Source organism: Gemmatimonadota bacterium, from assembly GCA_026705765.1.
Classification (GTDB): domain Bacteria; phylum Latescibacterota; class UBA2968; order UBA2968; family UBA2968; genus VXRD01.
On the sequence record JAPPAB010000106.1, the window covers coordinates 1 to 57,671 of the forward strand.

A 57,671-nucleotide genomic window follows, 5' to 3' on the forward strand; every position below is an offset into this window, starting at 1 on the left:
CCCATCGGATCCACCCACTTTTGAAACCACCACTGCGTCTCTTCATCGGGACCACTCGCATCGTGATTGCCCACGATATTGTAAAAATGTGATCGCCGATGTTTGGTCGATACACCGTATTGCCGAACCACCTCCTCCCCTTCTTCATCATCCGGCGGTTCCTGCGCACCGGATAGATCGCCAATATCGAGCATCACATCCCATTCAAAATCCCGCTCTGCCTGCAAAATGGCTGTTTCTAAACTCTTTCGCCCCCGCCGCAAATCCGTTCCCACATGTGCATCTCCACCAGCCCAGAGTGTAAATGCGCTCATTGCACCCCCCGCCAACCGATATCAATACTCGTGTACCCATTTGTATATCGCTTCAAATGGTCCGGAATATTTTTCAAAAACCACTGGCCTGATTCCGGAATCTCCCACGGAATATCGATCCTGTGATTGCGATCTCTAAACCCAATCGCGCACGAAAGGCGCGTATCCTCCAACCGATTGGGAAATGCCCCGTGGTACGTTCGGTGGGCAAACACAATCATATCTCCCCCATTTGTGAACAGAGGCACCAACCCCGGAATATCAAATCCCGCGTAGCGGTGTTCTTCCTCGCCTTCGGGATAAAACGAACGTCGATCTGCCGTCATCTTAAATCCTTCGGGACCTTTCCAGCCCTCCACATGGGAATCTTCGATCACGCATAGACCGCCGTGAACCGGGCGCGATCCCGTCAGATAAAACCACTTGCCCGACGGCCAGAGTCCGCGATTCAACACATCGCCCGAGTTCAAAATTTTATCGGAATATCCACACCAATCGGTATGCCACCCCACGGGCTGAGATCCCGACATCCGGATAATCGCAGCAGACCGGTGGACAGTCATATCATCGGTGCCAATCAAATGCCGGTGAATAGCCATAAATGGCTCGTATTCCAAAAGCTCCCATGCACCTGACCCAGATTCGATCCACGCATGTCGCGTGCGACTCTGTCCGTGCTCTAAAGTCCCGTCTGGATCGGTACCGTCATACACTGCCTGCTTGAGCTTCTCGACAATCTCATCCGGCAACACATCTTTAATAATCGCAAACCCGTGCGCCTCCAGGCATTCGGACATTGCATCGAGTTCATCTGTAGCAAACTCATAGCAATAGCCCAAATCGGGCTTTTTAATATGTGAATAGTCTGACATTTTTCCTCCCTGTAAGCTCTTTATTCAGGTGGGTCAGAAGACAGAGCATTGCCATCTGTCACCTGGCATCCGGCCAATAACACTTCCTGCACGGTCAAATCATGTGCTTGAGAATAATCCGGTTCTTTCCCCCCATTCATACACGCTTTCAACTCCCGCAACAGCGTTGGAAAACTATCGGGAGGTTCAATCTCCAATTCCTGCCAGCCGCTTTGATACCCTTCGGCTTCCTCTTCCAAGCACAAACTCAGATTATTGGAGCCAATGGGCGCGTGAAGCGCTGTCCCTGCCGTCCCGTGTACCTCAATCCGCCGCGCCATACCCACCTGCATAGCGGCCATGTCAATCGTACCGAGACCGCGTTTAAAATCGTGTACCACAACCGCATTGTCAACGACAGTTCGCTTGCCGTAATGTTTTCTGAGAATGGGATGTACATCTGTCGGACGTCCCATCAGAGCCACCATAATATCGACGAGATGACCCGCCATCTCAAAATAAATTCCCCCGTGATAAATACCGTTCTCCTCTTCCAACTCTGTGCGCCAGCTATGGGGCTTTGGGATGTGCCCGCGGTAAGCGTAAATATCACCCAACACACCCAGCTTTGCCAATCGAATAATCTCGTGAACAGCCGGATTATAACGCCACATATAGGCCAAATTGAGGACCAATTGTTTGTCCGACGCCAATTTCTGGATGCGCTTAAACTGGCCCAGATTGACCCCTGCGGGTTTTTCCAGCAACACATGCTTGCCTGCGGTGAGTGCTTGTTCGGCATAATCCAAATTCTGATAGACATGCCCTTCGACAATAACGGCATCGGCCTCACTGTTTAACACCGCGTCAACCGAATCAAAAATGGGAATATCCAGCCCCACCTCCGCACTCTTTTCTCGCCGGATCGCAATCACTTCGGGATCGGGATCGTACATGCCAATGAACGCAACCTCATCGGGCGATTGTGCAGCTTCCCGCAAGTGCATACTCGTATGACTGTGCCAACATCCCAAAAACGCAACTTTTAATGCCATTGAAAACTCCTTTATTATTTCATCTCGAAATCTCCCGAACCAACCGCACGGTATTCCACACCCTCATCTCGAATGGTCACAAACGACGATGTCCGGATCTGCAACTGTACTGTGCCCTCAATCTCGCGAAGCGGAAAAAAGCAATGCGCCGCCCCTGTATTTGTGACGCGAAAACCGGGATCGTCTTCGAGAATGACGTGCTCACCCACCACGCGTTGAACGCGCAACCCACGCGTTGTACCATCGCCAAATGTCACCACAGCAACAGCCCCATCTATATCCTCCATTTCAGGCGTGCCATTCACGACCAATGCATGATAAGGCGCACCATCCTCTATTCGCAATACATCTGTAACCTGCTCCGTATAGATACCTTCACCCGTTAATTGCGCTGTTTGCCATTGCACCTTCTCCCCACCCCATAAACCCATAACTCGCGCCTCGCCATCCTGTTCGCGCACAAAACCGACCTCGCCTTGAAATGTAAGATCACCCCTGCGAAAAACTTCTGTCCCGGGTTGCAGAACAATATGATCTGTAACCCCCCGGTGGCGCACTTTCAGGTACGCGCCGCGCTCGCCAATATCTTCCACCTCAACAGAATCGACAAACGCCTTATCCCGAAACGGCTCGTGAACAGCCATGAATCGACTCGGTGATCGACCTTTTTGCCGAACCATCAACATGGGCATGCGAAAGCGATCAATCAGTGTTTCATCTTCATCTGCGCGCCGTACAGAGGGCGCATCACCCACAAAAAGTTCGCTATCCTTCAGTCCCACAAGATGAATACGCACGGCAACATCATCTCCTTGAAAGGTGACACGCGCATCCTGCACACGCTCGCTATGCAGTACATTTTGAAAAAATGCAAGCGCAACATTCCGCCCCTCTGCATCTCCCTGGTCGCGTTCGTGTTCTGGGAACCGCACCTTCACACCTGGCAAAAGGTTTTCTCCATAGTGCTGCAAAGGCACATTGGTCTCTGTCCGCATATCCACATCCGCGCTTCCGTGCATCACCCAATCGCGCTGATCGCCGCCCCGCACGCGAAACAGATCAACCACATAATGATCCTCTCCCCCCACATTTACGAGCATGACCAACCGCCGATATTCTTCCGCCAGTCCGGGATACACGCCCTCTCCACTCGCTTCTACCCATTGCACACGGGGGTATGCGACTTCAAAAGCCAGCAGAGAGCCGTCTATAATACCTTTTCGGTTGGAGCGTTCCTGTTCTTCTTCATCGATCAACACAGTATTGTGGCACAAGGTACTGACCGTCCAGCTGCGGTATTGGGTATGGGTATAGCCCACATCGGAGAGCAATTCCTGTCCTCTGGCAAAAATCATCAGATTCAAATTATCCGCATGGGCATGTCCATAAGCTCCCGAAAAATGCAGATGCACCTGCACCTGATGTTCGCCATTTCCCCTCCCCAGCCACGCATGCCCAACACCCGGCAGCAGTGTCGCATGCGATTGTTCAAGCGGTTTGACATTGGGATCAACCCGCCGACTATCCCGATATGCCCAGGCATCGTGCATGGGAATCCACCTCCCATCGGGATATCTGCAAATATCCAGAAGCCGACTTGCCTTTTTTACAATATCAATATCGCGCTCCAAATCCAGGTTATCATATCTCCTGCCATCATCCGACACATACCCCACAGGGTCGGAATACCCTTTCAGCGCATCAAATACCACTTGCATACCTGCCATTGTCATCCGGTGATACCCCAAACTGCCTTCATGCCAGAAGCCATCCGCATAAAATTGGCTCTCAAACAGTCCGATACTGCGACGAACCGCTTCATGTACCAGTTCGGGATCGCCCAAAACGCGCCCCATCACCGCATACCCGCGATAGATATGGGGGCTCGCATTGGTATAGAGAATCCCGTGATACCTATCCTGCCGAATGGCCCCACGAAAGAAATCGTCCTCAATCCGCTTTTTCACATCTATCCCAACCGCATCGGACAATCGCTCCAGTTCACCACTCGTATAAATCGCATCATAGGCCATAACCAGATTGGTCGGCATTTCATCGTGCCGCCACCGCCCCCACTTTCCCCCATTATTTGGATAGGGCGGTTCAAACACAAATCCCTTTTGTTCGTGTGGCCGATCATAACTCACCAGAAAGCCCGGGTAATACTGCGCGAATGCGTCCAGAATCAATGTCGCGCGTCGCGCATACGTCGCATCTCCTGTTGCCTGGTACAATTCTCCCAAATCTTCCGCGATCGCCGCAAAATACACACGCGCTTCCCGCCACGCCTTTGCCCGAAAGTAATACCGAAATCCCGTCTCATCTTCCCAAAATGGATATGTCACCGTCTCACCTACCGGGTTGACAACCTTTAACACCTGGTCATCGGAATACGCCTCATTGGGAAACACCATCTCGCAATAGCGACACTGCACGCGATGTGGATTTTTAATGGACCATCGCAACTGCCCTTCTTGAGCACCCGCATCGCAATCGGGACACCCCACAAATCGAAACCCCGTTTTATCGGGAATCAACGCCACCATCTCCGCTTCAGAAAGCACCATCACCGCTCGCACCCGCCGTTTCATACGCGCGATTTCCTTTTCGGTTAAACTCACCTGATAAACCGGGCGTTCAATGGCTTGCATAGCCGATACTCCTGTGAAAATTTGAATAAAAATTAAAAAAGAAATGCGTATTGACATTGTATATACAATTCTCTAAATTGTTTTATGGATATTTACTACGAACTGCACAATATCACCTTTATCTGGGATGAAAATAAAGCTCGTACAAACTCAATAAAACACGATGGTGTAACTTTTGAGCAAGCTGCAGAAGCTTTCTTTGATCCCTTTTTAAAAGTGGTGGATGCGAGTCGTAGTGAAGAGGCCCGCGATGCCGTTGTTGGGCTGGATACACGCTGGAATTTACTATTCGTTGTTCACATTGAAATACAAGATGATGAAATTCGGATCATTTCAGCCCGTAAAGCAACTCGAAGGGAAAGATTTGACTATGAAAATTGACAAATTAAAAAATCGTCTGCGGAAAAACCGTCCTATGACGACCGTATCTATTCGGTTTCCCGAAGATGTTATCGACGATCTAAAGCAAGTTGCACCAATGCTGGGATTCTCCGGATACCAACCACTTATTCGCGCTTACGTAGGTCAGGGCTTGCGTGTGGATCTTGAACGCTTAGATCAGGAGATCCTACCTGCTTTGGTCAATAACCTAAAAAAACGCGGTATCAGTGAAGCACTAATCACCGAAGCTTTGGCAGAAGCAAACCAAGCACCAAAACCGCAATAATTATTACTGTACAAATCATCCCTTTTTTGAGCAAGCCTTACAGAATCCTCTGTGAGGCTTTTATTTTATCTCATCCAAACGCGCACGAAACCCGGGCAAAAGAGCTGTGACCACGGCGGTTGCAACCAGGGCGACACTGGTGTGCAAACCGAGGGCAATAGGCGCGCCATAAACTTCGGTGAGTTTGCCAATTTGCAGGCTACCAAGCGGTCCTGCGCCAATGGCGAGGACAAGTGTACCCATAGCGCGATCTCTCATATCATCGCGAGCAGCGATAAGCATAATTGAGCTTTGCATCACACTGAAAAATGCATGCCCAATGCCGGCAAGTATGAGGAGAAAGATGGCGAGTGGAAAAGCAACCTGCGTGCCGAACAGGGTAAGCGCACCAACCCAGGACGTGCTAAAGGCAAAGACAAACAGCGCAAGAGACTGGAAAAGCGATCCAGCGGAAAATATCCAGCCGCGACTGAGGCGCGAGCGCAACACACTGACCGCGTAAAGGCCAAAAAACGCCCCAATACCATTGCACGCGCCCAGCACACCGTATTCAAGTGGCCCCTTGTGAAGAATATCGTGTGTAAAAATGGGCAGGATGGTCTGGTAGGGAAACGCCAGAAAATTCATGATCACAGTAATGAGCAGCGTACCCATAATCGGCTGGCTGGTACGTATGTATTGCAAGCCTTCGCGCATCAGCGTCCACGGAGAGGTTTTGAGAATCGCGGGGTGACGCGGCACTTTGACGCCCAGCATGATCAGAAATGAGATAAGGGAGATGAAAAAAATAGTGATATAACAGTCCAATACGCCAAATAAAGCGTAAATATATCCGCTTAAAAAAGGCCCAATCATGCGAGCGATATTTTGGGTAAAGCTTTCGAGCATCATCGCTTCAACCGTGCGCTGCTTGCTTACCAGATCGGGTACCAGAGCGCGACGAGCAGTCCAATTAAGAGACCACGAGGTGCCAAATAACACTGCGCCAATCGCGAGATGCCAGACTGCCAGTTGGTTGGTCCAGAGCAGCAGGATAATGGCTGCGAGAACCAGTACGCTGAGCCATTGCGAGAAAATCACGATGCGAACGCGCCCAACGCTATTGATCAATGGCCCGGCGATAAAACCGATGAGCAACAGGGGAATAGATCGGTAAAAGCCAATCAGTGCGACCTCAAACGCAGAGTGGGTAATCTCAAAAACGAGCCATCCCACGACAATCATTTCCATCCACATGGCCTGCCACCAGAGCATATTGCTCAAGATCAGGTAGCGAAAGCCGCGATTGCCCAGGGGGGCAAGGGACCCTCGAAAGGAGATGACAAATTTTCCCGTTCTTCTAATGCGCATGGTCGAGTTTCAAATCCAATCTTCATAGCGCGGAGAATGTCGTCTATCGCTATAGCCTCTGCTCTTTTACCGCCCAATCTCAAAATCGCGCGCCACTGCCCTTGCCATCGTCACGAGTACATCGTCGTCAATGCGCACGCGATAATTGGGATTAATATATTGAAATTGGATCTTGCGATTGGGTGCAATCACAAAGAGCGATGGTACGGGCAAAGAGCGTTTTCTGTTATTCACAAACGCAACGCCATAAGCCTTTGCTGCCTCAAATTCCACATCAGATAATAACGCAAAATCGAGACCCACGCGATCGCGCACCTCAGCCAATTTTTCAGGCGGATCGGGCGCAATAGCAATAATTTCAAAACCCAAACTATCCAACTGTGACTTCAGTTCCTGCAGTTGTCCCAACTGCCGTCGGCAATGCGGTCACCAGTATCCCCGATAAAAAATCAAAATCGTCGGTTTTTTGTGTGTGCCCAGGTCAAAATCTCGTCCATTCGCATCGACGAGTGTCAGCGAGGGAACTTCATCGCCAACCATCAAGGGACGCACCTTATTCGGCGCATCGGGCAATTGCGCGTGCCCCCATCCAAAAGTACCAAACACTACCAGCAACGCAATCCAGATTATTTTCTTCATAAAAATCTCCTATATTACAATGAAAGAATCTTCTCGATCTTCCCCGGCTGTGCCCAGTTGCATTTTCCCTCTCCGTTGAGTTGTCTCAACAACGTGGGAATACCCGGATGGTGAAGCGCAGAACAAATTCGCCTGGCATCAGCCTCATCCCAACAAGGGATAAACGCCTGCATCGCTTGATTCGCCTGCCATATCTGCCCATCTCTGCTATTTAAGATCACAGGATGGAAATCACTCTTGCCATAAGCCTCCCAAATCACCTTGTAAGGTGCAAAAGAATACGGGCCGACACCGAGCAGTGACCACCAGACACCTTTGGCAATAGCTGACCGGATCAAAGTACCTTTCCGACTCTCCAGTTTGTCTCTAACCTCAATGAGATATTGTCTGAGATCGGCATATTGCTCAATACTGGTCCACGAAAGCGGTCGTCCTGTATCTCTATCATACGGAAGCAGAATCCATTTATGCGGGACCATATCCCCATTTTTCCATATCTCCTTTGTCGCAAGCGGAAAGAGAAATTCCTCAGGCAGATGCGTTGGTTTATCCTCGAACATAAAAATCGCATTCGCACCACACGTATTTACGCCCTGGCGCGGTTTCTGATCAGAAGATAGTTCGACTTTGATGGCACCAAGATCAGCAGTGTCTCCGCGTTTAAGAACGCGCCATTGATCGTCAGATGCCTTTAGAGGAACCGCACGGTGTTCGATCCACCCCCCTCCCCGCTCTCTGAAATATCTGACGGGGAATCTGTGCGGCACATCCATGCGAAACCTGGCGCAGCAATAAGATGTACCTACCCCTTCAAACACCTCTGTCGCCGTAAATTCACAGACTTCATCTACCTCAAATCTCCGACCATTGGCAACATAGTCCCTGAACCCTTTGTGGGCATCACCGCCCGAAAAAAGAGAAAGTGGGAGAAAGAAACACCCTATCCCATTCCCACGCAGCAATTTGCCCAGTACGACCTTCAAAACCAAAGCCGCTATATCGGTGCGCGAGGAACCGAGAAGAACCTGTTTCTTATCGGGAACAAGACCTTCTGCTTCAAAATAAGGCTTGAGTCTCTCCTTATATGAATCAGACAAATCCGTAAAATTTGCCCACGGCGGATTGCCAAACAAAATGTCGTAATCGGTATTTGGAGGATCTGTAATCACATCTAATGCGAGAAGTTGCGATGAGGGAAAATCAATCGCGAATTTCCGATACGCTTTAAGTTGAAATGCCTGAAGATGTGACGTATGGACCTCGATCAACGTCAGGCGCGAAAGAAGCTCTGGCGATACCCGAATACCTCTCGATCTGGCGAGACGGAACAGTGCGAGCGCGAAAGCGCCCTGTCCCGCAGCCGGGTCACAAACAGACGCCCCATCAATCCACGCATCGAAAATACCCCACCGCTCGATAAGCCATTCTGCCCATTTAATCGGAGTAAAAACCTGCCCGACCTCAACACTGTGTGAACTGCTTATAGACATACTTCTCAACCCATTCCAGTGCAATTAATTATGCCAATCACCTGACGAACTTTCTTCAACGCAACCAGATACTGACTTTGGATCCATATCTTCTTTGAAATCACATATCGCATTTATACACATTTGTTTGTCAAAATTCAACCCGATTATACCCGCCTGACAAACACCTGTCAACCGATTTGTGTCAATGAGACGCGGGAATATACTATTGGTTATTTTTAATCCGTTCAATTAAAAAAGACGGCACTGGGAAAATTGCCAGTGCCACTTTTTCATTTTTTAGACTATATTTTGTCTTTTAGTTTTACAAAATATCAAGAGAAAAGGAGATATTGGGATGCAGCAGAAATTCATGGACAGAGCCATAGAGCTCTCCCGGATTCATATGAGGGCGGGAGAAGGCGGCCCATTCGGTGCGGTCATTGTCAAGGATGGAAGAATTATTTCAGAGGGATATAATGAGGTACTCTCCAGCAAAGACCCCACAGCCCATGCGGAGATCATGGCCATCAGAAAGGCGACATTCAAGCTCGATACTTTCCACCTCACGGGATGCGAAATCTACACCAGTTGCGAACCCTGTCCCATGTGTCTCGCCGCCATCTACTGGGCCAGGATTGAGACAATTTATTTTGCCAATACCGCTGAAGACGCCAGAAATATCGGCTTCGACGACCAATTCTTTTACCAGGAATTGCAACTGCCGCGAGCCAAACGGCAAATTCCCTCCCATCAATTGCTGCGCGATCAGGCATTAGCGGTCTTCAAAGAGTGGCAGGAAAAGGCGGATCGCATTGAATACTAAAGTGCCCCGACCACAAACCGGATCGCGAATAGCACCGCCACCGTAACCACTGCCAGATTCAGCTCATGGCGGCGCCCGCCCAACACCTTAATGAGTGCATAGGAGATGAATCCAAGACCGATCCCTGTGGCAATCGAATAGGTGAAAGGCATCGCGATTGCAGTCACGATGGCGGGGACGCACTCAGTCAGATCTTCCCATTCTATGTGCCGAAGTGCACGCGCCATGACACACCCTACGAACACGATCGCCGGGGCAGTCGCGTAAACCGGAATCGCAGTCGCCACCGGTGCGAACACAAGCGCGACCAGGAAAAGCCCCGCCACGACCAGAGCCGTAAGCCCAGTCCGCCCACCTGCCCGCACCCCTGCCGCACTCTCGATACTTGACGTCGTGGTTGACGTGCCCAGGAGTGCGCCAACTATAGTGGCGGAGCTATCCGCTACAAGGGCACGGCGCAGCCCTGTAACCCGACCGGCGCTATCGGTCAATCCTCCCTCGTTGAGTACCGCAACCAGCGTGCCGCTGGTGTCAAATAGATCCACCATCAGGAATGCGAATACGATCGAGATCAAGCCTATCTCGAATGCCCCGACAATGTCCAGCTGCAACGCTGTTGGAGCCAGCGAAGGTGGTAGCGCTACCACGGATTCCGGTGCTGACGATAGCCCCCCTATCCAACCCACCAATGCCACAACCAGAATGCAGATCAGCACAGAGCCAGGCACCTTCCGGTGCTCGAGCGCTACGATTCCAATGAATCCGAGGCCCGCCAGCACCACTGTCCACTGAGCCAGATCGCCCAGCGTGACCAGCGTGGCTTCGCTGGCTACCACAATCCCTGCGTTGCGCAATCCAATAATGACAAGGAAGTATCCGATACCCGCTGCGATGGCCATCTTCTGTGAGCGAGGAATGCTGTTGACGACCCACTCTCGCACGGGAAGCACGGACAGGATGAGCATCAGGCATCCAGAACAGAACACCGCTCCGAGCGCGACCTCCCAGGACAGGCCCAGCGTACCTACTGCAACCGCAGCGAAATAGGCGTTCAGACCCATTCCCGGGACCAGTGCAATGGGATAGTTGGCGTAAAGGCCCATGACCGCAGAGCCAAAGGCTGCAGCGAGACAGGTGGCTACCAGCACTGCGCCAGTGTCCATTCCCGCGCCTCCCAGCACCAGCGGATTCACGAAGATGATATACGATAGGGTCAAAAATGTGGTGCAACCCGCCAGCACTTCCTGCCGCACGTTCGAGTTTCGATCTTCCAACTGAAAATAGCTCATTATTCCGTTGCTCCTCTCTGCATTGTGGATTCTTCAGCTATATATGTACTCCATCCTATCGAATGATCCATCTTCTGTCAAGACAGTACCACGTTCATTATTGCAAAGGACAGATATTTTGCACTTTGCACATCCCCTTAAAAGCGATACTTTAAGCGAGAAACGGATGAGCAGGACAGACTGACCACTAACGACTGATTATTCACCTCATGAATGACCTTGCAATCTATCTTACCACAAGCCTTTGCGCTGCGTACATCTCGCTGATCGCCATTTTTTTATTTGGCCTTTCTCGCAGATCGCGGCGAGTAAATGGACGGTGTCTATCCGTTTCCGTTGTTGTGCCCGCTCGCAATGAAGCCGCCAACATCGATGCGTGTTTGCGCGCTTTGGCCGCACAGACCTATCCTGCCAACCATCTGGAAATTATCGTAGTCGATGACCGCTCCACCGATGATACCGCCGCTCGAATCGACAAATGGACGCGCTGTTTACCCAATCTGAGCCGTGTATCTGTCACACATCAGAACTATATCTGTCCCAAAAAAAACGCCCTGTGGCAGGGCATCAAACACGCGCGTGGAGATATTATTTTTACAACAGACGCCGATTGTCGGCCCGGTCCCAATTGGATAACCTCAAATCTCGCGCACTTTGCGCCTGATGTCGGCATGGTCATCGGCCATGCTCCCCTGCTGCAAAACGAAAAAGTCCTATCGGGCTTGCTATCTCTCCAAGCACTCATCGTCTCAACGCTCGCGGCGGGCAGCGCGGGCATTGGATTTCCGCTCACCTGTTCGGGGCGCAACATGGCCTATCGCAGAAAGGCCTTTGATGAGGTCAACGGTTTTAACAACGTCGGACACATCATAGGTGGTGACGATGTATTGCTCATGCGCCAAATTGCACAAAAAAGCATGTGGAAAATTCGGTTCAACACAGACGCCGATGCATTTGTCCCCTCGGCATCTCACCCGGACAATCTCATCAATCGACAGGTGCGCTATCAATCCAAAACCATTCACTACGGCATTCCCACCTTGATTCTGGCTCTTGCGGTATATATATTCCATGTCATTCTGGCGACATTGCCCATTTTATTCTGGGTCAACGTCGAATTATTTTATGTGGTCGGCTCTTGCCTGGGGATCAAAATAATCGCCGATGCCATTTTTTTGCTCTTGGGCAGCATCCGGTTCAAAAGCCCGAAATTGCTCCTGTGGTTTCCAGTTCTCGAAATCCTGATCATACCCTATATTGTCATCATCTGCGCGCTCGGCACATTTTCACCGTTCAAATGGAAATAGTATGTTATCAATCAAATTGCTGCCCGAAACCTTCATGCGATACCATCGCGCAATCACGCCCCGGCGAATATGGAATGCCTCAAAAGTGATCGCGTCCTACGCCCTCTCCAATCTGTTTCGGCGGGATATTCGCATGGGTAAACCCTTTGTGCTCATGGTCGAACCCACCAATTTCTGCAACCTCAAATGCCCCCTCTGTCCCTCTGGCAATGGCGACATGACCCGCGAGCGCGGCATTATGCCGTTTGAACACTTCAAGCATGTCTTCGAACAACAGGCCGATCACCTTCTGCTCCTTATGTTGTGGAATCAGGGCGAACCCTTTATCAACAAACACCTCACCGACATGATCCGATTGGCCTCCGCGCACAATGTCCCCACACTGACCAGCACCAATGTCCACTACATCAAAAACCGGGAAACCGCCCGGGACATCGTCGATTCCGGCCTGTCCGAGCTCGTGGTCTCTCTGGATGGCGTCACACCCGAAAGCTATGTCAAATACCGCGTAGGCGGCAATTTTGACCGCGTGCTCGACGGCATTCGTCTGCTCGTTCAGGCAAAACGCGATCTACAAAGCAGCCACCCCCTGATCCACCTGCAATTTATCATCATGAAACACAACGAACACGAAATTGAGGCTGCGCGCAAATTCGCTCGGGAGTTAGGTGTAGATCGCCTCTCACTCAAAACAGCCCAGGTTTATACCGAATCCGATGCAGAGACCTTCTTGCCCTCTGAAGAGAAATTCAGCCGCTACGATTACAATGCAGACCATCTTTCGACCAAAAGCAAAATCAGCAACACCTGTCGGCATCTCTGGTACAGTACTGTCATCAATTGGGACGGCGCTGTATCGCCCTGTTGCTTTGACAAAGATGTTCACTACGGTCTCGGCGATGCCCTCAGTGAATCGGACTTCGACCAGATCTGGACCGGTCAAAAATACACGGACTTCCGAAACGCCATCCTCAAAGACCGCAAATCTGTGCCGATATGTAACAACTGCTCAGAAGGCGTAAAAGGCATGTTTTACGACATAGAAAAAGTCGAGCACTGATTAAACAATGGATATTATCCTCCACTTATTGCTGCTCTCTACAGTCCTCTACACCCTCGTCGCACTGTGTTTTTTTTTCGGATTATTCCGCCTGAACAATCAGCCGCGCACTGATGAAACGCCATTTATATCCATCGTTATTGCCGCGCGCAATGAAGCGGACTATATCGGTCTGTGCCTCGAATCCCTGAAACAACAGATCTATCCATCCGACAGATTTGAAATCCTCGTCGTTGACGACGACTCGATAGATAATACATCCCAAGTCGTCGCCTCTATGCGCCTGGACAACCTCCACCTTTTGTCTGTCGATAACAGCTTTCCAGAAATGACGGCAAAAAAACGACCGATGTCCGTTGGCATTCACCATGCGAGGGGTGAATGGATTCTCACGACCGATGCCGACTGCACAGTGCCACCCACCTGGATCGCCAGCATGGCGTCTTATATGGCGGCTGATATTGGCATTGTCATTGGTTTTTCGCAACTTACATCGCGCTCGTTTTTCGGCCGATTGCAGGCTTATGATTTTCTCACCCTCATGGCCGCAGCTGCCGGTGCCGCGGGGACAGGCATCCCCCTGGCTGCTTCGGGACAAAATTTTGCCTATCGCAAAGGTCTTTTTGAAAAAGTCGGCGGTTTCCACGACATCGCACACCGCCCATCTGGCGACGATGTGCTATTGCTCCAATTGCTGCGCCGAGCATGGGATGGACGCATCGCGTTTGCCGCTGATCCCGGCGCATTTGCAACCACCCATCGCCCCGAAACGCCACCATCGTTCTGGCAGCAACGCAAGCGATGGGCATCTAACGCCGCGTATCAACTGCGTCTCAACCCCATTTTTTTTTCCTATATTGCAGTGGTATTTTTGACCAACGCGCTCATTCCCACTGCTTTTCTCATCTCAATAATAGATAGTACATACACCCTGCCCCTGACCTGCTGGGGTGCAAAAATACTGGTGGATCTGCTCGTAGTGGGAAAAGGTGTTTATACCTTCAAGCGTGCGGATCTACTCATCATGTTTCCCCTTTGGGAGATCTTACAAATCCCCTACACCATTCTCATCGGCCTCGCGGGAACCCTGCGCGGATTTACGTGGAAAGGTCGAGATCATTGAAGTATGAGGTATCTCATGACTACCAAAACCCTATTCTGCTTTCTCAGCCTGCTGCTCGCAATGCCATCCTATGCCCAGCGGCCACGCGCCCGGGATCTCGGCATTCAGATTGGCACATTGCCCACAGGCACATACAACGCCATTACCGATGTCGAAGGCGTTCTCGTCGGTCACGTCACTTTAATCGAAGGCAGTGGCGAACTCGTCGTGGGCAAAGGACCCGTGCGAACGGGTGTCACAGCTATCGTTCCGCACGGCGAAGATATCTATCGAAATAATATATTCGCCGCTGCCGAAGCTCTCAATGGCAATGGTGAAATGACGGGGATGGCCTGGATTAATGAACGCGGACAACTCGAAGTGCCCGTTGTACTTACGAATACGCTCTCTGTGGGAGAAGGCTATAGTGGGGTGGTCGAATACATGCTCAAGCAGGGCACCGGACGGGTCTCCCTACCTGTAGTCGCCGAATGTTACGACGGCGGTCTCAATGACATTGCAGGGCGCCATGTCACAGTCGATCATGTTGTCGAAGCTATTGAAATCGCCACAGGCGATGCCGTGCCCGAAGGCTCGGTTGGTGCGGGCACGGGCATGCGCTCGTATGGATTCAAAGCTGGCATCGGCACGGCCTCGCGCGTTGTTCCAGATGGACATACCATAGGCGTACTCGTCAACGCCAACTGTGGACGCAGGCCAGAACTCCTCATTGCCGGCGTTCCCGTGGGACGTGAAATACCCGTTCAGGCTTCTCCAACGCGCGATGGCTCGATCATCGTGGTCATAGCCACCGACGCACCCCTCGTACCACATCAACTGCGCCGCCTGTGCAAACGCGCCGCCATAGGCATTGGTCGCACGGGCACGGTTTCTCGCACCAGCAGCGGGGATTTTGCCATTGCCTTTTCAACCGCCTATCGCCTACCTCGCACCCGCGCTGACCGCGATACAATTACCACACTGCGCGATGGCCGGCTGAACGCCATCTTCCAGGCCACCATCGAAGCAACTGAAGAAGCCATTGTCAATTCCATGTGCGTAGCAGAACCCATGACGGGCCGAGACAATCGCACAATGCCCGCGCTACCGCATGACAAATTGGTCGAGGTGCTGAAAAAATACGGTCGAAGATAAACACAGGGACAGCTATTGATAGGTGAGGCTGCGAATGACGAATCCCCTTTCCTCGTCGGCAATATTCTCGTGGTAATCTACAAAGAACTGCTCCGGATAGCCGAACTCCTTGTTGTACGTGACGTCAATGCGGGCTGCGTTCTCGTCCAGCGCGGCCTGTAATACGGCGAACAGAGCCTTGACCGAAACGAACCGCTCAGGATCGGGGATATTGGGCACGGCCGGGTCGGCAGAGGCGACGCTCACGACTGCACCGCCGCGCACGGTTACTTCTGCGTCAGCAGTATAGTCTATCGGACAGAAGCAGTTCCATGCGCCTGTATAAACGTAGTTTGCAACCCTGCTTCGTTCCCAACGACCCTGATGACGGAGCACGTCCGCCTGTAGGGAGCCTGGATCGCGCACGAGAAGGACATCCTCGAAGATTGGCACATCGATCTCCCTACCGCCAGCGGTGATACCGGTTACAGTGCGGACGTACCTGCCCTCAGGCAAATCTACGTCAATCAGCGGCATATCAACGATCCTGTGGAAAGACACGGGCAGTATGCGCGTTGGATCAGGCAGATCCACAACCACTATCTGCGATCCCCTGTTGCCGGTTAGCTGGACGCGCACTGCGATAATGGTCCCATCAAACTCGCAACTGCCAGTGTTGATGGCGTCAACCTGCGTGGGTACGGCATCTTTGCCAATCACCGCCATGAGGTAGTCGTTCGAGTATGCCTCTGTAACCCCACACGCCACTTCCGAGGCATCCGGGAAAGTAGGCGATGGATTAATGCCACAGGCAACTGTGATCCCGAGGATCAATAGAACTCCTGATCTTGCAATATAGCGTCTGATGTTCATAATCCACCTCTTCGTGAATATAATTCTACTCATTCGCTTTTTATATACTCAGAACGCACAAAGGACATGGATAGTTCCTCGATGGCTCAGATAATCCGCCCTATCATCGCCCCGGACCTCCTCGCTATACGCCTCTTTTCTTGAGAGGGCGCGTTTTGGAGCGATAGATGTTGACAGATGCCCGACAGAGTGCCATACTTCCCAGCGTCGAGAAATTCTGAGAAAATACTGGAGGACCAGATATGTCTCAACTCCCCATCATCACTGCCCTTTGCGCCTATGTTTTTCTCACCTTATTGGTCGGTGTCTATGCTGGCAGGCGCGTCAAAGACTCCGCCGATTTTGTCGTTGCGGGTCGGCGTCTGGGCATCTTGCTGGCAACGGGCACGCTTTCCGCCACATGGTTTGGCACGGGCACTGTGCTCGGCGCAGCAGGCGCAGCTTACAAAGGCGGTTTTTTAGCCATCATTGCCGATCCCTTTGGTGCAGCCCTGTGTCTGTTTCTCGCTGGCCTGTTTTACGTGCGAATGATGCGCCGCATGGGCGTTTCAACCATTGCCGAATTTTTTGAACGGAGATTTGGCAAAACAGCCGGTGTGGTAGCCGCAGCGTGTACAATTCCGGCCTATCTCGGCTGGGTCGCGTCGCTGATGGTGGGATTTGGGAAAATTATCCACGCGCTCACGGGGCTGGATGCGGTGTTAGGCACCTGCCTGGGCGCTGTTATTGTGCTGATCTATACAACTGTAGGCGGCATGTGGGCGGTAACGCTAACAGACTTTATCCAGGTGGCCGTCTTAACTCTGGGACTGATCTTTATGACGCCCGTTCTCCTGAGCGACATGGGAGGATGGGCTGCCATTCGAGCACAACTACCCGATGATCAATTTTATCTCTACCCCCGCGATGCAGACATGACCACCTGGTTTAATTATGCGCGCGCCTGGTTGGTAATTGGCCTGGGCAATCTCGCTGGACAGGACCTTTTGCAACGCAGCCTGTCCAGCCGGAATGAATCCGTCGCCCAAAACAGCGCGTATCTCTCTGGTATTATTTACCTGACCGTTGGCCTCTTGCCCGTTTTCCTGGGTATTGCAGCCACACTCACATTTCCCAATCTGGCCGACCCCGAGCAGGTGATGATGAAACTCGCCGAAACCTATCTTCCTCCACTCGGCATGGCCGTTTTTATCGGTGCTTTGATCTCCGCGTTGATGAGCAGCGCAGACAGCGCCTTGCTCGCCCCTGCCAGCGTGATCGGAAACGATCTGATCCGCTATCTGCGCCCCGATATTGACGCGCGAACCCAACTTCGCCTGTGCCGCTTGAGTGTTCCCATCCTCGGCGTCATCGCGCTTTATCTCGCCCTTTCACACGACACAGTTTATACGCTGATGGTCGATTCCTGGTCCATCTTGCTGGCGACCCTTTTTGTACCTCTCACCGCAGGTATCTGGTGGCGCAACGCCAATCGCTCTGGCGCGCTCTGGTCAATGATTTCAGGTGCGATCGCCTATCTCATCCTCCTCCAAATCGCACCCGATCAACCCGCCGATCTCCTCGCAGTACCCATCGGCCTTCTCGCGCTTATCATCATAACCAAAACGACTACAAAAACAGATCCCCCCTTGCCCTTGAGCGATACGTCAGGAACACCTCTCCCCTATGAAAACCGCCTGGGTGCTCTAAATCCACTTCGAGGTTCATCTGATAGATAAATTAAAAGGAGACGCAATCATGACCCAACTTCTCGAAAAAGCACTCCAGGAAGTGTCTAAACTTCCGCCAGAAAAGCAGGAAGCTATCGCGAGTGTCATCCTTGAAGAACTCGAAGATGACCGTCGATGGGATGAAGCGTTTGCCGCATCGCAAGATAAACTCGGCAAACTCGCCCAAAAAGTCCGGTCCGATATCAAGGCGGGGCGTTTCAAAAAAATGGGGACAGAGATAACGTATGTCCAATAACTTGTTTTCTACTTACCGCCAGGGTGAGAATCGCATCACCTCTACGTTCTTAGCTGTTCTTCAACGGTTGAGCTTACCCAATATAGACCGGATTCTTGGAACACTTATTGGGGATACTGCTTTCAGTCTTGTATCTTTCGAAAATCAGCCAAAAGGAGAAAGATCGACACCTGACGCGAGAATTCGGACGGGATCTGATATCTGGATTGAGACTAAGACAAAACCTAACGCGGTGCGATCTGAACAGGTTATGCGGCATTTGAAAAGCCTCGGAGATGACGAACGCCTATTATTGCTGACGCCAGACGACAATCAGCCAGGAGACTTCGAAAATAGGGTTATCTGGTCGAACTTCAGAACCCTGGTCACAGCCATCGAAGAAATCCTTGAGGACAAGAGTGAGCCTCCTTCCGAGAAAGAGGCATTTCTCCTGAGGGAGTTCATATTGATGATCCAAGAAGACGGACTTACAGGCTCTACCGAATCCAGGGTTCTCGTGGTCGCTGCCAGAGAGGCGTGGCCGACATACAAAAAATCTCAATGCATATATATGCCAGTCTAACCGTAGATTCCAGCGTTCCACACACCTGGCTTTCTACGCAGAAGGCGCAGTCCAGCCACTTGTGCCCAAAATCAAGGCGGTAGTCGAATCGGTAAATTTAACGCGAGAAGGAATCAAATCCCTTAAAGGCGAGGAGAAAGACCTTGCCGAAGAGTTGCTGACGCAGATTGAGAAGTTCCACCATAAATGGCAGACTCAAAAAGTTATGTTTCTGAGCGATCCTGATGACGACGAGACTGTAAATCTGAAAAAGGAGATTATCAACGACAAGCAAGATAAGAGTGGAAAGAATGTGGCGTTTGTAATGCGTCATGGATACGTGACCATGGAGTCACTCAAAACGGCAAGCAAGACCAGTGAATTAAAGCAGAGGGAATAGTGAATTTTAAAAAATCTTGACAGAACAATTAGATTACCCTTTTTATTTAACCATGCCTGAAAAATGCCACCGCAGATATTTTTGTTCCCAGAAGTTACAAAATCGGACAACACTACTGGGAGGTGATTCTTTATGAACAACGAAAAATTTGATGCGCGCTTTGCACCTGCTTATGGCGTCTCAGAAGCGGCTCGCTATCTAAATATTCCGCCTTCTACGCTCAGGTCCTGGATATCAGGCGTTCGGTATCACTCTGACCGACGCAACTTTGAACCCGTTATTATTGTACCTCCATCAGAAATCGTACAACTATCCTTTGTCAACTTAGTGGAGGCCCATGTCCTAGTGGCACTCCGCAGAGTCCACAAGGTGCGTTTGCAGGATATCCGGGTAGCACTGGACACGCTTGAAAATCAATTTCCAAAGCAACCTCACCCTCTGGCTTTTGAAATTTTCGCAACGGATGGAAAAGATCTGTTCTTAAAACATATCGGGCAGCTTATCAATCTCTCCAAGCGCGGACAACTGGAAATGGAAGAGGTCATTGACATGTATCTTCATCGTATTGAGTATGATACAAGTGGACCCGTTATCTTGTATCCCTTTACACGAGGCCCATTCCAGGAAAATGATCAACCGAAAGCCGTCTTGATGAATCCTTATATTTCTTTTGGCCGTCCTGTGCTTGCGGGAAGAGGTGTGCCGACAGAATTGGTCTTTGAGCGGTTCAACGCAGGAGAGTTAATAGACGCACTGGCTGAAGATTATGGCCGTAAGAGATGGGAGATTGAAGAGGCTATTAGGTATGAATCGGCCAGAAGCAGAAAAGCCGCTTGACCTTCCACCCATTTTTGTGGATCGCGCTCTTGACAGTCCTCGTTTTACTGAGCCATTGCGAACAACACAGGTCAGAATTGGACATCTCACAGGGTTCCTGGAGGTCCACGCACACAATGACCTTTTCGCCCCGGATACGCGCGATGAAACATGGATCAACCATTGTGGACAAAACGGATGGATTGTATTTACAAAGGATCGAGCAATCAGATATCGACAAATGGAGAGGCAAGCTGTTCAAACATATAACGCACGGCTTTTTAACTTAGCAACGCGCAAGAATATGACGGCTGAGGAAAATGCCCAAGCGTTTCTTAAAGCGATTCCGCGAATTGCTCAATTTGTAAGGCGACATAGGCCACCTTTTATCGCAAAAGTCTCCCGATACGGCCAAGTTGAAATGGTTCTCAATCTGTAAAAGTCAAAAAGCGCAGTTCCTTTGCAAAGGAACTGCGCCTATTTTATTATATGGACCGGGTAAAGACCGCAAAATAAGTGCGGGTCGGAGATTGCCAGCGGCCTGGTCCGTTTGGGGAAAAGCAAAGAGCGTGATCTGACCTTCCTGGATCATCTAAAAGATTCCTTGATATCTGTCAGTGTATAAGTCGCTTTCTCATCTTCCATACCACGCATCGCTGATGTAAGAGATAAGTCGGTCCACATCGTATCTTCTTCACGGTCCTTCGGTATTTTGTGCCGCGATTTAAGAAATTCGACAAAATCGAGAACTTCCTGCAGTACAGGCTCTGGAAGAGTTTGCAAATGTTGAGAAATATGATCTAATGTTGTCATAACAAAATCCTCAAAAAAATGGGCGAACACACAGACCCGCTCCCCATAATCACCCTGCCCGAACGCGATTGATCTTACTCGCTGCGACCCCCGCCCCAAATCCATTGTCGATATTGACCACGGTCACGCCCGACGCACAACTGTTCAACATACCCAGCAATGCCGCCAGCCCCTTAAAACTCGCCCCATATCCCACACTGGTCGGCACGGCAATAAGCGGCACATCGACCAAACCACCAACCACGCTGGGCAACGCCCCTTCCATCCCGGCCACCACGATAATCACACTCGCATCCAATAGACGTTCCTTACACGCCAGCAAACGGTGAATCCCGGCAACTCCTACATCGTAAAGTGTTTCAACCTCATTGCCCATCACCCGCGCGGTTTCCACAGCTTCTTCCGCCACGGGCAAGTCAGATGTGCCCGCAGACACAACCAGAATTTTGCCGACTGTTTCCGCAGCGGGAATCTCCCCTGCGACGACCACTGTACGGGCGAGCGCGTTGATATTTGCTTCGGGATATTTTGCGACCAGAGCGTCCCGCATCTCTGCATTTGTGCGCGTCGCCAGCAGTGTCGCACCCGATGACACAATGCGGTCTGCTATAGCGGTCACTTGCTCAACCGTCTTTCCCTCGCAAAAAATGACTTCGGGAAACCCCTGCCTCAGTGTGCGATGGTGGTCAATGCGCGCAAAACCAAGCTCTTCAAATGGCAAGTGCGCGAGGTGTGCAAACGCCTCATTCACATCTGTTTGACCCTGTGCAACAGCCTCTAACAACGCGCGTATGCGTTCTGGTGTCACGCCGCCACCCCCGCTTTGATCTGTCCCAGCAAATCCATGAGATGATTCGGATCGTCTTCTGTCATCAATGTGCGGCGATAAGGAGTAGCGCCGGGCACACCCTTGATATATGCCGCGAGATGCCGGCGCATTTCCAGGACGCCATAGCGCAAACCCTTAAATGCGATAGACGCCTTGAGATGATGAACAGCCATTTCCAGACGGTCTCTATCCGTTGGTTCGGGCAATAATTCTCCCGTATTCAGAAAGACTTCCATGCGCTTGAAAAGCCATGGATTGCCAATAGCCCACCGCCCCACCATCACCAGATCGCAACCTGTTTTCTGCATCATCTCCTTTGCAGCCTCTGGCCCGCGCACATCGCCATTGCCGATTACGGGAATCGAAACCGCGTTTTTGACTTCCGCGATAATATCCCAATCTGCTCTACCAGCAAATTTCGCCTCGCGCGTACGGCCATGCACGGCAATTGCCGCTGCACCAGAATCTTCAGCAATCCGCGCAACTGCAACTGCCTGATTGGCTTGCGCCCATCCACTTCTAATTTTCAGCGTCACGGGAATATCCACGGCGTGCACCATTGCGGCAATGATCTGTCCCAAAAGATCAGGCGTTTTGAGCAGCGCCGCACCTGCATTTCGCGTCACGATTTTTTTTACCGGGCATCCGCAATTGATGTCGATAATATCCGGATTGCGCTCCGCCACAACCCGAGCCCCTTCGGCCATGACCTCGGGTTCTGATCCGAACAACTGCGCGGAAATCGGAAACTCATCGGCTTCAAAATCGAGATATTGATTCGACCGCTCACTGCCCTCGGCCAGCCCTTTGGCACTGACCATCTCCGTGACCGCAAAACTCGCGCCCTGCTGCCTGCACAACATGCGAAATGACCGATCTGTAATACCAGCCAATGGCGCCAGTGCTGTCCGCCCGGGAATATTTACATTGCCGATTTTTATGCCCATATCATCATTCATCCCGATAACTTTCTCGCGCTTCTAACAATACGTTTGACAATTGTTCGGCAAATTTCACCTGACTATTGTCTTCGGGTTCATAGCCAATTTTCTTTCGCGCATTGGAGATCGTCCAGAAATTGTGCGAATTGCCGCTAATACCATAAAAAATTTGAAACGGAATCCCATATTCATCTTCGATATTTTCAGCCTCAATGCTCTTCACAATCAACTGCACCTGATCCCGAATGCTCAAATACGCCCCCAAACCCCGATGCATGCTTTTCAAATTCGTGGATTTTGCGCGATCCATATCGGTCTCGCGCGGGCCACCTATCCGAATCTGCACATTCTCCAGCTTCTTCCCGCCGTTCATCAATCCCGTTGCAAAAGTAAAGCCCAACAACTCGTATTGCGCCTTTGCCCAGCCGTAATAATTGTCGGAAAGCGGGTACATCTCTGGCGTTACAAATTCCTGCTTGCCTGCCCAGATCAGATTCTCGTAATAATCTGCCGCGTGATTTGAACTGATGATCACAGCGCGTCGAACATTTTCCTCCACACACGTCTGATACACATTGTGCGCCATATCGATATTCGTCATCTCTGCCCAGAAGCGATCTTTCTGGTCTCTTGCCCGCACAAATCCGCAGTGGATAATCGCATCTTGCCCCCTGAAATACTCCCGATAAGTATCCCGGTCCCGATTTGTCAAATCCGCAATCACCACATCACTTACTTCCTCGCCCTGGCGATTGGTCGTCTTCACGTCTAAGACCGTCAGATCATATCGCTCGCGCAATGCAGGCAACATCCGCCCGGCCACATAACCTGTTCCCCCCGTAATGAGTACTTTTCTCTTCGCCATATCAACTCCTCAAATCAATCATCACGACAATGGAAATGGCATCCCGACCTTTGCAAAATGTCCAAATTGGTCTTCTCCGCGTAGCACAATAGGCTCCCAGGACTGCTTGTGTGAATTGAGCGTGGTCTGTTTGACATGCGGAGGAATAAATCGCACGGTCAGTCCGCATCGCCGCCGGTTTGACTGATTGGGATTGCTCGCATGAAATAATTGCCCGTCGTGAACCGACATCTGCCCGGCCCTCAACACAATATCGACCGCCGCGCTATCATCGACATATTCATCGGGAATCTCCTGATTAATACTCAGCAAATTGCCTTCGCGCACTGACTTGCCGTGTACTGCAATCCCATTTTTGTGCGATCCCGGGATAAAGCGCATACACCCATTCTCCACATCCGCATCATCAATGGCGATCCAGGCCGTATGTGCAATAGGCGGTTTCAGACCCCAGTACGTAATATCCTGATGCCAGGCCACAAATATCTTTGCCTCTGGATCGGGATATTTGCAAAAGAAGTGGGTGGATAACAGCATCACATTATCGCCCATCACGGTCTGCATCACGTCCAAAATCCGTTTATCTGTTGCCAGTTGCCAGATAAATGCCTCGTCAAAATGCCGTCCTTGCAAACCGATCTGACATTTTTCTTTGCCTTCTCGCGCTTCCAAATCGTCAAATAACGCGCGAAAATGCCCGATCTCGCGTTCTGAAAACACATCAACTTCTGTCAAAAATCCCTGCGTCTCATAAGTTTCGACCATAGAGTCTAAAGGCATAGTGCATTCCTTTCGTGAGCATTGGTGAACAGTATATAAACTATATCGGCTGTCTTTTTTGCGCAACTCGTTTTCCAAATTGCTTAAAAAAGAACCGGTTCAAAAGCGATACAATGCATAGTGCTCGCTATCAAACCGGCTTCTAACCGTTTATATCACCTGCTCAGACGCCGATCTCGCGCAAAAAAGACGGACTCAGCGTACCGCGCGCCACCTCTGCCACAGGTCCCGCCATTGTCAGATTAAACGCTTCATCCACATCGATCATCAACGTGCCTCCAGGCGCTTCTACCGTCACGGGTGATGCGACCAGTCCCAAACGCACCGCAGCACTTGCCGCAGCACATGAAGAAGATCCCGACGCCTGAGTTTCACCTGCGCCGCGTTCCCATATCAAAATGAAAATTTTCTGGTCACCCGTGGGCACGACCAACTGCACATTGGTTCGCCTCGGAAAAATCTCGTGGTTCTCCAACTCAGGTCCCAGGCGCAACAAATCATCGCGCGTCCACGCCTCGCCCCTCGGCTTAAACACCACGCAATGGGGATTGCCCACGCTCACACCCGTAAACACCATATCCTCGCCAGCAGCGGTAATCGGCTGTTCGATCAGTTCTTCCACCTCGAGCGAACAGGGCAATGCCCCTGGTTTAAACGTCGCCTCCCCCATCTCCACAGTCGCCGCACTCGCATCGCCCCATTCGTCGATATGCAAATCAATATGAACCAGTCCCCCTGGCGTATCGACTGAAAATGAGGTTTTGTCCAACTTACCAGTAGCATGCAAATACCGCGCAAAAATCCTCAACCCATTGCCCGATTTCTCCGCCTCGCTGCCATCTGGATTCCATATCCGCAGCCCAAAATCCGCGCGGTCAGACGCTTCCAATGTCAAAATGCCATCACTCCCCACCCCCCAATTGCGATCACAGATTTTCTCAATGCGCTCTGGCGTCAATTCAAACGTCAGTTCTTCTGGATCCATCACCAGATAATCATTGCCCAATCCATGACCCTTAAAAAATCCGTTCTCCATAATTGCTCCTGTTTTTGTAGTAGTCTGAACCCCTAACTAACGACCACCGCGACCCGATGCATCGAATTGTTGAGATACCCCTTCAGATTCCAGGTAATGGCGTGCGGCTGACTTATGCCTTGTGAATCGGTCGCCCTTGCCCAGATCTCGTAATATCCCGCTTTGGGAAATGCGACCTCCGCCCGCCAGTTCTGCCACGCATACGCATTCACTGGCTCGTCGAGCTTCGCATCAATCCATGTTGCGCCAAAGTCGATTGACAGACGGACAGCGTCAACCTTCCGGTCTCCTGCCCAGGCATGTCCGCGCACTTCCAGAGACCGCCCTGCCATCTTGTGACCAGTAGCTGGATTTGTAATTAACGACTTAACCTTCATGGCGTGGATAATCTCGAAGTCCTTCTCATCTACTTTTTCCCCAGGCACTATCATCCGATTGGGGATCCGATAATCCATTCCTGTCATTTTGGGACCATCGTGAACCTGATCTCGCAACCAGATGCGGGTCAACCATTTCTGCGAGCAAGACCCCGACCAACCGGGAATGATCAGGCGCAACGGCGCACCATTCATGGGATGGATCGGTTTGCTGTTCTGGGCAAAAGCGATGAGGTTGTGCTCATCCATCGCCTTCTCAATCGGCACCCCGCGCGAGAGGGGAAGCCGTCCTTTCTCACCAGAAACGTGGGTATCGGCGCCCACATGCGCGGTATAAACCACATTGTCTTTCACCCCGGCAGCCTTGAGAACATCGGATAGGCGAACACCAGTCCACTCGGAACACGCCACAGCGCCATAGGTCCATTGACTACCATCCGCAGGAGGCTCAAAAAAGGCGCGTCCATTGCCCCCGCACTCCAGTGTCAGTGCTCTATTAACAACTTCAAATCGCTGTTTGAGATCGTCAATGCTGAGAGTCAGGGGATTATCCACCAGACCATCAATCGTCAGTTTCCAGCCTACTGCATCCGTATTCTCAGGCGGAATGCCATTGTTGCGAATAAAATGTCTCTCAGTCGGCGTAATAGCGTCATCGAGCAAGTGCGGAGGCGTTTCGGCATTCAATGGATGGTCATTGAGCACGGTCAAGCCATCCTTACCCTGAATCATATCCTCCGAAGCGAGCACGACAGGAATAAAATGCGCCGGAATATTGCGATGAAAAGGAATCGCCGCCCCGACCATTGCCCCCATCACCGCCAACCCAGCCTTCTTCAAAAACCCACGCCTGTCGGGATATGTCTCGCGGCCAAACAACAAGTAATCAGCCTCATCGGGGTTGCTCTGATAGAGATCGAATAAACCTTGTTCTTCAGTGTTTTTTTGCATTGTCGCTGCCTTTTCATCTGTACACAGAATACCCTCTAATTCTTCAAAGCCTCCACTCAGAAATTTTTCCAAATAAACCTTACTGTTGCAGAGATAGGCACACTAAATGGTTTGAAACCACTGCTTATTGACAGTAACTTGTTCAACCAACTCAGTATTTACACCAAGCTGTAAGTCCTTCAACATCCCAGCAAGTGCATTACCGTCAATGAGATCCAGCGGCGGCGCACCATCGCGCTGTGCTTCAGTCCAGGCGTCTCGAGTGAACCTTCCCGTAGTTATCAATAAGCCCTTGTCGGCTCGGCCAACCATAGCCCCTCTAAAATCTCTAACTGTGGATGCCGTCACCGATCCAACATAACGTTTACACTGGAATATCACATGAAATGAAAGGAGGTTACCAAGTTTGACCACACCACGTCCATCAATACCACCGTCGCCAGCTTGCCCCGTGACCTCAACCTGAATAAAACCAGACTCCCGCAAGATGCGTTGACACAATCTTTCAAAGGCATCCGGCGAAATGCTCTGAACAACCTGGATAAGCTCATCCTCCCAACTCAAACTGTCCTTATCTTCCTCTTCAAGTTTTGCTTCGTCGCGTTCCGCTCTGGCTTGCTGGAAGAGTTTCTGCACGAATTGCCTGACTACTGTAGGGTCAACTGTCTCTGTTTGGTGTCCCTGCGACGTTAGTGCCCAGACACCGCGTGCTGAGTTCTCAAGTAGGCCGTAATTTTTCAGGTAATTTCTTGCCCATCCAAGACGGTAATTAAGCGTAGTTAGGTTGCCCTTATGTATGGTGTTTATATCTTCTTCCGACAACCTGAGAATCTGAGCGACGCGATCCGACATCTCAGAGATAGAGCAAGAACCGCCCAGTTCGCGCAGGGCCTGTAATACGGGGTTGAACATCTTCTGGAACTGTGGTAATGCCATGGATTCTCCTTTAATTTCCTGATTTGCTCTTGCTCTCAGGAATGCGCTTACCAGCCATCGCATAGTTGTCGGTGTAGGTCAGATATAACTCTATTAATTTACATAAAAAAACGAAATTGGTAGGGTGTCCGCCTTAGGCTTGGCATACGCTTGACCACCCGCGCGAGTACCTTCGCATAACCCATAGTAACCGGCAACGGGTCATACAGTGAGTCATTGTTCCAATTCATCTTTGAAAGCCCCAACACGGCACGTGCCGTGTCGTCCCACAACCCATGGCCAGCATGACGCACCAACCTCAAGGGACGAGGAGTACTCCTGGAACCTTTAAAATAAGATCCTCTCTCACTGATATTTCTCACGTCACCATGTGTCCATAGAAGAGCATCTCGGGGCCCAAGGTCAACCAGGGTTCCACGCGAAACTGGATAGGCAGCGGGATTCCCCTTAATACCACCTGCGGGCTCATCAATGCGCACACCGCGCCACCCCACATCTTCAACTACCTGCACGAGATCAATCGCCTCGCATAGGTGAAATGCCTCCATGCAACCTTTGACTTCATCTGCCTTGAACTCAGTGGTCTTATGCACCATAATCCGTCGAGGTAATCGCCCGGCGTGGCGTCGCCGATAGAGGTCGAGAGATCGGGACATTACCCGAAACATCTCAGTCCGTGATAGAAAGGGGTTATCACGATGCACTTCGACCTCATGGGCATTGTAGGCGATAAACTCCAAACCAGAACCCTCGGCATCGAACACCTGACTGCAGCATGTAACAAAACGTGGATTGTTAGATTCCATTGGACGAACTGCGTATGAAATGCCGATATACGCTGTTTCTGAATCGGACTCCGCCAGCTTCCAAGGGACTCCGCCAGCCTTGACATAGAGCGCTAGGCCAATACGCCACATGACACTGGCTTGGCACGAGTATGTGAGGGCGCTGTCTTCCCTCACCAGTTGAATGGGTAATCCAAGGGTTGCCGTTGTTGCCTTCAGGTGATCATGAAGGTCGAAGTCTTCATCGGATACTCCGGCATAGCCAGGATTCCATCGCTGAGGGATGTAGATGAAAAGGACATCAAACTTGCTCCTGTACGTCTGCAAACGCTGAATAGCTCGGACTAACCGATCAGCTAATACAATGTGCGGACGCGGCGAATTATTAAATTCGGTCTCAAGTTCCTGATCAAGTTCAATGCGGCAATCACTATCTGCCGCTCCCATATGCACACCAAAGACAGTCCGAAAACCCGGCCATTCGGGGAGATAATCCTTGCGTTCTCTCGGTATGTGCGTCGACTTAAGGCGCGTCATGAAGCTATATAGGTGGTTACTTTCCCCGGCGGGTGCCAAGGTCGCCACTCGGATTGGATCAGGTAATATGCCCGCGGAGTATGGGCCAAATCGCAATAGCCCACGCAATGGATGAATCTCACGGTCTGAAGTACGATCTGGATGGAAGATCAGGCTTGGCTCCGGTAGCCAGATGTGCGGGGCGATCTCGCTGTTCATGATCCTACTCTCCGTGAGAATCCTGTAATAGGAGAAAGGCGATAGACCGCGTCTATACCATCGCCGATATCCAGTGCCCGTAGATCGTTTTGAGGCTAGCCCAAGTGACGACTCCAGAACTCAACCAGATCGTTGAGTTGGCTGTTATAGCGTTTGACACTGCGTTCTCTACCGAAATCCGCTGAAATCATCTTGTTTTCTTGAGTGATACCATCGAATACGGTTCGTGGCTCTATCAGCAACCACAAGCGATCATCGGCCCAATCTAGGCGTATACCGATACCCTCGCGCCAGTGAAGCTCGGGGCTACCAGCAACTGTTCCAGTAAGCGTACCTACTAATTTCTCCAATTGTGTCCAGGTACTTGATTTTGGGTCGGTTGGGGCCAATAAGTCCGCTCTTCCGCGCCGTACAACCTCCAGACCGCGCTGACGTGCGATTGCACGAGTTAACGCTTCTCGAAGAAGACCTCGCTCGCTCGATTCATACCTTTGACGCTTGATTTCGAACGTATGAAGGTCAAAATCCGTAATGCCATGGGGCTCAAAAGCAGTGCGTACATCTGCATCGGCACCAAATGCCAATACTCCGGCTTGGGAACGTGCAGCGATCACGTCGACGCCAGTGCGCTCTATCGCCTCTCGCACTTCGGCGGTGCCACCAATGTCACAGACGACGCGTCTACACACGCTCGGCAAACCAGTCACTGGCACAGCGTTGAAACGTACTACTGGCCAGCCCTGCCCGCCCGTTGGGCGTGGCGCTGCACTCCAGTGTCGGCGTTCTGAAGCAAAAGCGTCGAGCGTTGTAGTGTCGATGTCATCTATTTGGCGAATCAGATCCCGCAATACTTCGTCAAAGTTATCAATAGACACTATGCCCACTTCTATTCCCTTCTCATCTGCCTTGGCCAACAATTCACGAACGCGCGGCAACGGCTGACCTTCCCCGTGATGCAACCAAAATAGCCCCGCCGGAAAGGCACCTGGCTGTTGAGTTGCTTCATCAAGAGCGTCCATAACTGAATCGTCACGACCACTATAGCCAACTACTACAAGTCCAAACCTACTACAGGAATCAATGAGAATATTTCTTAGATGTGTATCCTGGTGTCGCAGTTCTTCAGTGGTATTCTTGAGTCTCCGTGACTGAAAATCACCATGCAGCTTCACTTCCACCGGCCATCGCCCCTCATGAATTGCCTGCTCCCCTAATTCAGGCGCATCAAGGGCTACACTCGTCAATGAACCAGTTGTGTCATAAATCTTGGCGCAAGCGTCTGCCACCATGGCATCAAAATTCGTTGTCCATATCAGACGTGTACGATTGGCGCGCATCAGAGTTGCGAGAGCCAAGTGACCGTATGATGGTTTTGCACCTGCTAGCTTTGCATTAATATAGGCACGCCGATCTCCTTCGGATGGATACACCTCTTCAAATAGTGCGGCATATTCGCCGGGATCCCCAGCACAAGGCAACCGCTTAAAAGAGTCAATGTAGGTCTGTAATTGCACCTGGATAGCCGGATTTGAGAGATCTGCCACAGATTGGCGCGATACCTTGCGCTGACTGACAAACAATTCCTGTTTGAATTGCCAGATCATGTCCGTCGCGGTAGGAAGACCAGCGGAGGCCGAGGCACCAGCACCAAGCAACCACATCAGATTGGGCGAACGTATAGAGAAGCGTCGTGCGAAGTCGTCCGAGTTGATTTGAGGAAGTAATGACTTAGTATTCATTGGTTTTTCAAGACCCTTTTCCCGATGACGTAAAGCGTATATCCCACTCCGTTAATGAGAAATCTCATTGTTTGTCACTTTATCATACCGTCGGCTGTAGTTCATAGCGCTTGACCTTGATCTGATCTTCATTTTTGCGCGCTTGCACCAGATTATAGGCAGTCTGACGGCGCAACCAGAACTCGGCGTTGGACCATCCAGCCTTCTCCAACCGAATAGCCATCTCCGGTGAAATAGCCGCATGACCGTTCAGTACACGTGAAAGCGTGTGACGGGCTACGCCCAACACCTTCGCTGCTTCGGTAATATTCAGACCGAGGGGCTCCAGACAGTTCGCTTTAATACTGAGACCCGGATGAGGTGGATTCTTCATAGCCATGGCGTTTATCCCTTGTTAGTGATAATCAACCAAATCGACATCGTACACGTCACCTTCTTCAAAGCGAAAGATGATACGCCAGTTGGCGGAAATCGAAATACTCCAAAATCCTTTCCGGTCGCCCTTCAGTGGATGAAGCCGATACCCTGGAAAATTGAGGTCCGAGGGTTTGTTAGCCTCGTCTAAGTCCGCCAAAACGAGTGCGATCCGTTCTGCCTGATCAGCACGCACTCTGCTGGGATCTCCGCGCTCATACAATCGCTTGAGGCCCCGATGTCGAAACGTCTGAATCATAAAAAAACGTACCGTATATCGGTACGCGTGTCAATAACGAAATCAATACATGCCTGAATCAGGGCCGTGCTTACCACCAAAACATATCATATTGGCAAAAATATAATAAATGATTACTTTATCAAGTAGTAAAGGAGAAACAATGGCTGGTGAAAATTATATTGCCGCGAATATCACTCGGCTGAGGCTGGACCGACAATTGACCCAGGAGGAACTCGCCCGAAAAGCGGGCATCTCACTGATGGCACTCAGAAATATCGAGCGAGGAACTGTCGTCCCGCGTGCCCGTACCCTCACCGATCTTGGAAAAGCACTACGGGTTCCGATTCGCGACCTCGTGACACCTGTGCAGTCTCTCGAGACCGTGCGATTCCGACCTCAGTCACAGATACAGGAAGATCGCCTTTTGCGACTCGTGCAACAAGCACTTGAGCAGGAGCACATCTCACTCGGACGTGCCGCTGAGATTCTGGGGCTAAGTCGTGAGGAAATGAGAAGGTATGCACGTGAGTGGGCGAGGTAGATGGCGATGGCTCAGACCGCGCGGACACAGATGTGCCCATTGACTACCGCGATATGGACATTCACTATTGGTTCAAGCTTTTCTGGATGGTTCCCAGGTCTCGATTGAGGTCTTCGAGATCGTATTGGGCTGGTACTTTTCTGGCACGCGCATAGTCCATCATCTCCCACAAGGAAACACCAGCATCGCGAGCCGCGCGTGCAAGTGTGAGCTTTCCATCCCCGTATAGACGGGCGTAGTGCTCCAACTTCCATTGCTGGACTGCTTTTGCCAGCAAGCGCCTCACAGTAGTCGAGCGATCAGACTGCTCGACATCCTCAATGAATTCCAATTCACGTACTAATTCCAGGGGGAGCCTGATGCCTACCATACGTTCCTTTTTCATAGCTTCGCCTCACAACAAGAAGACAGGTGATTCTATAAGTCAAGTTACAACTCTCCGAATCTCTCTTGCAGATTGATAACCTCGCCGCTTTGGGCTGACTCGTATCCCGCCTGCACGATGGCAAGGCTCTTCCGCTCGCTTCTTCCCGATGTCGGGCCTTCAGTTCCTTCCAGCACATAGTCCACAAAGTCCTCAATTTCCTCCGCAAATGCCGAGAGATCGCTTCCGGGATAGGAAACTTCCTCCCGCTGATCGTCATTGTTCTCACACCACACTTCACACGACTCTTGAGTCGCCTGCAACAGCCCTGTATCTCCGAAAACCATATAGCCACCCGGCGGATTTGGAAATTTCACCTCACAGCTTTGCAACACCGTCGTCTGAAATCCCGCGTCCATCGTCAGAAGTCCCGTCATGGTCCCTTCGACATCATCCCGCCGGAAACTGCGAGCGTGATGCTCTTTCATATAGACCGAAGTGACCTCTCCCAAAACGTATCGGAGCATCGCCATCGTGTGAATGCCGTGAAGCATCCATGTACCCGTTCCTCCTCGCTGTGGATTGGAAAGCCACTCGCGTCTTCCCGGATAAGCGTAGGTAGGCCGCGCCCGAAATCCCGACGACACCGACGCCGACACCACTTCGCCGATATAAATTCCCGTATCCACCACATGTTTCAAAAAACGCGCCATGGGATGGTAGGACATGCTCTCCGCGACATAGAGACGCACACCTGCGCGATCGGCCGCATCGATCATTCGGGTCGCATCCTCCACCGTCAGCGCCATCGGCTTTTCCACCAGCACATGCTTGCCGGCATCAGCGGCGGCGACCGCCTCCGGACAATGGTTGGGATGAGGTGTGCAGAGCGAAACCGCATCGATCTCGGGATCCATCAGCGCATTGTCGAGATCTGTGTACGTCTTCTCGATCCCGAACGCCTCCGCCATGGCTTTCAGATGATCCGGATCTCGATCCACCAGACACGTCACCTCAACCTTCCGCCCAAGCTCTCGTGCGCCCTCCACATGGTGGCTCCCCGCCCATCCAACGCCCACGACAGCCATTCGAACAATATCGCTCATTCAACCAAACTCCTGTACTCCGTTCAAGTATTATCTCCCCGACCACTTTCTTCCTCTACAATCTTAGCAACCGTATTCAGATGTCGTTGCGGCATTCCATTTCGATCTCTGGGCAACCGGTCCCCGATAAACTCGTCGAATCCAATCTGTTCCGCTATATCCTCTGCCGGGACTCCCCTACCCAGTGTCTCGCGAACGACCTCCCTAACACTCGCCAGATACCTGGCCTCCCACCGAATCCAGTCCTTCACCCGATCCTCGCCGAAGAGAACATCGCCGTGCCCCGGAACCAGAATATCAATATCGAGCGTCATGAGTTTGTAAAGAGAACGTTCCAGCACCTCGCTATTCCCCGCTCCAATCGCAGCCACGATACCGGTCACCACCGAATCACCTGCAAACAAAAGCCTATGTTCCTCTATGTAAATACTCACGCCATCCGGACTATGTCCCGGCGTCGGAAACATCCACGCATGCAATCCTCCCAAATCCATTCGAAGCTCATCTCGATAGGTAATAGTCGGCTGGATCACCCGGGACCGCGCCTCGGCCTCATCCACCCCCCAGCGTGTCGCCCACCCCGGTATCTGTTTCTCGATCTCCGCAGGCGTGAGAGCATGTGCGAAAACCTCCCCTTTCGCCAGAGGACCCGCGCCGAGAATATGGTCTCCGTGACCGTGAGTAAGTGCCAGTCGATTCGGCTCGAACCCGCTTCCGCGAATAAAGGAGGCCATAGCGGCCCCTTCATCTTCATAATTGCTCCCATCAATCGCCAGTGCCACCCGTTCTCCGATCACAATGCCGTTCTTACCATCCACAAAACGGCTATCAACGCTAAAAATCCCCGGGGCGAGTTCATTGAACATCAAGATCCTCCATATGCCGCCTTGCTACTGCACCCCGAACAGCGCGAAGGAGAAATTTGGTGCAGGATCGACCAGATCGCTTCTGTCCTTTAGATAACGGCGTTTTTGCTCCTCGGGCGGAATAGTCTCTATCTCCACAAAGCCAATTTGCGACATCTCATCATTCAATTCCTCGGGTGTAAACACAGACAACATCGGCTCCCCGCGACGAGCCACGAATCGGTCCAACCTGTCGGCGAAAGGCAAGCTCTCTTCGGGAATAAGATGCCTGGCGAGCTTATAATCGAAAACAATGCGGCTGCCCGGCGCGGCAACATCTGCAACGCGACCAAGCGTCTCCCATATGGCATCCTTTGTGAGATAATAAGTCGTTCCAAGCCAGGAAAAAAAGGCGGGCTTATCTGGATCAAAACCAGCTCGGAGAAGTGCCTCATTTAGCTGGTCGGTCTCAAAATCAATGGGAACAAATACCAGATTGGACGGAACATCGCCGTTGACTACACGCACCTGCGTCTCTTTTGTCGCCTGAGTCGCGGGGTGATCCAACTCGAATATCCGCACGCCATCTGCGAGTTCCTTGTGGCGCATGGAAAACGTATCGAGACCGGCACCGAGGATCACATACTGCCCGACGCCCTCCGATATCGCCCCCATAAGACGGTCTTCTGCATATCTGGCTCGCAGGATAACCTCGGTATGTATGGGGCGGAACGAGTGGAACACCTTGTGAACAACGAACCAGCTAAGCAATCTGTTCTTAGCGATCACACGCCAGATAAACGGCACCATGTCAACCGCGTAATCATCGGCAAAAACCGGGGATTTGCTCTGCTGATAATGATACGCGCGTACACTTGCTGCGAGTGCCGCCGTCTTGCTCGTCCTGTGCTTGTGTGCGGATATTCCAGATTGAGGTGAAGACATACTAATCCTTCTTTCGTCGTCAGCCCTGCTCAGACTCGCTCTTCCGCCCAGCGGACGACGGTTTCAGCGATCTCCACTGCATCCAGGTATTCCTGTTCCTCAACCGGATTGGACAAGCCTGGATAGCGTGTGATCACGGCGTATGGGGTCAATCCCTCTGCCTTGAGAACGCTCTCCGGGATGATTTCTCCCACTTCTTCGAGCAGCGACAACAAATGAGCCAGATCATGCACGTAAGGAAACTCAATGTCGCACTTGATCAGCATGGCCTTAACAGCTTTCTCGGCGGCCTGCTGAGCCTCGAAGCACAAGTCTTCCAGATAAGCATCGGGCACGCGGTTCTTCGCCAACGCGAGATTGCTTCTGGCGCGGTTCAACCACTCTCGCGGATCATCGGCCGGAAAACGCTCAGGAGGCTTCATAAACTATCCGCCCTTCCTTTAGGGCTGGCTTAATGATCAGCGCATGGCTATCCCTGAAGCGTTCCACATCTTCAGATGACACTACGACCGCATCAACCGCAACTCCGACCCCATGCAACTTCCGGTAAATTTGCGCCATGAGATTGCGTGCATCTCCTCCATCTTTGACGATGAGCAGATCGATGTCACTATTCCGCGTCATTGCGCCTCGCACGGCGGATCCAAAGAGTATAATTCGCTGCGGCTGTGCCACTTCCACGACACGCTTAATGATATCGTCCAACGTATTTTGGTCAAGCACCTGTTTCTTCATGGCATGTCCTGTCTTCTCAAACCAACATTGCCCATTTGCTCCGTTACTCTCGCCCGCATCAGACTGCTTGCATCAGTTCCACCAGAACTTTTGCTAGATCGTCACGTTCCACCATCTCCTGTTCCCTTTTGTCCAACTTTCCTGTTTTACCCACCCTCTCGTAACCCCTCTCCTCTGTTGCTTCGCCCAGAAGGGTGAAATACTGCATGCTGTCTTCCAAGTAATACATGATTGTCTCCACCCACGTCGTCGGGTGTACACTTATTTCTGTTGGATAAGGTATCTTGTCTCCGATGTACTTCTGCACTATGGACTCTAATGCCCTCCGCACGTCCTTATACCCCGTGTATTCTTCTGGGTCCTGTGCCAGTTCGTCTACTAGCACTCGTATCCGGCTTCCTAGATAATCCAAGTACTGCCGCTGGGTCTCGACCTTCACACCATCTGGCACGAGAACCCACAGGGCGTCGAGTTCCCCAAGTTCACCTTTCGGTTTCCACCACACCTTGCCTTCCATATCGTACTTTTTTTTGTTCCAGCTATCGTCGTTGTCGATCTCAGAGCGCGGACTTTCGCCGGCTCCGGTATCCTCTCGCTGCACAAATTTAAGCTCTCCTTGTTCGCTATCAGTTTCACGCGGTTTTTGGCGATTATTAGACGGCTCAGGAGTGCGTTCAAAAGGTGGTTTAGTTGATGCTCTCTCGCGTTTCTTTATTTTTGTCTTTTCCGCTTTACCACCTCCCGATGCACTCGCTGGGAAAATTCTCCTTTCTTCTAACATGGGCCACAGCTTCTCCAGCGCGATCTCCCTATTTGCATAAAAGGCCGATTCTCGGACCCGAAAGAACTCCCAACCACAACGCTCCAGTTGCCGCTGCCTCTCCATGTCCTTATCATACTGATCTGGACCGTGCCAGGTATCACCATCGCATTCGACCGCCAATCGCGCTTGCCCACCTTCGATGGCAAGGTCAATTCTCCTGCCAGCAAACTCAACTTGAGGTTGAACGTTATATCCTTTTCGTACGAGTTCCAGCGTAACGTCAATCTCGAACCAGCTATCGAAGGGGTCAGGTGGGTTAATGACCTTTCGATTGTCCTGTGCGGCCCGACGTTCGAGTTCCTCCCGGTCTATGCCAGCAATCGCTTGCGGTTTCGTATTCTCAAAGAATTTGAGCAATTCTTGACGCAGATCGGATGTGCTCAGATCGTTGACGGTTACAGAATGAAAAAGAAACATCTGATCTCGGGCACGGCTTGCCGCAACGTTGAACCGCCGCTCATCTGCCGGACTTGCAAGTGGGCCAATTCTCTCATTAGATGCCGCGACCATGGACAGGAATATAACGTCACGCTCATCGCCTTGGAAACTATATGAGTTTCCGCAAACGAGATGCCGCCGCTCCATCTCTTCTGCGCCTATTCGTTCAAGTAACTTTCCCTCAATCAACCTTGCCTGTGCTTCTCCCTGGAGAACAACAACGCCCATAGTTTTTTCGGAATATCGCCCGTCATCACATAATTCCAATATCTTCTCGACAATGGCGTCGGCCTCCGGTCGGTTCACCACCCCATTCCCAACTCCTTCGCGATACCCGCTTTCGATAAAGACGCGCTCCAGCGGGTTCAAGCGCTCAGGCCCATATTGCCGCAACGGGATTAACGGCGTGTCAGAATAGCAGAGACCATTGCTGAAACGAATAATTTCTGGCATGCAGCGGAAGTGCTCACGCAGAGTGATATGCCCTTCGTCATATAGCCGTTTTCCATGGTCGAACAGGCTGCTTTGAACGGCAAAAGAGTCTTTGAAGTCAAAATCATATAGTAAGTCGTTCATGAGACGATGTACAGCATCAAGAGGTAAGCCAACAGCATCGGGACTGATCTGCTTGTCATCCCCAACAATGAGTACTTTTTTGCCCAGATAAAAGAGTGGCAATGCCTCTGGTCCGCATTGCGATGCTTCGTCAATAATGACCACATCGAATATACCGGGAGCAGGGTCCACCGTATCCCAGATGCGGTGTAGTGGCATGACCCAGGCCGGGACTGCCTCACGGCATTTGTTCAAGTGCTGCTGTGCATCCCGTCGATGCTTTGGAGCGTGCCTCCCGGTTCCTTTCCCAAGACGACCCATTGCTTGCTGCCAAGCTACCATGTGGCCGCGATGGCTACTTTCGAGTCGCGATAAGCAAAACGACCAAGCATGAAGTTCTGCAAGTTGTGCAATGACTCTGTTAATTTCATCCTCAATCTGGTGCGAACGTATAGCAAGGCTTGGGGCATCTTCCTTCTTTATATATTCATCGATCCAGAACCTTGCTTGAGCCCAATGCCAGGCATTCTCTACCTGTTGAACGCGCTCGTCCCAGCAAGACTTAGTGCAGCTTTGCTCCAATTCTACGGTGAAATTCGGCACAAATTGGCGCAGCTTCTCAATGTCTGCATCCAACTTTCTCATCTTCTGACATTCATCCTTTAGACTTTGTGTCGCCTTCGCGACCTGTTTATATCCTTCGATATCTCGATTGCGAATCGCCTGAAGCAAGTCGCTTACAACGGAATGGGCATTAGTCCTCCCGGCAAGAGACCCTATTGGTTCTTCAATCTTCAGAATCGCCTTTTCAGCCAATTGCTTGAGCGCGAACCTGCAAGAGGCAATCAATTGATCAATCTGAGCCTCGTCATTCCAATCAGGTGTTCGGAGAGCGGGGCACTGTCTCAGAGACTCAATGCAATCATCACGTCGTTTCCCAAGTGACAGAGCATCGGCAAGAGCGTCGCACATTTCCTTGAGCTTCTGGAATTGTAAGGCATAAGTGCCTTCTTGTTCCTCATATCCCACCCAGACTTCCCAGGCCTTTTCAAGCTCAATAAGCACGTGAAAAAAATCAGCCGCAACTGACAAATGGTGGAGATTGGAGCAGAAACTACCATCCACTTGAACAGTTTTGACTATCTTGGGACGGAACGGCCACCAGCCGAGTTTTCCGCCATTTTCCAAATGCCTTTTCAGATTGCTGACATCTTCATATAGCGTCCTGATGTCGGCCTCGTCTGGAAATTTGATGTTCGTTTCACGAACTACGGAAAGGCGCAGCTCTATAGCGTCTATTGCCCCTTGCGTCACAAGATGACGTTCAAGCCACAGTGATTCATTACCACTGGCGATATCGCGCAAGGCGTTGCTCATCCACGAATATGGCGATATTGATAACTGACGCCTCAAATCGCTGAAAGCGGTAAGAGAATCGTGAATTTTTCTTACGCTTTCAGCATCGATATCCGATAGCGCATCTGCATCTTGTTCGTTGCCCTCAGTGGACGATAGTTCATGTTCGCGGTGCGCTCGTCTCTCTGAATCAACAAGCTCGGCAAACTGCGCGGCAGACGATAGTTCGTCAGGCCATACAAGATCCAACTCTTGCCGTTTTTCCAAGCTGAAGTGACGCAACTTCCTCAATAGGTCTCGCAATTTATCTGCGGTGATCGGACATGTCTTGTACAAAGGGACGGTGTCGGTGAACCAGCTATAGACGCTGCGATCCTGATTGACTGACTTAGCTATACGCGCTGCGGTACCTCGGTAGGTCCCTTCTGCAACGGATTGAGAATGCGTTTCGGATTCTCTGATGTCGCGTAGGCGTCTATCGACTTTGGCTTTCTCTTTTCGCAACTCTTGTAGCTTGTTTTCGAGCGTCTTGATTTCGCTTTTTGCCCGGTCCTCGTTCCAATCTTCGCTCTTGCGAAGAATTCCGCTGACGCTCAATTCGAGAGATTTCCCTTCTTCCGGTCCCGAACCCAGTAGATTGATGTATAGCGGATGTAACTCTTCTGGCACAAGTCCGTCGAGAACCTGGAGCGCCCGCGGTGTCTTGGCGGTGATAAGCGTTCTCTGCCCTGTCGCGAGCAAGTGGCAGATGAGATTCGCAATCGTGTGGGATTTTCCAGTGCCCGGCGGTCCCTGTACGAGGACGCCACTGGTAGTTCGTATCTTATCTACGATGCGACGTTGTTCTTCATTCCAGGGTTTTGGAAAGAACAATTCACCATCGAAACTACTGTTCGTTTCGCCGGGGTCCTGCTCTGAAACATCACTATCACTGTTCGTCTGAATCTCAGCAAGGTCCTTAAATTGAGAAGGAAAATCCTCTCCATCCTCTATTTTTCCCTTAATTCGCTTCAATGTCTCGGTGAGGCCCCTTACGGATCGTTTTCTCAATATAAGAGCCGGTGCATATTCAACGACTGGTTTGTCCAATGTCAGGTTATTTGTCGCTTGCAGCGTGCTATTGTATTCGCCTTGAGAACTGATTGAATGGACGAGGGCCTGAAGAACACCTTCGACGCAGCTTCTGTTCCAGGGATCATCGTCCGCAGCCTCAGATAGCGAAGCCTTTGCGTTTTCTTCGGCGCGTTCGGGTTGTTCCTCAATGTCCAACATATCCAGTTCAGGTCGAACGTTTGCGCCATCCGGCAGTGGCCGTACAGTGAACTTGCCTAATTTCGCTTCAAATTCGAGAGCGGCGTTTGCGACAATCAGGTGACGGCGGACTCGCTGACCGTTCGGCGTTTGCCAGATAAGCAGACCGAGCGCGAGGACAAGTTCGTACTCCTCACTAAGCCGAAGTTGCTCCTGATGGATAACAAAGAGCGTTGTGTAAACGCTATGTATGCTTTCCCAGTCGTTATGCTCTTCCATCCATGGCAGCCAATGTTCTTCGACGTATTTATCCCAAGCCTCCTGAACATCGGGATAATCTTCAAGGCGTTCGATATAAAAAATAAATTCAGGCTGATCGGTCCCCTCCTGCCAATCGAGATTTTTTACCTGCTTCGTTATTTCAGGCAGGAGATCGGGAATATCGTTTTTGTCTCGAAGGGACTCGTCTTCAACCCAGTCTTCGCAGATAGAAGGAACGCCAGGCAACAGCGGTTCCTTCTGGTTCTGGATTTCTATCCACACGTCAGAATCGAAATCTTCGTCACGTCCCCACGCCTGTGTGAAACACCCTTTAAGCTTTGGAATATCCTTTAACCAAAGCACATTTTGATACTCGTCAACGTCCCTTGTGGTCCTGGTACGCAGCACTGCAAGCCGGGTCAGATATTCGACAAGGCGCATAACTTTGTCTTTGTAGTTATTTTCCAAGGGGAGCCTTCTCTGATTACGTCAATCCTTCCAAACCATCACCACGGCCATTGCTTCATCAAGGCGCGTGTACAACAAATCAAATGCGTCTGCGGCATCCTCATAATCAAAACGATGCGTTATCATTGCCTCCGTTTGAATTTTGTCTTCCATCAACAACTGGATCGCCATATCCGACCCCTGTGGCCGGTACGCGCTATTCAGATATCCCCCAATCAGGCGTTTGCCCTGAATTTTTGACGAATCCAGAGGCAGTGGCTCGCCCTCATACAATCCCACAACCTGCAATAATCCACCTCCCCGCACCATATCTTGCGCCTGTGCAAACGCCTGCGCGCCCGCGCGTCCCCCCACAGCTTCAACCACAACATCTGCACCCCGACCATCAGTAAGCTCTTTCACCGCTGCAATCGGATCGGTCTCGCCCGCATTCACCACAGCACTCGCACCCAACTGTTCGGCCAAATCACAACGCAGGGACAACGCATCGACCGCGATCACCCGGCAATCGTGCAAATGTCGTGCAACCTGCATACAGCAACTTCCCACCAGACCTTGCCCTAAAATCGCCATGGTATCTTTCGGACCAGCTCCAGTTTCCCGCATCCACAGCACCGAACTCGTAGCCAGAGGCCAAAAAGTTGCCGCCTCGGATGTAACCGCATCGGGTAGTGATACCACTGCTGGTTTATGGCGCGAATTGACAACCTCAACAGCCACGTACTCGGCATGCGGCGCCAGAGCCGCCACCCGTTCCCCCATCGAAAAATCATCGACCTGCGCGCCCACCTGCACAATCGTCCCAGCGAGCGAATATCCCATCATCTGGTGATCAATCGCTTCTTCTCGCACATACCGCCGCCAGATCTCAGATCCCCTGCTAATCAGCGTGCGTTCTGTTCTGATAAGCACCTCTGTCTGTCGAATCTCTGGCAACGGCACATCTTCAACCTCGACATGGTACGCGCCTTCGGGTTTAATCACGCGCTTCATGGAACACCTCCCGATGGTAGTGGTTTGTAGCAATCCATCAGTCTCCATCCCCCATCATCACCCAATCGTACATCTCCCCAGCCCGTTCGACAGCGAGATCTACATCTTCGCGCAACATCAACCGCTCCCCCACCAGTTCCCGAGCGGCTCGCGCCACACAATCCAGATACGCTTCTCGACTACCATAGCGTTGAGCAATCGATAATCGCGAATCACCCTCGCGCGCATCCTCATCGCGCGCAAATGGCACCCACATCCCATCCAGGCCAACAAGCGCATCGGTCGCGCCGCGTTGTCGATACCGCCATCCCGTAAACGTACCCAGGGGTGCGACCACCTCGGGCATGCGAATACCCGCGACCTCATTGCCATCTCGATCAACCTGGGGCACGCGCACCCCAAAAGGACGCCCTTTTTCAGGCGGCTCGATATCGATAATACCCGCATCCCACCTATCTCCCCAATTCAACCGCAAAGGTCTCCGCATGCGTCTGGGACTTGGCAAGTCGGGAATAGTGGGAAATTTCAAATCGTCTGCATCTACCAGAGAACCATCCGCAATGCGGCCATATCTGCTCTCGGGAGGATCAACGCCCTCGCGCACCCAGCGGTCTAACGCAACGAGAAGGGCGCGCTCTGCATAGCGAAAATTCACGGGATTTGGGGGCACTGCTCGCCCCGGCTTTTTGGGCACATCGCCCGGACCGTGTTTTGTACTTGCAAAATGATAAACGCGAACCGAAGGATGAACCTCCACATCCTCTTGTCCGTTCACATCTGTGTGATTCAAAGACGCACCGCGATTCCAGTATTCGGTTGAAGTATTGGTATAAAAAATGCGAGGTGTCACCCCTGCGGCGTCACAGCGATCCAACAAACCGCTCTCTTCTCGCGTTTCCGTATCTATCTGCGGCAAATCCGTAAACGGAAACTGCTCCGTGGGATACAACGCATCAAAATGCGCGCTGGCATGCCGCGAAGGCTGTGCAAACCGATGATTAAACGATCCCCGTGCGCCGCCCGCAACATTGGCAAATACCCCATCGAAAACCTTTCGGCCAGCCTCATCCCCATTAAAACCCTCATACAACATGTGTCGCAAGAAACGCCCACTTTGCGACGACCCAAAAGCATACGCCCGCTCAATCGCATTGCCCAGCGGATTGCCATCCATCCCGTACTTCAAAAACGACACAAAATCCCGGGTTGCGGCAAAACCCGTTCCCATCACAGTTGGATTTTTGCCCGTATAAACCAGATTGTAAATGCGCCCCGGTTCAAATCCCTGCGGAAATCGGATCGCGGCACGCCCGTCTTCCAGCCGATCAAACGACCATTGATCGCGCCCAATTTCCTCGGCTTCATCATACGGATACGCCCGCACAGTGAGCACCGCATCGCCATCTTCTACGGGTTCATAGGGATCGTGATAGCGACTCCCCAAAGAATGCAAATCCGTCTCTGCATCCACCACAACCTCACACGACACAGGACCCGTAACATCAACCACTGGCGCGTCCAAGGTCATCAAATTGGTAGCGCCTTCTGCTTCAGGCGGCACATCGGCCTGCCAACCACACGCGGCAATCGTATAACCCTGTTGCATCAAAAAGCCATCGCCAAAATGTGCGGCAGTATCCGGCATATTCGATCCCGTTGACAGATTAAACATCGGCAAAATATTTTTGCGCCCCCGATTGACCACATTGTAAAACACAGTACTGTTGCCCCGGGCGACATCAACCGGCTTGAGCAAATGCACATCGGCTCGAAAAATCACCCGCCCGCTCTCGTCAACAGGCGCGAGATTTAAATCGATAATCGCCTCGTTTTGTTTGTGAGTGGGATCAAGCGCGAACCACGCACTGCCACACAGCGTTTCATAAGCGCCCACGGCACCGTACAATTTGCCATCAAGCACAGTTTCCCGAGCAGTAATTTCCAATTGCGTGAGCATTGACTCGCTCCAATTCTCAATAATTCTCTACCCGTTCCGATAAAAACCTACAACCTAAAGCGCGGTGAGATCAAAGGGATTGGACCACGCCTTGTCGCCATTTGGTGCAATAATCTCAAAACGCACGTGTTTTGAACCGGGCCGCAGCGTAAATGTGGCGGTCTCAAACAGCTTACCACCCTCATGGTATTCGGTCCCCCTCGAATCTAATACCGCGGCAATGCGCTGTGCAGGTGAACATTTTACCGTGGCTTCAACCGCGCGGCCTTCCCCACCATGCAACTGAATATCAAAAATTTGTGGACCCGTTGACGCATAACCCGCGCCGGATTCCAGGGCTTCAACAATGGCTTCTGGCGACCGCTCCTTCACGCGCACCATTGTCCAGCCCTGATACGTATCGCGCGCTTCTGAATCAGCCGCGTGGGAATCGTCATTGCCCAGTGCCGGGAGCAATTGTCCGGACAAATCCATCCAATCGTCCCAGTGCACAGAAGACTCACCGCGTCCGGCGCACCGACAGGTCGTATTAAAAACCTCTATACCCGCCAAACCCGTCAACGGCATTGTATCGCGCAAAATATTGATCCCGCTCCAGTGCGGATGTGCGAGCCAGATTGAGCCACCCTGTTTTTTAACTTCATCAATCACATGTTGCGGGGGCATCGCCCGGGCATCCATATCCTCTGAAATATTGAGTGCCACAAAATGGTGGCGGTCCCCACCAAAGGGATTATCGGGATGCAATTCAGCACCCTGGATAAGCGTAAAGTTTTCAGGACAGGTCAGTGTTTCGACAAATGTGATATTATTGTGATCGGATACACACAAATAATCATAGCCCTGATTGACATACCCATCCACGCGTTCTTGTGGTGAGACCCGCCCATCCGAATTTGTCGAATGGCTGTGCAAATTGCCCTTCAGCCACATATAACCATCGCCATCAGATAAAACAAACGGATTTACCAACCCTTTTTCTTCGGACATAACAAACTCCTTTGAAAAGCGCGAATCAACGACGTAGTTTTTAGCAACTTTGGGTGGTTGGGCGGGGTTCGTCTATTCGTCTATTCGTCTATTCGTCTATTCGTCCACCAGACCTTCCCCGCCCGAACAGACGCACGACAAACCAACCGTTGCTCGCCCATCAACACCTGCTGCATTGCATCGGTCAACTCAAATTTACCCTTTTCCAACTCAAATACAGCGACATCGCCCGCAGCACCAACCCCCAGGTGTCCGAGATCATTCTCTCGATCAATCACCTGTGCAGGTTCAATGGTTGAGCGTTGAATCACTTCCTCGAGCGACATGCCCAAATTCAGAAACTTGGACATCGTCGTCGGCAAGTCGTAAACAGGACCATCGATATTGTACGAATGGATATCGCTGCTGATGGTATCGGGTGGAAAACCATCTTCCATAGCTGCGCGCCCCACGTCGTAACTAAAACTGCCCAACCCGTGTCCGATGTCAAAAATTACCCCGCGGTCTCGCGCATCCCACGCCTCAGAAATCACCTTTCCCCGGTTGTCGATAATCGACGCGGGTTGTGTACCGTGAAAACAATGGGTCACAATATCGCCCGGGCGCAGAGGCTGGAGCAGGTCGCGCAAAAGCACATCGGCATTGCTGATATGAACCATCAGGGGTTTTTCGCACCGATTGGCGGCTTCCAGGGCAATTTGCAACAAATCGCGCACATCCGCATCACCACCCACGCCTTTGTACAAACGCACCTTAACGCCCAGGGCTGTTTTCGGGTGATTCAAAACCGTCTGCGCGCACTCACTGGCCGACACATAGCCTTCATACACCATCTCGCCGCGCCGCCAGGGCAAGCCGACACCCGATAGATTGACATAGGCCAAAATGCGCGTTGAAGACGGTTCCATTACATAGCGCTCCAATCCGCGATAATTAATCCAACCCGCCGTCCCCGTATCAACGCTCGTTGTCACGCCTGTGCGCGGACACAGGTCATCGGCCTCTATCCCAAAACTCGACACATCTTTGTACACATGGGTATGCAAATCAATCAGCCCCGGCATCACGAGACATCCGCTTGCATCAATTACTGAATCGGCCGCCCCCAAATCGCACCCAATAGCAGCTACTACGCCATCCTTCAAAGCCACATCCAACGCGTCATGCACGCCATTAGCCGGGTCTATCACCGTACCACCTGTTATCAACACATCGTATTGTTCAGCCATATCTATCCTCACGATCGCTCCGCAATATAGGTTTCCGCATCGATTTTTCCCTCGGCAATCAATTCGCGGAACAGTGCCACAGTTTCCGCCACGCCTTCTGTCAGCGGCTTGTGCGCCACTTTGCCAATCGCAGCCTCTAACCCACTGCCATCGACTTCCTGGGGAAATGGCAACTGGATATCTTCAAACGTGACCTTATCCGCCGCCTCGGGTGCTGCCCGATCAATCGCATCCTTCACATCCTGCATATCGGGTGCAAATCCACCCAAATTAAACGCTCCGGCACCCGCGTAATCGGCTCGTGCAGCCTGAATAAACGCGCACGCCGTATCATCGGCATATTGAAAAACCGTGCGCCCGCCATAAGAAATGTGATAGGGCAAATTCGCCGCTGCTGCGAGCATAGCGGTCGTAGGCGTAGAAGTAATTCCCTGATCGCGCCCCACCCCATAGACTACATAGGGCCGAAAACCGATAGAAGACACACCCTCGTCGAGCCAATACACATGTGCGGTACCCTCATTCGCCTGTTTGTACACGCCGTAATGCGTATGGGGCATCAGTGCGGAATCATCTCGCATCACAGCGCCCGGCTCGTAATCCTCAGGCGCGCCAAAAACCGCGACAGAACTCGCATAGACCACTTTGTCAATACGCTCCTGCCGGCGTTTCACAGCTTCAAAAACATTTGCAGTACCCACCACATTGACGCGCGCACCGAGCGGTGGATCGGCTTTGCAAAACGGCACTTGAAGCCCTGCCAGATGAATGACATGCGTAATCTCATTATCATCCAGCGCCTGTTCAAAATCGGGCAAATCCGCAATATCGCCCGCGACAAAGTTCACCTGAGCCAATTCGCCATCTGACAGCAACAATTGCAACCGCCGAGGCTCTGTCGCCAGATCGAATACCGTAACCGGCACCCCTTCGCGCACCAGATTGTACACAGTCCACGCGCCAATACACCCCAATGCACCCGTAACTAAAAAACGCTCGTCAGCCATAATTCCCTCTAAAAAAATCCGTTGGCATACACAATCACCAACGGATTTTCGCTATGAAAATAAACCCTCTGCGATTAGAACAACAAGACCGATACCGACTTCTGGATCATGGCAATAGACACCGATGCCATGCCCACAAGCGCCATGCCCACAGAAAAGCCCACCATTAACACCGCTGCATAAATACGCCATTGTTGCTTGCCAAAACGCTTCCAGAAATAATAGCGAGCAATCAACGCACCGATGATCTCGGTGATCATAAAATGTGGAATACTGGTCAAACTGCGTATATAACCAAAAATCAGCAAGATGGGTAATCCAAATATGGACAAAACAATGAAGAATACAAGTCCTATTGCAAATCCGGTGCCAATAACCCAGGGTTTTAGAGCCTCAAACAAAATGGGCTGATCATCTGACGACTGTAAAAATGCTCCGTCAAAAGAAGGCACCTGATCGATCTCGTATTGATAGAACAATTCTCGGTCCTGGGGATCCATCGCCCGGGAAATGATCATTTCTGGATTTGGCGTACCCAGATGCGCGCCATTGTTCGCACTGCGTATTTCTGGAGCAGAAGGCAACCCTTGTGCTAAAGCATCGGAAATATCGGGGGGCGCGCGACTCAGTGTTGCGGGCGAATATGGTGGGGATTGTGTATCATCAAAATTGGTGTAAAAATAAGCTGTGCTCGACCACGGCCCATACCTGCGCTCGTCATCGGGTACACTATCCGGATCATCGGGTGTTGCCCGCACCCGCCAGTACCACCACGCATTATTCGACAAATTGGCTGGCGTCCACGTTACGGTGCCCTCCTCGGAATAGTCAACTTCCCCACGCATGGTACTGGTAATCCACACACACCGCTGAAGGGCGTTCAACGGCCAGAACAATTGCACATATGGATAGGCATCGGAAGGAATAGGCGCGAGTTTCCAGATGTAGGACCAGTACATAAAACTGGTCAGAAAAACCAGCGGCACCATAAAAATCTCAGCCTTCAAAATGCTCGTAAATTTGGTACCAGTCAACTCGATCTCTCGGAAACGCTGCGCTGCTGCGCCATAGTTATCCAGACCAAAATCCACAAACCAGATCTCAATCCCCCGGAAACCACTGAGAAAAATGGTAGCTTGTTTAATGTACGGAATACTCACGTTTTGCCCCACCATACCATCTAAACGGGCATTGACAAATGAAATGAGAGGCGTATATACAAATGCAAAAATAAAGAAAAAGATCAGTAGAGTGACGGTGACCAGTTGCGGAAAAAGAATTTTTGACAGAACAATGGTGTACAAACTCGCTATACAAAACAACACCACGCAAATCCAAATCCTGAAATCCCCCCGCCCGGGCGGCGTTTCCCACGATCCCTTCTCGGTCTTTTCAATCCGCGCAGTTCGCACCCCGCGCCACACCTGATAAAATCCAATAACAGTAATGGCAAATGTAATACCAATGCCAAAGCTCATCCAGAAATCAATACCCGTCACAAAATGGGTCTGAATGGTGTCCATCCCCATAAACCAGTGCGGCATAAATCCATAATGGTGTAAAATGGGACTTGCAATTGTATGGATCATCACGCCTATAAAAGCCCCCATCACGGCCCAGAATGGGGCGAGAAAACCCGCAAAAATGGGTCCCAGATGGAGGGTAAAGCCCAGTGGGGTTGCAGGTAAAAAATATCCCGTATATTGTGTGAAATCGACAAATGGAATCGGGATAAGCTGCACCGGTTGTTCCATAAACGCACCCGTAATGGCTGGTACAGCTACATAAAGCATCCCCCACACCAGGCCGATCACCGCCCCAACAGAAAACATGCGCCAGCGCCACGTAATATCCCCGCTGCTCTCTTCTGCCAATGCCATAGCCCCCTGTGCCGCGATAGGTGCAAATGGAAATGGCAACTTCTCGTAATCGGACGTGATGCGGAACAACACATAACTGGCGGAAAACCAGGCAATGCGACCCATAATCGTGCCCAGTATCAGCAATGCTATGGGCCAAAACCAATCGGCGTGTAAAAACGTGCGCTCGATCAGCGCCTCGGAATTTGCCTTCGGCGCGTACCACCACAATTCGCCCAGTGCTTTTTGTATGCCAAATTGTACGGCTGCGGGCGACTGCACAAAATACTGATTCCACAATAGACCTTCAAAAGCATTGGACTCTCGATTGACCAGCGCAATCGTCACGTAATACAGCAGATAAATTTCCTGTCGCTTGAGTACAGTAAACGAGCGCTTTGCCAACTCGATAAACAAAATAATCGTGACCCACTGCGCCGCCGCGCCAATGGAGCCACCGATCATCAGTTCCAGATAAATATTGCCTGGCACCATCACAATCGAGACAAATAACGCACCCACAATGGTCTTTGTATTAAAGCCATCGGCATATTCGTCGGGCGTTTCGAGCAGATCGCGATACTCTTCAATCTCTTCAAACTGCGTATTTTTCTTTGGTGGTTTGTCTTTGTTGCGTCTTAAAAGATTGCCTAAAGCCATAGATTGTCCCGTGTATAGATACTATGCGTTGGCCGCCGCTGTGGGAGCGGAGAGCAATTCCCGCCCTTTTTCCGTGTATTTGGTGCGATTGGTTGGATCAACCGTCCGCCAGATCAAAAATTGTTTGCGAAGCGCGTTCATAAAGCCCTGATTGACCCTCCGCCACGATGCCGCATCACCCGAAAGCCGATCTATTGTCAGCGTCATCGCAAAAATATTGTGCTCTCCCGTGGGCACGGCTTCAAAATGTACTTGCTGACTTACACCCAAATCATAAGGTGCCAACCATATCGTCGTATCAATCGTATATCCCGCGCCGGTTGCTGCTTCAATTGCACCAAACCGCGCACCATCTGTATAAAACGCACCCATGGACTCGCCCATGTGCGACTCGAAATAATCGACCAGAAATACCGACAGCCCAAACACGTCTTTACCGCCCACTGTAAAGGGAAATTCAAAATGCCAGTGATCACCTTCCGGGTCGGGCAATTTCCAGCGACGCGTCACATCGGGCACGGCCATCATTGACGCCTGGCGCGCGGGATAGAGCGACGAAATTAAAACCACCACCATCACCAGTGCCGAAGAAATCACCGTTGACAATGCTGAATAATTCACATTAAGCCCTTGCAACCACCCCTGCCACAACAAAACTTTGATCACGCCTTGACCGAGCAAATACCCCGATACAGTCCCCAAAACAGCATAAACACACGCCTCGGCAATAAACAAAAAGGCGATGTGTACAGGTGCCAACCCCACAGAAGAATAAATGCTAATTTCGCGAAAACGCTCGTACACCGATCCCATCATCGTATTCAACACAATCAGTGCAGCCACCAGGATGGGAACGAACAAATTGGCGAGGCCGGGCAATGGCCCCCATCCCAGCGAACTGTAAATCGATACCTGGATTTTGCCATCTTCCCCAGGAATACCCGCGTACACCACGACCGACAACCGCGATACATATTTTTTGACCTGTTCTTCAACATTTACATCTTCGCGCAAACGAATCGCCACAGATTGTAGTGGGCTACCCACCTCTCGCAATATCTTATAGGGAATAATGGCAATATCGTCGGGATCAATATGCTCGAATGGCATGTTCTCGAGTTGGGGTTGTTCCAGACCCTGTCTTTCGCGATTCTCCTGCTGGGTCATCTGAGAGATGATTTCATCATCCGTCAGCTTAAAATCTGCCGGACTCAACATCTCCCCGTCCAGATCCGGGTGATTGCGCATTTTTTCCGCGTCGATCAACCCCACGACTTTCAATTGTTTGCCAAATAAGCGCACGCTCTTTTTGCCGATATCTTCAGGCTCTACCTTGAGCAATCCGGCTATTTTGCCGGGCAAAATACACGCAAATTCGCCCTCTTCAAACCAGCGTCCATGGCTCAACAGAGTATCGATCCTCGTAACCGCCGGCTCATTAACAGCCAATCCCAATATCCCCAGCACTTTAGTCGTTTTTTCAGGCGTCTCGATAGGCGTCTTTTTCAAGTCTCGCGTCACATACCAACTGCGCGGCGCAATATCACCCTGATCAAAAAAATTGACGCGGGCATAATCATAAGCCGTATCCTCCAGCGGTCCCCAGAACTGGCTGCGGATTAACAGTCCTGGATATGTGCCTTCGGTATCATCCAGAGGAAGTTGATGAAAATCGAGCGTCGTCTTGATTGACGTAAAGGACAACACCGTAAATGTCAACAAGACCAGCGTGGCAAATGTCAGGCTCGTGCGCATTTTGCGCTTTTTCATGTTCGCAATACCCAACTGAAATGCCGCCACCGATGCACTTATTCGCCCCACATCCGTATCGTGCAACAATACCTCTTCTGTGCGCAGTTGTCGGATATTTTCGTGAAACCGCCCCGACACAATGGAAATCACAAAAATCGCCAGTGCAAAAATCACAAAAGCCAGCAAAATCACAAACGGATTGGAGAGATCAAAAGCGGGATGCACCTGCGAAAGCACGATCCAGATCACCATAAAAACCGCGCCAAAACCGCTGATTTGCACCCGGATATCCGAAAAGGTAAAAAGCAATCGCTCGACAAAAAACGCGCACGGAATGACCAGTATCATAAAGAAAATCACGCCGCGGATCACATCGTTTTGCGTTGATTTCACGTCTGGATAGGCGCGCGATTCGAGACCCATGCCCGCGCGCGTGTGTTTGACAAACAAATCCCATTTCTTGTCTTGCATCGCCTCTTCTGCCAGATCCAGATGGTGTTTGGCCTGCGTGTGCAAATTGGTCATCCGCTGATTCTCAATCGAATACTTCTCCAATTCGCGCATTCGCGCCTCGTTCAGCGTCCACATATCTTTTGCAGCCTGGTAAGAAGAGCGAATAAACGCCCCACCGTGTTGTAAAATCTGGAAGCCATCGCCGCGTGCGACTTCCACGCTTTCCGCACTCTTTGAGTTCAACAACAAGTAGCGCACGCCAATCTCCCGCTCCCGCATCACAATTTTGACCCGTTCGCCCGGCGTAGTAAAAATGGTTCCCACCGGTTCTTCTGGACCAAAACCGATGGCATAGCCGTATTCCTGTGGCGCAGTATTGCCGGGACCGAGCACGCTGATACTCGATAACTTGGTGAGATAACGCGGATCGACTGTTTCGTAAAAATCCGTTGCAATACACGGAAATAAAATCCGCGTACGCTTGGATATCCACCAGTCCATATTAAATTCGCCCCGGTATATGCGCGCCTGGCGACCGTGATTGGGCGCGTACGTAATTTCGCCGCTTTCTGGATCCATATAAAAAGCTTTCACATCCACGCGACGTTCGGCAATGCCCGGCATGTAAAATTCGCCATTTTCATCGGCAATGTCGTAATAGACGCGACGCACGCCTTTAATCGATTTGTCATTGCCCATTCGCAGCGAAGCCACAGCTCCGGGACGGGGGCGATCAGGTGTAATGCTTAGCCGGGGAAATGTGCGCACAAAACCCTGCAACCCTCGCATGCGGTCGTCGGGATCCAGCTTGTAATCGGGCAAAAAATCCTCGGAATTTAACCCGAGATCGAGCACGCCAGCAAGCAGGCGTATCTGCCCGGTGAGATTTTCGAAATTCACATGCTCGGGTTTATCCAGTGGGGTATCCACTCTGAAACGCGCATCGTTGACCGTAATGAGCGACAGTGCAGGCGTCCCCGCTTCCAAAACGACCTCGCCATCTGTTTTCAGAATTTTGCCCGGGATATACATATCCCAGCTCATGCCGCCTTTTGGATTGATCCCATCGATGAGGGCATCGGCGGGGTCCAGATCAAATCGCTCGGCTATTGCCTTTGAATAATGTATAAACGACTTGCCAAATGGCGTGAAGAAACGCTTGTAATAATAATTGCGCGTGCTGTTCCAAACCCCGATTTCATCTGTCTGACTCGTCAAATCCAGAGAAATCAACAGTGGCAAATCGAGGGGTTCGGTCATCAACGCGGCAAAATGCTTTTCCTTGCGCGAATGCCTGCTCAAAAAATCGCAAATGCCCCTGAAGCCGAGATGGTGCCCGGAAGAAGCGAGAAACAAAAGCGTGTGTTTGGGCGGGTACTTGCTAAAATATTCAGCCAACTTCATCATGCCCACAATCCCACACGCCATCTCCGCACCCGGCGCAAGCGCAGGCACCACAGACATCGCATCGTAATACGTATTGATCACCACGATTTTTTCGCTCAATACAGGATCGGTCCCGCGAATCCAGCCCAAAATATTCCGCGTCTCTTTCTTTTCCCAATCCATTCGCGCCTTCAAAGTGACATTGACCTCATCCTTTTGCGCGAGCAATGCCTTGAGTCTTTCGCCACTCTCCTTATCGATCCAAAATCGCTCAACACTATTGGGCACCTGCAAAAATTTGGTCTCTGCCTGCGCGGTAAACGTGGAATCGGGTTCAACAAATATTATCTGCTGCGCGCCGAGCATGGCGGCATTGAGCCAGTTATTCCACGAATTAAACTCCATCAACACCACCGCACCTTCTATATCGCGCCCATTAAATTCCGATACATCGCCAGTGCCACCCCACAAGAGATGCCCCCGCACGCCACCTGGGGGCAATGTGGTCGTCTTGACCAGATTGGGCCATAGACCGTGAATAGAAAAAACCTCGCCGGTATCTTCTACTTCTAAGCTGCCGCCCCGGTCTATGGGCACCGCCACGCCATACGTCTCGGCTTCGACGTCTTCTAATTCCAAACGCCGAAACTCGGATTCTATAAAATCCGCGGCTTTTTCATGGCCTTCATACCCCACTACGCGCGAGTCGTAGCGCACAAACTGATCCATCAACGCGTGAATCCCATCTTCGCGCACAGCATCCAGAACCCGTGTGCCCACTTCTTCTGCCCGCGGAACGGGTTCGGGGAGAACCTCGCCGGGCGTTTCCAATCCCAACAGAGTAGCTATATGGGGATTTACGCGATAGGGTCCCGCAATCAGAAGCGCAGTGACAAAAATCCCCAGACCGATAAGGCTCCACGTGATGTGCTTGTAATATTTATCCATAGCGATGTACCCAATGCCCGCGTTCAGGGAACCAGATTATGTCGATACCCACTGACAAAGCCACACCGAGAATATATCCGACGAGCAAACCGATGAACAGGGGTCTCGATTTGCGATAAACCGTTGGACCGCCTACTTTTATGATCACAAACTTAATCAACCATGCAAGAAAAGTCGTAAAACTGCTGCGCCGGACCAGATAAGAACCCGAAATCGCCAGACCCACGGGATGCAGCGGCCACCACGCAAAGCGATAGCGCATATAAATCAACCCGGCCATCATCAGACCGCCAATGCCAAAAAATACCGCTTGTTCGGGATTATCCTCATAAAATGGCGGCTCATCGGGTTTTTTGATCGCATCGACCGTACCCTGGAAATGGCGTTCGGCTGCCCGCGTAATCTCCCAACTGTTGAAATTATAAGCCCCCTGATCGTAACCCAACCACACGGTGAATAACATATTGAACAGCAAGCTGACAATAAACACCAGTCCAAGCGCGCCCATCAGCCGCCGCCGCTGATTGCCGGGAACGCCCTCGGAGACGCGTCCTGCATGGGAAAGCGCGGGCAAAAACAACCCCTTGAAATGCCCGGTAATCAAACCCGAATAGCGGTAAGCGACAATGGTGGCAAGCGGGATATTGCGCCGTCCAAAAAATGGTGCCACCATACTCCAGGGTCCTATCGGTGTATTGGTAAATGGCATGCCGGTATCCGCCAGGATCTTCGCCATACCCGTATAGACAAAAATTACGGCGAGGAGCAGCAAAAATCCTTGCAGCGGATCGAAATTCATCTGTGTCAGCCAGATAAACAAATATGCCATGCTGCACAGCAGACCGATACAAGCAGCGCGATAAGACATCAATTCCCCAGAGTCATCCACTGTGGGATCTCTCCCAAGTGCCTTCATCAACACATCTCTCAAATGTCTTCTCGCAACCCAGAAGGTCGAACACACAAAAACAATAAATGCGCCCGCAGTCTGCCAGTAATACACCCCCGTGCGATAATAAGGCGTGGTGGCTTTATAGCCCCACTTGCTGAGCTGACCGCCCTCAAAGATGAACAACAAATCAAAAAACCAGATTGAAAACAGAACATCCAGGCTGGCAAAATAAGAAAAAAGTATAGTAAAAATGCCAAAATATCCCCTGATAGGCGGCAATTGGCGATCAATCCAGTACCAGCGCGACCGGTAAATGGGAAAACGCGGAAAACCCGGTACAAAGTAATTGATACAATTCCAGGCCAGCACGCCAAACGCAATGGCAAACCCGATCCAGAACAAACGATTGCGCATAAACCCGGGCAACCATCCCTCGCCATCGCCCGGTTCAGAAACCATATCGATCAACGGCGCCATCGCGGGAAAAACCAGGCGTTCGTTTTGTACCCACTGTTTTCTCAAAACAGTAGCTACACAGGCCAGCATTAAAAAAGCTGCCGCCACAACCGTCGTCCACCAGAACAGGGGCAATACCCAAACATCCCAGGGGATAGTAGCACCACTCGGCAAGCCTTCGTAAAACCACGCAACGGCATTCCCCTTGTGACTCGGCAACAGCCAGTTGGGCAAAAGCGGGTGCAGGTGTTCAGCCCACTGATTTTCTTCCGTAGCAAAATAATAAGGCGCCGTGATATAGCCGATCAAATATCCCGTCAGGCCAAAACACGGCAGTGCCGCGCCCACGAGGCCCATCGCCAGAATCGCATGCCACTCGCCTGGTGAAAGTGTCCAGCCGGTCACCCTTGCAACAATCGCGAGTCCGATCATCAGAATCATCAACACGATCAGCATGGCCATTGGAATGTGGCTATACGTCATCAGCGGAGCGTGCAAGATGTAGCGCACACAAATAGCCAGCAGATCCAGGGCGACGACCAGAAATAGCCCCAATCCCACGGCGCGCAATGTTACTGCGGGTTGTGAACTCGCATCATCTGCTTCCGTCTGAATATTTTGCGTATCAAGAGCCATTGGCGCAGTTTTCACAAAAAAGCAAAATTCTAAAAAAATGTGAGGAATTAATTAACCCCCGCCCCTTGCATTTGTCAAATGGTTTATCTGTTTATAATTGTAAACCGGCATATAGCGCAACATCGCTTCTATTTACGAAAAAACGTACGCAAGAACCTTGACACCAATCAGCCGTTTTGTTAAATTTTGTTTTTTTATTGGGAAAGATGATGGCTCCCTAGCTCAGTTGGTAGAGCAGAGGACTGAAAATCCTTGTGTCGGTGGTTCGATTCCGCCGGGAGCCACCATTTTTTTAGTTGACCATACACAGACGTAGATTTTCTTTTTAAGTTCCAGATATAAAAAAGGGTGTGAACTTTCAGTGTTCACACCCTTTTTATTTTTTGGTAAAAAAATCACAAACTCTGAGCAACTCGAAACCCCACATAAAGGCTCCCGGCAAAGGCACTGTGTCGGTCGCGAGTAGCCGAGCGAAGGAAAAACCCTTCCAGATACCAGGCACCGCCGCGCACCACGCGCGCAGTGCGATCACCGACCTCCCACGCAGACCCGTCCTTGGGTGCTCCCACATATCTATTATTATACCAATCCTGAGTCCATTCCCACACATTGCCGTGCATGTCGTAAAGCCCCCAGGCATTGGCCTCGAACGATCCCACAGGTGCTGACATCTCATTATCCCACTGACTGCCGCACCCATTGCAATTGGCGCGGTTGTGACCGAGATTATGTCCCCAGCTATACCTCGTCACTGTTCCTGCGCGCGCCGCATACTCCCACTCTGCCTCGCTCGGCAAACGATAGTTTTTTCCCGTCTGCTCCGATAGCCATTCCGTGTACGCCACCGCATCATCCCAGGTGATATTGATCACCGGACGCCGCCCGCGCCCAAAACCTCTGTCATCTGCTCGCTCGCGCCCCGTCGCATCCGTGAAGAGATCGTATTCCTCAAATGTCACCTCGTACTTCGACAGCGCAAACGATTTAATCGTCACCTCATGCACCGGTCTTTCG

At 51.2% G+C, this 57,671-nt stretch carries 50 protein-coding genes, 1 tRNA gene and 1 pseudogene (1 of these 52 running past the window's edge); 14 read left to right on the forward strand and 38 right to left on the reverse strand.

Annotated elements, in window-relative coordinates; all coding sequences use genetic code 11:
* The 4 genes from OXH16_14765 to OXH16_14780 form a co-directional block, all read right to left on the reverse strand.
* A partial coding sequence (locus tag OXH16_14765) for a hypothetical protein (protein ID MCY3682661.1) occupies positions 1-314 on the reverse strand: 314 nt, incomplete at its 3' end.
* A complete protein-coding gene (locus tag OXH16_14770) occupies positions 311-1,186 on the reverse strand; it encodes a phytanoyl-CoA dioxygenase family protein (GenBank protein MCY3682662.1) in 876 nt (291 codons plus the stop codon). The genes OXH16_14765 and OXH16_14770, both read right to left, overlap by 4 nt.
* 20 nt (positions 1,187-1,206) lie before the next feature.
* Positions 1,207-2,220, reverse strand: coding sequence for a Gfo/Idh/MocA family oxidoreductase (locus OXH16_14775; protein ID MCY3682663.1), 1,014 nt, complete (start codon positions 2,218-2,220; stop codon positions 1,207-1,209).
* Between the two features lie 14 nt (positions 2,221-2,234).
* Positions 2,235-4,871, reverse strand: coding sequence for a heparinase II/III family protein (locus OXH16_14780; protein ID MCY3682664.1), 2,637 nt, complete (start codon positions 4,869-4,871; stop codon positions 2,235-2,237).
* Positions 4,872-4,955: 84 nt separating this feature from the next.
* Here OXH16_14780 and OXH16_14785 point away from each other — a divergent pair, with 84 nt between their 5' ends.
* Positions 4,956-5,252 (forward strand): BrnT family toxin, encoded by a 297-nt coding sequence (locus OXH16_14785; GenBank protein ID MCY3682665.1) that lies wholly within the window; start codon positions 4,956-4,958, stop codon positions 5,250-5,252.
* The gene (locus OXH16_14790; GenBank protein ID MCY3682666.1) at positions 5,242-5,538 is read left to right on the forward strand and encodes a hypothetical protein; all 297 of its coding nucleotides are present in this window, start codon (positions 5,242-5,244) and stop codon (positions 5,536-5,538) included. The genes OXH16_14785 and OXH16_14790 overlap by 11 nt, the downstream gene beginning before the upstream one ends.
* Positions 5,539-5,598: 60 nt before the next feature.
* On the opposite strand, the gene OXH16_14795 is transcribed toward OXH16_14790, so the two are convergent.
* The 4 genes and pseudogenes from OXH16_14795 to OXH16_14810 all read right to left on the reverse strand — a co-directional run bounded on the left by OXH16_14795 (position 5,599) and on the right by OXH16_14810 (position 9,017).
* On the reverse strand, positions 5,599-6,888 hold the full coding sequence (locus OXH16_14795; GenBank protein ID MCY3682667.1) for an MFS transporter: 1,290 nt from the start codon (positions 6,886-6,888) through the stop codon (positions 5,599-5,601).
* Positions 6,889-6,954: 66 nt separating this feature from the next.
* Positions 6,955-7,299 (reverse strand): annotated as a pseudogene (locus tag OXH16_14800) (redoxin domain-containing protein).
* A gap of 15 nt (positions 7,300-7,314) precedes the next feature.
* On the reverse strand, positions 7,315-7,527 hold the full coding sequence (locus tag OXH16_14805; GenBank protein MCY3682668.1) for a hypothetical protein: 213 nt from the start codon (positions 7,525-7,527) through the stop codon (positions 7,315-7,317).
* A 14-nt stretch (positions 7,528-7,541) separates the two neighbouring features.
* Positions 7,542-9,017 carry an SAM-dependent DNA methyltransferase gene (locus OXH16_14810; GenBank protein MCY3682669.1) on the reverse strand — a complete coding sequence of 492 codons (1,476 nt, stop codon included), beginning with the start codon at positions 9,015-9,017 and terminating at the stop codon, positions 7,542-7,544.
* 337 nt (positions 9,018-9,354) lie between these two features.
* Here OXH16_14810 and OXH16_14815 point away from each other — a divergent pair, with 337 nt between their 5' ends.
* On the forward strand, positions 9,355-9,822 hold the full coding sequence (locus tag OXH16_14815; protein ID MCY3682670.1) for a nucleoside deaminase: 468 nt from the start codon (positions 9,355-9,357) through the stop codon (positions 9,820-9,822).
* On the opposite strand, the gene OXH16_14820 is transcribed toward OXH16_14815, so the two are convergent.
* Entirely contained in the window at positions 9,819-11,111 is a 1,293-nt protein-coding gene (locus OXH16_14820; protein ID MCY3682671.1) for an NCS2 family permease, read from the reverse strand. The two genes, OXH16_14815 and OXH16_14820, sit on opposite strands and share 4 nt — an antisense overlap.
* A gap of 209 nt (positions 11,112-11,320) precedes the next feature.
* Between OXH16_14820 and OXH16_14825 the strand changes: the two genes are divergently transcribed.
* From OXH16_14825 to OXH16_14840, 4 genes are read left to right on the forward strand one after another with little or no spacing between them, the layout of a single operon-like run.
* Entirely contained in the window at positions 11,321-12,418 is a 1,098-nt protein-coding gene (locus OXH16_14825) for a glycosyltransferase (protein MCY3682672.1), read from the forward strand.
* Between the two features lies 1 nt (position 12,419).
* Positions 12,420-13,478, forward strand: a complete 1,059-nt coding sequence (locus OXH16_14830; protein ID MCY3682673.1) for an SPASM domain-containing protein — start codon at positions 12,420-12,422, stop codon at positions 13,476-13,478.
* 7 nt (positions 13,479-13,485) lie between these two features.
* Positions 13,486-14,601: a glycosyltransferase gene (locus tag OXH16_14835; GenBank protein ID MCY3682674.1), complete on the forward strand. Its 1,116-nt coding sequence runs from the start codon at positions 13,486-13,488 to the stop codon at positions 14,599-14,601.
* Between the two features lie 15 nt (positions 14,602-14,616).
* Positions 14,617-15,735 (forward strand): P1 family peptidase, encoded by a 1,119-nt coding sequence (locus OXH16_14840; protein ID MCY3682675.1) that lies wholly within the window; start codon positions 14,617-14,619, stop codon positions 15,733-15,735.
* 12 nt (positions 15,736-15,747) lie between these two features.
* On the opposite strand, the gene OXH16_14845 is transcribed toward OXH16_14840, so the two are convergent.
* Entirely contained in the window at positions 15,748-16,548 is an 801-nt protein-coding gene (locus OXH16_14845) for a DUF6174 domain-containing protein (GenBank protein MCY3682676.1), read from the reverse strand.
* Positions 16,549-16,829: 281 nt separating this feature from the next.
* Here OXH16_14845 and OXH16_14850 point away from each other — a divergent pair, with 281 nt between their 5' ends.
* From OXH16_14850 to OXH16_14870, 5 genes are all read left to right on the forward strand, one after another.
* Positions 16,830-18,305, forward strand: a complete 1,476-nt coding sequence (locus tag OXH16_14850) for a sodium:solute symporter family protein (GenBank protein MCY3682677.1) — start codon at positions 16,830-16,832, stop codon at positions 18,303-18,305.
* Between the two features lie 19 nt (positions 18,306-18,324).
* A complete protein-coding gene (locus tag OXH16_14855; GenBank protein ID MCY3682678.1) occupies positions 18,325-18,552 on the forward strand; it encodes a hypothetical protein in 228 nt (75 codons plus the stop codon).
* Entirely contained in the window at positions 18,542-19,114 is a 573-nt protein-coding gene (locus OXH16_14860; protein MCY3682679.1) for a hypothetical protein, read from the forward strand. Before OXH16_14855 ends, OXH16_14860 begins: the two co-directional genes overlap by 11 nt.
* A 61-nt stretch (positions 19,115-19,175) precedes the next feature.
* A complete protein-coding gene (locus OXH16_14865) occupies positions 19,176-19,493 on the forward strand; it encodes a hypothetical protein (protein ID MCY3682680.1) in 318 nt (105 codons plus the stop codon).
* A 132-nt stretch (positions 19,494-19,625) separates the two neighbouring features.
* Positions 19,626-20,330, forward strand: a complete 705-nt coding sequence (locus OXH16_14870) for a DUF433 domain-containing protein (GenBank protein ID MCY3682681.1) — start codon at positions 19,626-19,628, stop codon at positions 20,328-20,330.
* Between the two features lie 567 nt (positions 20,331-20,897).
* Here OXH16_14870 and OXH16_14875 read toward each other — a convergent pair.
* The 12 genes from OXH16_14875 to OXH16_14930 form a co-directional block, all read right to left on the reverse strand.
* Positions 20,898-21,122: a DUF2281 domain-containing protein gene (locus OXH16_14875; GenBank protein ID MCY3682682.1), complete on the reverse strand. Its 225-nt coding sequence runs from the start codon at positions 21,120-21,122 to the stop codon at positions 20,898-20,900.
* Positions 21,123-21,171: 49 nt separating this feature from the next.
* Positions 21,172-21,930, reverse strand: coding sequence for a nickel pincer cofactor biosynthesis protein LarB (gene larB, locus OXH16_14880; protein MCY3682683.1), 759 nt, complete (start codon positions 21,928-21,930; stop codon positions 21,172-21,174).
* Positions 21,927-22,910, reverse strand: a complete 984-nt coding sequence (gene dusB / locus OXH16_14885; protein MCY3682684.1) for a tRNA dihydrouridine synthase DusB — start codon at positions 22,908-22,910, stop codon at positions 21,927-21,929. The genes larB and dusB overlap by 4 nt, the downstream gene beginning before the upstream one ends.
* Positions 22,903-23,757, reverse strand: coding sequence for an NAD(P)-dependent oxidoreductase (locus OXH16_14890; protein ID MCY3682685.1), 855 nt, complete (start codon positions 23,755-23,757; stop codon positions 22,903-22,905). The genes dusB and OXH16_14890 overlap by 8 nt, the downstream gene beginning before the upstream one ends.
* A 21-nt stretch (positions 23,758-23,778) precedes the next feature.
* Positions 23,779-24,537, reverse strand: coding sequence for a phytanoyl-CoA dioxygenase family protein (locus tag OXH16_14895; GenBank protein ID MCY3682686.1), 759 nt, complete (start codon positions 24,535-24,537; stop codon positions 23,779-23,781).
* A gap of 163 nt (positions 24,538-24,700) precedes the next feature.
* Positions 24,701-25,573: a diaminopimelate epimerase gene (gene dapF / locus OXH16_14900; protein MCY3682687.1), complete on the reverse strand. Its 873-nt coding sequence runs from the start codon at positions 25,571-25,573 to the stop codon at positions 24,701-24,703.
* 32 nt (positions 25,574-25,605) lie between these two features.
* Positions 25,606-26,901: a sulfite oxidase gene (locus OXH16_14905; GenBank protein MCY3682688.1), complete on the reverse strand. Its 1,296-nt coding sequence runs from the start codon at positions 26,899-26,901 to the stop codon at positions 25,606-25,608.
* A gap of 102 nt (positions 26,902-27,003) precedes the next feature.
* Positions 27,004-27,837: a restriction endonuclease gene (locus tag OXH16_14910; GenBank protein ID MCY3682689.1), complete on the reverse strand. Its 834-nt coding sequence runs from the start codon at positions 27,835-27,837 to the stop codon at positions 27,004-27,006.
* Positions 27,838-27,935: 98 nt separating this feature from the next.
* Complete coding sequence (locus OXH16_14915) at positions 27,936-29,357, reverse strand: hypothetical protein (GenBank protein MCY3682690.1); 1,422 nt, start codon at positions 29,355-29,357, stop codon at positions 27,936-27,938.
* Positions 29,358-29,452: 95 nt separating this feature from the next.
* Entirely contained in the window at positions 29,453-31,096 is a 1,644-nt protein-coding gene (locus OXH16_14920) for an SIR2 family protein (GenBank protein ID MCY3682691.1), read from the reverse strand.
* Between the two features lie 82 nt (positions 31,097-31,178).
* On the reverse strand, positions 31,179-31,475 hold the full coding sequence (locus tag OXH16_14925; protein MCY3682692.1) for a HigA family addiction module antitoxin: 297 nt from the start codon (positions 31,473-31,475) through the stop codon (positions 31,179-31,181).
* A 15-nt stretch (positions 31,476-31,490) separates the two neighbouring features.
* A complete protein-coding gene (locus OXH16_14930; GenBank protein MCY3682693.1) occupies positions 31,491-31,769 on the reverse strand; it encodes a type II toxin-antitoxin system RelE/ParE family toxin in 279 nt (92 codons plus the stop codon).
* Between the two features lie 142 nt (positions 31,770-31,911).
* Between OXH16_14930 and OXH16_14935 the strand changes: the two genes are divergently transcribed.
* Complete coding sequence (locus OXH16_14935) at positions 31,912-32,292, forward strand: helix-turn-helix domain-containing protein (protein MCY3682694.1); 381 nt, start codon at positions 31,912-31,914, stop codon at positions 32,290-32,292.
* A 64-nt stretch (positions 32,293-32,356) separates the two neighbouring features.
* Here the strand turns inward: OXH16_14935 and OXH16_14940 are convergent, their stop codons facing one another.
* The 15 genes from OXH16_14940 to OXH16_15010 all read right to left on the reverse strand — a co-directional run bounded on the left by OXH16_14940 (position 32,357) and on the right by OXH16_15010 (position 56,657).
* Positions 32,357-32,677 (reverse strand): UPF0175 family protein, encoded by a 321-nt coding sequence (locus tag OXH16_14940; protein MCY3682695.1) that lies wholly within the window; start codon positions 32,675-32,677, stop codon positions 32,357-32,359.
* 44 nt (positions 32,678-32,721) lie between these two features.
* Positions 32,722-33,762, reverse strand: a complete 1,041-nt coding sequence (locus OXH16_14945; protein ID MCY3682696.1) for a Gfo/Idh/MocA family oxidoreductase — start codon at positions 33,760-33,762, stop codon at positions 32,722-32,724.
* A gap of 23 nt (positions 33,763-33,785) precedes the next feature.
* The gene (locus OXH16_14950) at positions 33,786-34,628 is read right to left on the reverse strand and encodes an MBL fold metallo-hydrolase (protein ID MCY3682697.1); all 843 of its coding nucleotides are present in this window, start codon (positions 34,626-34,628) and stop codon (positions 33,786-33,788) included.
* 24 nt (positions 34,629-34,652) lie between these two features.
* On the reverse strand, positions 34,653-35,552 hold the full coding sequence (locus OXH16_14955) for a class I SAM-dependent methyltransferase (GenBank protein ID MCY3682698.1): 900 nt from the start codon (positions 35,550-35,552) through the stop codon (positions 34,653-34,655).
* Between the two features lie 29 nt (positions 35,553-35,581).
* Positions 35,582-35,974 carry a HEPN domain-containing protein gene (locus tag OXH16_14960; GenBank protein ID MCY3682699.1) on the reverse strand — a complete coding sequence of 131 codons (393 nt, stop codon included), beginning with the start codon at positions 35,972-35,974 and terminating at the stop codon, positions 35,582-35,584.
* The gene (locus OXH16_14965; GenBank protein MCY3682700.1) at positions 35,961-36,287 is read right to left on the reverse strand and encodes a nucleotidyltransferase domain-containing protein; all 327 of its coding nucleotides are present in this window, start codon (positions 36,285-36,287) and stop codon (positions 35,961-35,963) included. The genes OXH16_14960 and OXH16_14965 overlap by 14 nt, the downstream gene beginning before the upstream one ends.
* A 58-nt stretch (positions 36,288-36,345) precedes the next feature.
* Positions 36,346-41,439, reverse strand: a complete 5,094-nt coding sequence (locus tag OXH16_14970) for an AAA domain-containing protein (GenBank protein ID MCY3682701.1) — start codon at positions 41,437-41,439, stop codon at positions 36,346-36,348.
* A gap of 21 nt (positions 41,440-41,460) precedes the next feature.
* Entirely contained in the window at positions 41,461-42,432 is a 972-nt protein-coding gene (locus OXH16_14975) for a zinc-binding dehydrogenase (GenBank protein MCY3682702.1), read from the reverse strand.
* A 37-nt stretch (positions 42,433-42,469) separates the two neighbouring features.
* Positions 42,470-44,389: an alpha/beta hydrolase domain-containing protein gene (locus tag OXH16_14980; protein ID MCY3682703.1), complete on the reverse strand. Its 1,920-nt coding sequence runs from the start codon at positions 44,387-44,389 to the stop codon at positions 42,470-42,472.
* 54 nt (positions 44,390-44,443) lie between these two features.
* Positions 44,444-45,379 (reverse strand): CehA/McbA family metallohydrolase, encoded by a 936-nt coding sequence (locus OXH16_14985; protein MCY3682704.1) that lies wholly within the window; start codon positions 45,377-45,379, stop codon positions 44,444-44,446.
* Between the two features lie 80 nt (positions 45,380-45,459).
* Positions 45,460-46,608 carry an amidohydrolase/deacetylase family metallohydrolase gene (locus tag OXH16_14990; GenBank protein MCY3682705.1) on the reverse strand — a complete coding sequence of 383 codons (1,149 nt, stop codon included), beginning with the start codon at positions 46,606-46,608 and terminating at the stop codon, positions 45,460-45,462.
* 8 nt (positions 46,609-46,616) lie between these two features.
* Positions 46,617-47,615 carry an NAD(P)-dependent oxidoreductase gene (locus OXH16_14995; protein MCY3682706.1) on the reverse strand — a complete coding sequence of 333 codons (999 nt, stop codon included), beginning with the start codon at positions 47,613-47,615 and terminating at the stop codon, positions 46,617-46,619.
* Between the two features lie 74 nt (positions 47,616-47,689).
* A complete protein-coding gene (locus tag OXH16_15000) occupies positions 47,690-50,134 on the reverse strand; it encodes a hypothetical protein (GenBank protein MCY3682707.1) in 2,445 nt (814 codons plus the stop codon).
* A 21-nt stretch (positions 50,135-50,155) separates the two neighbouring features.
* Positions 50,156-54,673: a hypothetical protein gene (locus tag OXH16_15005; GenBank protein MCY3682708.1), complete on the reverse strand. Its 4,518-nt coding sequence runs from the start codon at positions 54,671-54,673 to the stop codon at positions 50,156-50,158.
* Positions 54,666-56,657: a hypothetical protein gene (locus OXH16_15010; protein MCY3682709.1), complete on the reverse strand. Its 1,992-nt coding sequence runs from the start codon at positions 56,655-56,657 to the stop codon at positions 54,666-54,668. Before OXH16_15010 ends, OXH16_15005 begins: the two co-directional genes overlap by 8 nt.
* 211 nt (positions 56,658-56,868) lie before the next feature.
* Between OXH16_15010 and OXH16_15015 the strand changes: the two genes are divergently transcribed.
* Positions 56,869-56,944 (forward strand) — tRNA-Phe (locus OXH16_15015).
* 108 nt (positions 56,945-57,052) lie between these two features.
* Here OXH16_15015 and OXH16_15020 read toward each other — a convergent pair.
* Positions 57,053-57,671 carry the 3' portion of a formylglycine-generating enzyme family protein gene (locus OXH16_15020; GenBank protein MCY3682710.1) on the reverse strand. 173 nt of this gene lie beyond the right edge of the window, so 619 of the gene's 792 nt are visible here — the last part of the coding sequence; the start codon falls outside the window, past its right edge; its stop codon occupies positions 57,053-57,055.

Bases quoted from the DNA above. Each gene is read 5' to 3' on its own strand.
- OXH16_14770 (MCY3682662.1), bottom strand. From the start codon at position 1,186: ATGTCAGACTATTCACATATTAAAAAGCCCGATTTGGGCTATTGCTAT.
- OXH16_14775 (MCY3682663.1), bottom strand. From the start codon at position 2,220: ATGGCATTAAAAGTTGCGTTTTTGGGATGTTGGCACAGTCATACGAGT.
- OXH16_14780 (MCY3682664.1), bottom strand. From the start codon at position 4,871: ATGCAAGCCATTGAACGCCCGGTTTATCAGGTGAGTTTAACCGAAAAG.
- OXH16_14785 (MCY3682665.1), top strand. From the start codon at position 4,956: ATGGATATTTACTACGAACTGCACAATATCACCTTTATCTGGGATGAA.
- OXH16_14790 (MCY3682666.1), top strand. From the start codon at position 5,242: ATGAAAATTGACAAATTAAAAAATCGTCTGCGGAAAAACCGTCCTATG.
- OXH16_14795 (MCY3682667.1), bottom strand. From the start codon at position 6,888: ATGCGCATTAGAAGAACGGGAAAATTTGTCATCTCCTTTCGAGGGTCC.
- OXH16_14805 (MCY3682668.1), bottom strand. From the start codon at position 7,527: ATGAAGAAAATAATCTGGATTGCGTTGCTGGTAGTGTTTGGTACTTTT.
- OXH16_14810 (MCY3682669.1), bottom strand. From the start codon at position 9,017: ATGTCTATAAGCAGTTCACACAGTGTTGAGGTCGGGCAGGTTTTTACT.
- OXH16_14815 (MCY3682670.1), top strand. From the start codon at position 9,355: ATGCAGCAGAAATTCATGGACAGAGCCATAGAGCTCTCCCGGATTCAT.
- OXH16_14820 (MCY3682671.1), bottom strand. From the start codon at position 11,111: ATGAGCTATTTTCAGTTGGAAGATCGAAACTCGAACGTGCGGCAGGAA.
- OXH16_14825 (MCY3682672.1), top strand. From the start codon at position 11,321: ATGAATGACCTTGCAATCTATCTTACCACAAGCCTTTGCGCTGCGTAC.
- OXH16_14830 (MCY3682673.1), top strand. From the start codon at position 12,420: ATGTTATCAATCAAATTGCTGCCCGAAACCTTCATGCGATACCATCGC.
- OXH16_14835 (MCY3682674.1), top strand. From the start codon at position 13,486: ATGGATATTATCCTCCACTTATTGCTGCTCTCTACAGTCCTCTACACC.
- OXH16_14840 (MCY3682675.1), top strand. From the start codon at position 14,617: ATGACTACCAAAACCCTATTCTGCTTTCTCAGCCTGCTGCTCGCAATG.
- OXH16_14850 (MCY3682677.1), top strand. From the start codon at position 16,830: ATGTCTCAACTCCCCATCATCACTGCCCTTTGCGCCTATGTTTTTCTC.
- OXH16_14855 (MCY3682678.1), top strand. From the start codon at position 18,325: ATGACCCAACTTCTCGAAAAAGCACTCCAGGAAGTGTCTAAACTTCCG.
- OXH16_14860 (MCY3682679.1), top strand. From the start codon at position 18,542: ATGTCCAATAACTTGTTTTCTACTTACCGCCAGGGTGAGAATCGCATC.
- OXH16_14870 (MCY3682681.1), top strand. From the start codon at position 19,626: ATGAACAACGAAAAATTTGATGCGCGCTTTGCACCTGCTTATGGCGTC.
- OXH16_14875 (MCY3682682.1), bottom strand. From the start codon at position 21,122: ATGACAACATTAGATCATATTTCTCAACATTTGCAAACTCTTCCAGAG.
- dusB (MCY3682684.1), bottom strand. From the start codon at position 22,910: ATGAATGATGATATGGGCATAAAAATCGGCAATGTAAATATTCCCGGG.
- OXH16_14890 (MCY3682685.1), bottom strand. From the start codon at position 23,757: ATGGCGAAGAGAAAAGTACTCATTACGGGGGGAACAGGTTATGTGGCC.
- OXH16_14895 (MCY3682686.1), bottom strand. From the start codon at position 24,537: ATGCCTTTAGACTCTATGGTCGAAACTTATGAGACGCAGGGATTTTTG.
- dapF (MCY3682687.1), bottom strand. From the start codon at position 25,573: ATGGAGAACGGATTTTTTAAGGGTCATGGATTGGGCAATGATTATCTG.
- OXH16_14905 (MCY3682688.1), bottom strand. From the start codon at position 26,901: ATGCAAAAAAACACTGAAGAACAAGGTTTATTCGATCTCTATCAGAGC.
- OXH16_14910 (MCY3682689.1), bottom strand. From the start codon at position 27,837: ATGGCATTACCACAGTTCCAGAAGATGTTCAACCCCGTATTACAGGCC.
- OXH16_14915 (MCY3682690.1), bottom strand. From the start codon at position 29,357: ATGAACAGCGAGATCGCCCCGCACATCTGGCTACCGGAGCCAAGCCTG.
- OXH16_14920 (MCY3682691.1), bottom strand. From the start codon at position 31,096: ATGAATACTAAGTCATTACTTCCTCAAATCAACTCGGACGACTTCGCA.
- OXH16_14925 (MCY3682692.1), bottom strand. From the start codon at position 31,475: ATGGCTATGAAGAATCCACCTCATCCGGGTCTCAGTATTAAAGCGAAC.
- OXH16_14930 (MCY3682693.1), bottom strand. From the start codon at position 31,769: ATGATTCAGACGTTTCGACATCGGGGCCTCAAGCGATTGTATGAGCGC.
- OXH16_14935 (MCY3682694.1), top strand. From the start codon at position 31,912: ATGGCTGGTGAAAATTATATTGCCGCGAATATCACTCGGCTGAGGCTG.
- OXH16_14940 (MCY3682695.1), bottom strand. From the start codon at position 32,677: ATGAAAAAGGAACGTATGGTAGGCATCAGGCTCCCCCTGGAATTAGTA.
- OXH16_14945 (MCY3682696.1), bottom strand. From the start codon at position 33,762: ATGAGCGATATTGTTCGAATGGCTGTCGTGGGCGTTGGATGGGCGGGG.
- OXH16_14950 (MCY3682697.1), bottom strand. From the start codon at position 34,628: ATGTTCAATGAACTCGCCCCGGGGATTTTTAGCGTTGATAGCCGTTTT.
- OXH16_14955 (MCY3682698.1), bottom strand. From the start codon at position 35,552: ATGTCTTCACCTCAATCTGGAATATCCGCACACAAGCACAGGACGAGC.
- OXH16_14960 (MCY3682699.1), bottom strand. From the start codon at position 35,974: ATGAAGCCTCCTGAGCGTTTTCCGGCCGATGATCCGCGAGAGTGGTTG.
- OXH16_14965 (MCY3682700.1), bottom strand. From the start codon at position 36,287: ATGAAGAAACAGGTGCTTGACCAAAATACGTTGGACGATATCATTAAG.
- OXH16_14975 (MCY3682702.1), bottom strand. From the start codon at position 42,432: ATGAAGCGCGTGATTAAACCCGAAGGCGCGTACCATGTCGAGGTTGAA.
- OXH16_14980 (MCY3682703.1), bottom strand. From the start codon at position 44,389: ATGCTCACGCAATTGGAAATTACTGCTCGGGAAACTGTGCTTGATGGC.
- OXH16_14985 (MCY3682704.1), bottom strand. From the start codon at position 45,379: ATGTCCGAAGAAAAAGGGTTGGTAAATCCGTTTGTTTTATCTGATGGC.
- OXH16_14990 (MCY3682705.1), bottom strand. From the start codon at position 46,608: ATGGCTGAACAATACGATGTGTTGATAACAGGTGGTACGGTGATAGAC.
- OXH16_14995 (MCY3682706.1), bottom strand. From the start codon at position 47,615: ATGGCTGACGAGCGTTTTTTAGTTACGGGTGCATTGGGGTGTATTGGC.
- OXH16_15000 (MCY3682707.1), bottom strand. From the start codon at position 50,134: ATGGCTTTAGGCAATCTTTTAAGACGCAACAAAGACAAACCACCAAAG.
- OXH16_15005 (MCY3682708.1), bottom strand. From the start codon at position 54,673: ATGGATAAATATTACAAGCACATCACGTGGAGCCTTATCGGTCTGGGG.
- OXH16_15010 (MCY3682709.1), bottom strand. From the start codon at position 56,657: ATGGCTCTTGATACGCAAAATATTCAGACGGAAGCAGATGATGCGAGT.